General features: G+C 72.5%; 42 protein-coding genes and 4 pseudogenes. 18 read left to right on the plus strand and 28 right to left on the minus strand.

Going from position 1 to position 51,084, the window contains the following annotated elements; translation table 11 throughout:
• Positions 1–169 precede the first annotated feature (169 nt).
• The 10 genes and pseudogenes from ACWIF2_RS21755 to ACWIF2_RS21800 all read right to left on the minus strand — a co-directional run.
• Positions 170–460 (minus strand): annotated as a pseudogene (locus tag ACWIF2_RS21755) (ester cyclase); the annotation flags it as partial.
• A 27-nt stretch (positions 461–487) separates the two neighbouring features.
• Entirely contained in the window at positions 488–2,653 is a 2,166-nt protein-coding gene (locus ACWIF2_RS21760; RefSeq protein WP_454362282.1) for a KR domain-containing protein, read from the minus strand.
• A 560-nt stretch (positions 2,654–3,213) separates the two neighbouring features.
• On the minus strand, positions 3,214–9,099 hold the full coding sequence (locus ACWIF2_RS21765) for an SDR family oxidoreductase (protein ID WP_454362283.1): 5,886 nt from the start codon (positions 9,097–9,099) through the stop codon (positions 3,214–3,216).
• 61 nt (positions 9,100–9,160) lie between these two features.
• On the minus strand, positions 9,161–10,672 hold the full coding sequence (locus ACWIF2_RS21770; RefSeq protein WP_454362284.1) for an acyltransferase domain-containing protein: 1,512 nt from the start codon (positions 10,670–10,672) through the stop codon (positions 9,161–9,163).
• A gap of 63 nt (positions 10,673–10,735) precedes the next feature.
• Positions 10,736–12,130 carry an NAD(P)/FAD-dependent oxidoreductase gene (locus ACWIF2_RS21775; protein ID WP_454362285.1) on the minus strand — a complete coding sequence of 465 codons (1,395 nt, stop codon included), beginning with the start codon at positions 12,128–12,130 and terminating at the stop codon, positions 10,736–10,738.
• 60 nt (positions 12,131–12,190) lie between these two features.
• Positions 12,191–13,663: an MFS transporter gene (locus ACWIF2_RS21780; RefSeq protein ID WP_454362320.1), complete on the minus strand. Its 1,473-nt coding sequence runs from the start codon at positions 13,661–13,663 to the stop codon at positions 12,191–12,193.
• 123 nt (positions 13,664–13,786) lie between these two features.
• On the minus strand, positions 13,787–15,070 hold the full coding sequence (locus ACWIF2_RS21785) for a wax ester/triacylglycerol synthase domain-containing protein (RefSeq protein WP_454362286.1): 1,284 nt from the start codon (positions 15,068–15,070) through the stop codon (positions 13,787–13,789).
• 50 nt (positions 15,071–15,120) lie between these two features.
• A complete protein-coding gene (locus ACWIF2_RS21790) occupies positions 15,121–16,758 on the minus strand; it encodes an acyl-CoA carboxylase subunit beta (protein ID WP_454362287.1) in 1,638 nt (545 codons plus the stop codon).
• Positions 16,759–17,109: 351 nt separating this feature from the next.
• Positions 17,110–17,937 carry an IclR family transcriptional regulator gene (locus ACWIF2_RS21795; RefSeq protein ID WP_454362288.1) on the minus strand — a complete coding sequence of 276 codons (828 nt, stop codon included), beginning with the start codon at positions 17,935–17,937 and terminating at the stop codon, positions 17,110–17,112.
• 288 nt (positions 17,938–18,225) lie between these two features.
• The gene (locus ACWIF2_RS21800; protein ID WP_454362289.1) at positions 18,226–20,283 is read right to left on the minus strand and encodes a glycoside hydrolase; all 2,058 of its coding nucleotides are present in this window, start codon (positions 20,281–20,283) and stop codon (positions 18,226–18,228) included.
• Between the two features lie 290 nt (positions 20,284–20,573).
• Here ACWIF2_RS21800 and ACWIF2_RS21805 point away from each other — a divergent pair, with 290 nt between their 5' ends.
• Positions 20,574–21,560, plus strand: coding sequence for a LacI family DNA-binding transcriptional regulator (locus ACWIF2_RS21805; RefSeq protein WP_454362321.1), 987 nt, complete (start codon positions 20,574–20,576; stop codon positions 21,558–21,560).
• 130 nt (positions 21,561–21,690) lie between these two features.
• Here ACWIF2_RS21805 and ACWIF2_RS21810 read toward each other — a convergent pair whose 3' ends face one another.
• Positions 21,691–22,056 (minus strand): YybH family protein, encoded by a 366-nt coding sequence (locus ACWIF2_RS21810; protein WP_454362290.1) that lies wholly within the window; start codon positions 22,054–22,056, stop codon positions 21,691–21,693.
• A 105-nt stretch (positions 22,057–22,161) separates the two neighbouring features.
• Between ACWIF2_RS21810 and ACWIF2_RS21815 the strand changes: the two genes are divergently transcribed.
• The gene (locus ACWIF2_RS21815; RefSeq protein WP_454362291.1) at positions 22,162–23,070 is read left to right on the plus strand and encodes a LysR family transcriptional regulator; all 909 of its coding nucleotides are present in this window, start codon (positions 22,162–22,164) and stop codon (positions 23,068–23,070) included.
• A gap of 85 nt (positions 23,071–23,155) precedes the next feature.
• Here ACWIF2_RS21815 and ACWIF2_RS21820 read toward each other — a convergent pair.
• Both ACWIF2_RS21820 and ACWIF2_RS21825 read right to left on the minus strand, forming a co-directional pair.
• A pseudogene (locus ACWIF2_RS21820) lies at positions 23,156–23,749 on the minus strand (sugar nucleotide-binding protein); the annotation flags it as partial.
• Positions 23,727–24,092 (minus strand): annotated as a pseudogene (locus ACWIF2_RS21825) (DUF6879 family protein); the annotation flags it as partial. The pseudogenes ACWIF2_RS21820 and ACWIF2_RS21825, both read right to left, overlap by 23 nt.
• An 86-nt stretch (positions 24,093–24,178) precedes the next feature.
• On the opposite strand from ACWIF2_RS21825, the gene ACWIF2_RS21830 reads away from it, so the two are divergent.
• A complete protein-coding gene (locus ACWIF2_RS21830; protein WP_454362292.1) occupies positions 24,179–24,307 on the plus strand; it encodes a hypothetical protein in 129 nt (42 codons plus the stop codon).
• An 18-nt stretch (positions 24,308–24,325) separates the two neighbouring features.
• Here the strand turns inward: ACWIF2_RS21830 and ACWIF2_RS21835 are convergent, their stop codons facing one another.
• The gene (locus ACWIF2_RS21835; RefSeq protein ID WP_454362293.1) at positions 24,326–24,814 is read right to left on the minus strand and encodes a MarR family winged helix-turn-helix transcriptional regulator; all 489 of its coding nucleotides are present in this window, start codon (positions 24,812–24,814) and stop codon (positions 24,326–24,328) included.
• Between the two features lie 75 nt (positions 24,815–24,889).
• Here ACWIF2_RS21835 and pip point away from each other — a divergent pair, with 75 nt between their 5' ends.
• Complete coding sequence (pip, locus tag ACWIF2_RS21840; protein ID WP_454362294.1) at positions 24,890–25,876, plus strand: prolyl aminopeptidase; 987 nt, start codon at positions 24,890–24,892, stop codon at positions 25,874–25,876.
• A gap of 12 nt (positions 25,877–25,888) precedes the next feature.
• Here pip and ACWIF2_RS21845 read toward each other — a convergent pair whose 3' ends face one another.
• Both ACWIF2_RS21845 and ACWIF2_RS21850 read right to left on the minus strand, forming a co-directional pair.
• Positions 25,889–27,232 (minus strand): BTAD domain-containing putative transcriptional regulator, encoded by a 1,344-nt coding sequence (locus ACWIF2_RS21845; protein ID WP_454362295.1) that lies wholly within the window; start codon positions 27,230–27,232, stop codon positions 25,889–25,891.
• A gap of 2 nt (positions 27,233–27,234) precedes the next feature.
• The gene (locus ACWIF2_RS21850; protein WP_454362296.1) at positions 27,235–27,795 is read right to left on the minus strand and encodes a CGNR zinc finger domain-containing protein; all 561 of its coding nucleotides are present in this window, start codon (positions 27,793–27,795) and stop codon (positions 27,235–27,237) included.
• Between the two features lie 82 nt (positions 27,796–27,877).
• Between ACWIF2_RS21850 and ACWIF2_RS21855 the strand changes: the two genes are divergently transcribed.
• The gene (locus ACWIF2_RS21855; RefSeq protein WP_454362297.1) at positions 27,878–29,050 is read left to right on the plus strand and encodes an epoxide hydrolase; all 1,173 of its coding nucleotides are present in this window, start codon (positions 27,878–27,880) and stop codon (positions 29,048–29,050) included.
• Here the strand turns inward: ACWIF2_RS21855 and ACWIF2_RS21860 are convergent.
• A complete protein-coding gene (locus ACWIF2_RS21860) occupies positions 29,040–29,747 on the minus strand; it encodes an AAA family ATPase (protein ID WP_454362298.1) in 708 nt (235 codons plus the stop codon). The two genes, ACWIF2_RS21855 and ACWIF2_RS21860, sit on opposite strands and share 11 nt — an antisense overlap.
• A 139-nt stretch (positions 29,748–29,886) precedes the next feature.
• Between ACWIF2_RS21860 and ACWIF2_RS21865 the strand changes: the two genes are divergently transcribed.
• Positions 29,887–30,396 (plus strand): hypothetical protein, encoded by a 510-nt coding sequence (locus ACWIF2_RS21865; protein ID WP_454362299.1) that lies wholly within the window; start codon positions 29,887–29,889, stop codon positions 30,394–30,396.
• 103 nt (positions 30,397–30,499) lie between these two features.
• Here ACWIF2_RS21865 and ACWIF2_RS21870 read toward each other — a convergent pair whose 3' ends face one another.
• Positions 30,500–31,048, minus strand: coding sequence for a DUF1062 domain-containing protein (locus tag ACWIF2_RS21870; RefSeq protein ID WP_454362300.1), 549 nt, complete (start codon positions 31,046–31,048; stop codon positions 30,500–30,502).
• 224 nt (positions 31,049–31,272) lie between these two features.
• Between ACWIF2_RS21870 and ACWIF2_RS21875 the strand changes: the two genes are divergently transcribed.
• The 4 genes from ACWIF2_RS21875 to ACWIF2_RS21890 are packed head-to-tail and all read left to right on the plus strand — an operon-like array spanning position 31,273 to position 33,300.
• Positions 31,273–31,809 carry a VOC family protein gene (locus ACWIF2_RS21875; protein WP_454362301.1) on the plus strand — a complete coding sequence of 179 codons (537 nt, stop codon included), beginning with the start codon at positions 31,273–31,275 and terminating at the stop codon, positions 31,807–31,809.
• Positions 31,802–32,605: a MerR family transcriptional regulator gene (locus tag ACWIF2_RS21880; RefSeq protein ID WP_454362302.1), complete on the plus strand. Its 804-nt coding sequence runs from the start codon at positions 31,802–31,804 to the stop codon at positions 32,603–32,605. The genes ACWIF2_RS21875 and ACWIF2_RS21880 overlap by 8 nt, the downstream gene beginning before the upstream one ends.
• Positions 32,596–32,940: a type II toxin-antitoxin system RelE/ParE family toxin gene (locus ACWIF2_RS21885; protein WP_454362303.1), complete on the plus strand. Its 345-nt coding sequence runs from the start codon at positions 32,596–32,598 to the stop codon at positions 32,938–32,940. The genes ACWIF2_RS21880 and ACWIF2_RS21885 overlap by 10 nt, the downstream gene beginning before the upstream one ends.
• A gap of 9 nt (positions 32,941–32,949) precedes the next feature.
• On the plus strand, positions 32,950–33,300 hold the full coding sequence (locus ACWIF2_RS21890) for a helix-turn-helix domain-containing protein (RefSeq protein ID WP_454362304.1): 351 nt from the start codon (positions 32,950–32,952) through the stop codon (positions 33,298–33,300).
• A 48-nt stretch (positions 33,301–33,348) separates the two neighbouring features.
• Here ACWIF2_RS21890 and ACWIF2_RS21895 read toward each other — a convergent pair whose 3' ends face one another.
• Entirely contained in the window at positions 33,349–34,089 is a 741-nt protein-coding gene (locus tag ACWIF2_RS21895) for a class I SAM-dependent methyltransferase (protein ID WP_454362305.1), read from the minus strand.
• A gap of 162 nt (positions 34,090–34,251) precedes the next feature.
• On the opposite strand from ACWIF2_RS21895, the gene ACWIF2_RS21900 reads away from it, so the two are divergent.
• Together ACWIF2_RS21900 and ACWIF2_RS21905 are read left to right on the plus strand one after the other, a co-directional pair.
• Complete coding sequence (locus ACWIF2_RS21900; protein ID WP_454362306.1) at positions 34,252–35,157, plus strand: amidohydrolase family protein; 906 nt, start codon at positions 34,252–34,254, stop codon at positions 35,155–35,157.
• A gap of 419 nt (positions 35,158–35,576) precedes the next feature.
• Positions 35,577–37,112 carry an alpha/beta hydrolase gene (locus ACWIF2_RS21905; RefSeq protein ID WP_454362322.1) on the plus strand — a complete coding sequence of 512 codons (1,536 nt, stop codon included), beginning with the start codon at positions 35,577–35,579 and terminating at the stop codon, positions 37,110–37,112.
• 129 nt (positions 37,113–37,241) lie between these two features.
• On the opposite strand, the gene ACWIF2_RS21910 is transcribed toward ACWIF2_RS21905, so the two are convergent.
• The 4 genes from ACWIF2_RS21910 to ACWIF2_RS21925 form a co-directional block, all read right to left on the minus strand.
• Entirely contained in the window at positions 37,242–38,486 is a 1,245-nt protein-coding gene (locus ACWIF2_RS21910) for a vWA domain-containing protein (protein WP_454362307.1), read from the minus strand.
• Complete coding sequence (locus ACWIF2_RS21915) at positions 38,483–39,718, minus strand: AAA family ATPase (protein WP_454362308.1); 1,236 nt, start codon at positions 39,716–39,718, stop codon at positions 38,483–38,485. Before ACWIF2_RS21915 ends, ACWIF2_RS21910 begins: the two co-directional genes overlap by 4 nt.
• 56 nt (positions 39,719–39,774) lie before the next feature.
• Positions 39,775–41,121 carry a hypothetical protein gene (locus ACWIF2_RS21920; protein ID WP_454362309.1) on the minus strand — a complete coding sequence of 449 codons (1,347 nt, stop codon included), beginning with the start codon at positions 41,119–41,121 and terminating at the stop codon, positions 39,775–39,777.
• A gap of 108 nt (positions 41,122–41,229) precedes the next feature.
• A complete protein-coding gene (locus tag ACWIF2_RS21925) occupies positions 41,230–42,405 on the minus strand; it encodes an NAD(P)/FAD-dependent oxidoreductase (protein WP_454362310.1) in 1,176 nt (391 codons plus the stop codon).
• A gap of 208 nt (positions 42,406–42,613) precedes the next feature.
• Here ACWIF2_RS21925 and ACWIF2_RS21930 point away from each other — a divergent pair, with 208 nt between their 5' ends.
• From ACWIF2_RS21930 to ACWIF2_RS21945, 4 genes are read left to right on the plus strand one after another with little or no spacing between them, the layout of a single operon-like run.
• Positions 42,614–42,997, plus strand: coding sequence for a sortase-dependent protein (locus tag ACWIF2_RS21930; protein WP_454362311.1), 384 nt, complete (start codon positions 42,614–42,616; stop codon positions 42,995–42,997).
• Positions 42,994–43,623: a class F sortase gene (locus ACWIF2_RS21935; RefSeq protein WP_454362312.1), complete on the plus strand. Its 630-nt coding sequence runs from the start codon at positions 42,994–42,996 to the stop codon at positions 43,621–43,623. Before ACWIF2_RS21930 ends, ACWIF2_RS21935 begins: the two co-directional genes overlap by 4 nt.
• A complete protein-coding gene (locus ACWIF2_RS21940) occupies positions 43,620–44,111 on the plus strand; it encodes an RNA polymerase sigma factor (protein WP_031113208.1) in 492 nt (163 codons plus the stop codon). Before ACWIF2_RS21935 ends, ACWIF2_RS21940 begins: the two co-directional genes overlap by 4 nt.
• On the plus strand, positions 44,095–44,613 hold the full coding sequence (locus ACWIF2_RS21945) for a hypothetical protein (protein WP_454362313.1): 519 nt from the start codon (positions 44,095–44,097) through the stop codon (positions 44,611–44,613). The genes ACWIF2_RS21940 and ACWIF2_RS21945 overlap by 17 nt, the downstream gene beginning before the upstream one ends.
• A 43-nt stretch (positions 44,614–44,656) precedes the next feature.
• On the opposite strand, the gene ACWIF2_RS21950 is transcribed toward ACWIF2_RS21945, so the two are convergent.
• From ACWIF2_RS21950 to ACWIF2_RS21965, 4 genes and pseudogenes are all read right to left on the minus strand, one after another.
• Complete coding sequence (locus tag ACWIF2_RS21950; protein ID WP_454362314.1) at positions 44,657–45,352, minus strand: DUF4328 domain-containing protein; 696 nt, start codon at positions 45,350–45,352, stop codon at positions 44,657–44,659.
• A 50-nt stretch (positions 45,353–45,402) separates the two neighbouring features.
• A complete protein-coding gene (locus ACWIF2_RS21955; RefSeq protein ID WP_454362315.1) occupies positions 45,403–45,765 on the minus strand; it encodes a DUF952 domain-containing protein in 363 nt (120 codons plus the stop codon).
• Between the two features lie 7 nt (positions 45,766–45,772).
• Positions 45,773–46,764: pseudogene (gene bla / locus ACWIF2_RS21960) on the minus strand (class A beta-lactamase).
• A 35-nt stretch (positions 46,765–46,799) separates the two neighbouring features.
• Positions 46,800–48,437 carry a penicillin-binding transpeptidase domain-containing protein gene (locus ACWIF2_RS21965; protein ID WP_454362316.1) on the minus strand — a complete coding sequence of 546 codons (1,638 nt, stop codon included), beginning with the start codon at positions 48,435–48,437 and terminating at the stop codon, positions 46,800–46,802.
• 85 nt (positions 48,438–48,522) lie between these two features.
• On the opposite strand from ACWIF2_RS21965, the gene ACWIF2_RS21970 reads away from it, so the two are divergent.
• Entirely contained in the window at positions 48,523–49,551 is a 1,029-nt protein-coding gene (locus ACWIF2_RS21970; protein ID WP_454362317.1) for a LysR substrate-binding domain-containing protein, read from the plus strand.
• Positions 49,548–50,423: a serine hydrolase gene (locus ACWIF2_RS21975; RefSeq protein ID WP_454362318.1), complete on the plus strand. Its 876-nt coding sequence runs from the start codon at positions 49,548–49,550 to the stop codon at positions 50,421–50,423. Before ACWIF2_RS21970 ends, ACWIF2_RS21975 begins: the two co-directional genes overlap by 4 nt.
• Before the next feature lie 25 nt (positions 50,424–50,448).
• On the opposite strand, the gene ACWIF2_RS21980 is transcribed toward ACWIF2_RS21975, so the two are convergent.
• Positions 50,449–50,985: a tellurite resistance TerB family protein gene (locus tag ACWIF2_RS21980; protein ID WP_454362319.1), complete on the minus strand. Its 537-nt coding sequence runs from the start codon at positions 50,983–50,985 to the stop codon at positions 50,449–50,451.
• Between the last annotated feature and the right edge of the window lie 99 nt (positions 50,986–51,084).

Raw genomic sequence — 51,084 nt, forward strand, 5'->3', positions numbered from 1 at the left:
GTCGTAGAAGAGGCGGTGCACGGAGTCGCCGTCGTTGCGGTAGTTCTTGGCCGCGTTGATGCCGCCCTGGGCGGCGACCGAGTGGGCCCGGCGGGGCGAGTCCTGGAAGCCCGTCCCGGAACGCGTCGATGACGATTCCCGGAACGGCGAATTCACGCCCCTGTGCCGGAATCCCCTCGTACGGCTCCCCGGTATGGGTTCCCCGCGCGGTGAACCGGCTGACGACCTTGTCGCCCTCCAGGATCCAGTCGTCCACCGTGACATGCAGATCGGGGAAGGAAGCGCGCTGGATCCGCACCCATTCCTTCAGGTGCTCCACGCCCTCCTCGCTGTTCGGGGCGGTGCCGTGACTGATGTGGTCGGGGGCCGCGCCCTCGTAGATGACGTCGAGGTTCCCCTTGTTGAGGCACTCCTCGTAGTAGCGCTCCAGAACGGCCTTGTTCTTCAGGGTGTCGGACATTTTCTCGCGCTCCTTTTCTGCGGGAATTCAGCCGGCCGGGACCGGGCCCTCGAATCCGGTCAGCGTCATGACACGGGCGCCGGTCGAGGCGTTCTTCACTTTCCAGGTGCCGAGGACGGGGTCCCCCTCGATGAGGGAGTCGCCGTCCTCGGGGTCGTGCGGGGTGACGCGGCCGACGGTCAGCGGGTCCACCGCGACCGAGAGCCCCGGCCCCTGCCGCGCGCACAGCCGCACCACGTTCTCCAGCGCGGACACCGCGAGGGCGGTGCGCGGGGCGGCGGGTGTCGCCCACAGGTCGCCGGGCGCGCAGGGGCGTACCCGGCCCTCCCAGCGGCCACGCTCGCCCCTGGTCCAGCGCGCGCGGGGCACCACCGAGGACCGCCAGCGCAACCGCGCGGGCCCCGAACGCCAGGTCGTCATCGGGGTGATGCCGCTGCGCGGCGGGGCGGGCGAGCGGGTCTCCCCGGGCCCGGGCGCGTAACGGAGGCGGACCCTCGCCTCGGCGTCCGGGGCTTTGGGTTCGCCCGGCCGCCGGAAGCGGACCTCCACGGTCCAGGAACGCCCTTCGTAGCCGCCCCGGACCTCACGCTCCAGGACCGTCGCCGGGCCGTGGAGCTTCAGCAGGTCGAGGGGGACGACGATGTCCTCCAGACACTCGGCCTCCAGCTCCGGGAAGTCCGGGGGCACGATCCACTCCGCGCCCCGCAGCGCGTTCTCCAGGAGCAGGCTCACCGGGACCGCCTCCGCGCCGTCCACCAGGAAGTCCGTCAGGACCGGTGTGGTGTCCCGGTCGAACCGGACCCGCGACACCAGGCGGGTGTGCGGCTCGTAGGAGGTCACCTCCCCGAGGTGGTGGATCTTCGGATACACCTCGGCGTGTCCCGGCAGGTCGGGCACGACCGGGTAGCCGGTGGCCTGCCCGGGGTCGATCGCGTCTCCGAGCGGCCCGACGAAGGTGATCTCACCGGTGGAGCCGGCCAGCAGTTCGTCCTGCCACTTGGCGAGTCCGTCGGCCACGCCGAGCGGGGCCATGTAGCGGCGGGTCGCCTCGAAGTTGGCGATGAGGCCGATGCGGTCCCAGGTCGGCCAGGCGAGCGTCATCACCGGGAAGTCGGCGCGGCGCTCCGCCCACCGGCCGAGCCGGGCCAGGCCCTCGTTCGCCGCGGCGTACTCCAGCTGGCCGACCATGCCGCCCAGGCGCCCGGTGAGCGAGCCCACGTTGCAGAAGAACTTGAGCCTGCTGCCCTCGAGTTCGCCGAAGAGGTGGAGGAAACTGCCGATCTTCGTCCCCACCGTCCGCAGGATGTCGTCGTCGGACTTCTTGGGCAGCCGGGCCGCGTGGTCCACGCCCGCGTTGTGCACGACGCCGGTGAGGGCGTCGCCCTCCCGCCGCACCAGGTCCCGAACCTGCTCCGGGTCGGTGAAGTCGCAGCGCACGTACTCGATGCGCAGTCCGCGCTTCTGTGCGGCGGTGACGTTGCGGGCGAGTTCCCACAGGCGGCGGGTGCGGGCGATGTCGCGGCGGATCTCGGGCAGCGGGCGGCCCCGGCCGCTGCCCGACCACAGCTGCTTCTCGTACTCCTTCAGCTCCGCCTCGTCCACGCCGAACCAGGGTTCGCCCTCGGAGGGGAACGGCTCCCGGCCGGTCACCAGGACCCGCGTGCCGTGCCGTTCGGCGAGCGTACGGGCCAGTTCCCAGCCGATGCCCCGGCCGCCGCCCGAGATCAGGACGCAGTCGCCCTCGCCCAGGTCCAGCACGGACGGGCCGACGGGCCGGGCGGCGGGCGACAGGGTCAGCCGCCGGCCCTCGCGGTGGCCGACCTCGATCTCCCCCGGCCGTCCCAGCTCGCTCGCGACGATGCCGGGCAGATCGTCGACGGAGGACGGCCCGACGTCGACGACCCGGGCATTGCAGTTGGGGAACTCCCGGTGCAGCGTCTTGGCCAGGCCCGCCCAGATGCCGCCCAGCGGCTGCGCCAGGTCGTCGTCGGGGTGGTGGCCCATACCGCCCCCGAGACAGGTGACGGCCAGATAGAACAGCCGCCGGGCCGAGGTCTCGCCCGACCAGTCGTCGTACTGCCCCCGCAACGCGCCGACGGTCCGCAACAAGGGCTCGCGCCAGGCCTCGGCGAGATCGGCCGCACTGTGCCCATGCGACACGCCGGTCACCGTGAGATCGACGATCGCGTCCACGGGCCCGTCACCGCCGGGGGCCTGTGCGGATGCGCCGGAGGCCGGTTCTGGCACGCCCGGGGCCGGTTCTGGCGCACCGGGACCCTGTGCGCCCGGGACCGGCGCCGACGGGCCGAGGCCCGGATCCGGTGCGCCGGGGGCCGGCGCGGGCCGGCCGAGGCCGGGACCGGGCGCGCCGGAGGCCTGCGCGGATGCGCCGGCGGCCTGCGCGGATGCACCGGGGGCCGGTCCCGGCGCGCCGGAAGCCCGTGCGGGCGCGCGGGGGCCCGGATCGGGCCCGCCGGGAGGCTGTACGGGTGCGCCCGGGGCCGGTACGGGCGGGCCGGTGGTGGGGGTGTGGCGGTGTACGTGGGCGCCGTGTGACGTCAGTTCGTGGGCGACTCGGTCGGCGGTCGGGTCGTCGCAGGCGAGGAGGAGGACCCGCATGCCTGACAGGCCGGGTGCGACTCCGGTGAGGGGTGGCAGGGTGGCCGGGCGCCACACCATCCGGGTTGTCGGCTGGGGCTCCGCCCCGGGCGGGGACGTCTGCATGGGTGGGTGTTCCTTCCTGGTCGGGCCGGTCATGCCGGGTCGGCGTCGACGTGGCCGATCAGGGCCGCGCGCAGGTCTTTCATCTGCAGGACCATCCGGCCGTCCGGCCGGGCCGCGACGAACCGGTTCTCGACCCGCTCGGCGGCCAGGCCGAACCCGGGAGGTGTGGCATACAGGCCGATGGGGTCGGGGCCAGTGGACAGGGTGTGGTCGTTCGCCTCCTCGTAGAGGTCGATACGGCGGATCGACAGGGGCGCGGCGACCGGCATCCGGCGGTCGTCCGGCAGGTCCAGCACCCCGACCCGGGCCAGTCCGTCCAGCAGGACGCACGGCACGGAGAACCCCTGCCAGTGCGGTTCGTCCGAGGGGAGGGAGAGGTCGTAGCGGGCCCTCTTGCCCAGGGGGTGGACGGCGGTGCCGCTCGTCGAGACGAACGGTCCGCTCAGCCGGACCGGGGAGCCGGGCTGGTGGTACGGGTCGGGGACGGGAGTGTCGTCCGCGTGGTCCCAGGCGTCCCAGCGCGGGGCGTGCGGATACGCGTCCGCCAGGAGCACGCGGGCCGTGAAGTGCGGCCTGTCCTTGACGAGTACGACGCCACTGGGCGCCACCACGTCCTCCAGGACCCGGACCTGGACGACCGTGGTCTCGCCCCCCTCGTCCCCCTCGTCCTCGACGACCTCGGCCGTGATGCGCTTCGGTGCCGTGGGGACGTCGCGGTACACCCGCAGGAAGTGCTCGAACGTCACGTCCTCGAAGCCCACCACCCGCCGGCCCGGCACGAGGCGACGGGCCGCCTCGGCCGCCAGCTCGGTCACGAACGTGCCGGGCAGCGTGGGTTCGCCGCGCACGGTGTGGTGTTCCAGATAGCCGTCCGTGCGCAGGTCGAAGGGGCACTCGAACTCCGCCGACCGGCCGTCCGAGGACACCTCGCGCCGCAGGAAGAACCCCCCGGGCTCCCCGGGCCGCTCCCCCGGACCCTGCGCGAGATAGCCGGGGTAGAACTTCTCCACCGTGGCCTTCTCCGCTTCGCCGAGGTGCACGACCGAGGGGCGCCGGACGGGCGCGTGCAGCTCCTGCACGAAGTGGTGGACGCCCTCGGGCACCGGCATGCTGCTGTAGGAGCCGGCCCGTTCGTAGTACGCCTTCGTCAGCTCCCCGGCACCCATGCCGACACCCGCCCACAGCGTCCAGCCGATGGTGACCTCCGGGTGGTCCGAGGTGGCTGTCGCATGGCCGGCCGCCGTGCCCAGGAAGTCGTTGGCGGAGGCGTAGTCCGCCTCACCGAGCTGCCCGAACCAGCCCAGCAGCGAACCGAAGTTGCACCACAGCCGCGGCGGGGCGTCGCGCAGCGCGTACTTCAGGTTGCGGTACGACGCCACCTTCAGATCCCGGATGGCGGTGAACTCCGCGAAGTCCTTGTCCTTGATGAGCGCCGAACGCTGGAGCCCGGCCGCGTTGACGAGCAGGTCGACCCGTCCCTCCGTCCGGAGGATCTCTCCGAGGGCCTTCTCGACCTCGGCTCCGTCGCGCATGTCGCAGGCGCGGTAGGTGACGCGCTCGGTGCCGCTGTGCTCCGCCATCTCGCGCAGATTCGCGCGGGACTCGCGGGCGTTGAGCATCCGGTCGAAGTCCTTGGTGATGCTCGCGACGCTACGGCCGCCGCCCTTGCCGAGCTCGGCGGAGATGTACTTCGCCCGGCCGGCGGCGAACTCCTCGTCGGTGCCCTCGAAGACGGACGCCGGGTAGGCGTCGAGGTCGTTGCTGCCGAGGACGTGGATGCGCGGGCCGAACTCCCTGGCGAGGGACTTGGCCACCTCCGCGGTGATGCCCCGGGTCCCCCCGGCCACCACGATCACGGAGTCCCGGTCCAGCGCGGCCGGCGTCGCCTCCTCCAGCTCGACCGGTTCCTCGCGCAGCCGAGGGACAAGGCGTGCTCCGCCGCTCTGAACGACCACGGGGAAGTCCCGCTCGGCCCGGCTCTCCTCCTCGACGCCGTGGACCGCCGCCGTCACGTCCGTCCCGGAGGTGAGGAACGCGAGGCTGCCGCCCTCGGCCAGCTCCAGGCCCGCGCTCTTCAGCAGGCCGGTGAACAGGCCCGAGCAGGGGTGCGGGGTGCCGTCCCGTACGGCGCCGAGCAGCAGCATCGTCAGATCGGCACCGGGCCGGGCCAGATCGTCGTAGGTCTGCTGGACGGCCAGGTACACGGCGTCGTGCAGGGCCGTCAGGGGCAGTGCGGTGTCCGAGGCGAGGGCGGCGTCGGCGTACGGCGGTACGGCGCGGGCGAGGTCGCTCAGCACCCGCAGGTGCGTGACCGGCCCGGCCGCGCTTGTCGAGAGTGCCTCGCGGACCGTTTCCGGAGTGACCCGGGGCAGGTGGTGCCAGCCGGGGCGGCCCCGGTCGTCGAGCGGCGTGGTGGACAGCACCGTGAGCCGGGCCTTGGGACCGGCGGCCCGGGCCACCAGATCGGGGGCGTCGGTGACGACCACGGCCCCGTCCGGCAGGAACGGCACCTTCTCACGCACGGGCTTCGCGGGCGTCTCCTCCAGCACCGGCACGAAGCGGCGCACGCACAGCGGGTCGCCGGCCTCGGTGTGGGTGGTGGAGCGGAAGGGCGCGCGCAGGAGGGCGGACGGGGTGCCGGGGGTGACGTCCGTCGGGCCCGGGATCGTCAGATGGACGCTCGCTCCCGGCCTGCCGGCGTCGCCGCCGCCGGACACGGTCGCCCGGCCCGCCGGTCCGTGCAGGGCACGCAGGACGGCCAGGCCGCCGGACGCGCCCAGGTAGCGGGCGTTCTCCGGCGCGTCGGGGCCGCACAGGACGGGTTCACGCGCGGGCGTCTCCTCCACGGTCTCGTCGACCGTCTCGTCGACGTAGGCGAGCACGGTCAAGCCCGCGCTCCGGGCCCGCTCCTCGGTCGTCAGGGCGAACAGGAAGGCACCCTCGGCGAGCTCCGCCCGGTCGTCCGGGAGCAGGTCGCCGATGAGGGAGCGGTACTCGGGGAGGCTGTTGCCGTTGATACCTCCGGCCAGGGCGAAGTCCAGTTCCCCGGTGCGCAGATAGCGGCTCGCCAGGGTGAGGGACGACAGGGCGGAGGCGAAGCCCGAGTCCACGGTCATGTTGGCGCCGTTGAGGTCGAAGTAGTTCGCGACCCGGGCGGAGATGATGTTGGGCATCTGGCCGGGGAAGGAGTCCTCGTTGGACTCCGGGATCATCGACCGCACCTGTTCGCGCAGCCGGTCCAGCACGCGCGGAACCTCGGCGGACCCGGCCGGGGGCGAGGCGGCGAGGGCCTCCCCGACATCGTCCAGGTAGCAGCGGTTGGCGTAGTGCATCGCCGCCCTCGTCGGCCCCATGTGCCCGACGAACACCCCGGTCTTCGCGGCCTGTCCGCTCCAGAAGTCCGGCATCCGGTCGCGCAGTTCGTGCGCGCACTCCAGGATCATCAGCTGGCACCGGTCCAGCGCGCGGATCGTCTTCGGGGGGAGCCGGACCCGGTTGAACGGCGGTACCGGATAGTCCGCCCCGAAGCTGTCGAGCGGCCCGTCGCCGCCCTCCAGCCAGCGCGTCACGTCCTCCCGTCCCTCCAGTCCGGGCAGATGCGCCGACCAGCCCACGAGGGCCACCCGGCTGTCGGCCGCCGGTGCCTTGGTCGTGGGGGGCCGCACCTGTTCGGGTTCGGCGGCGCGGTCCTCGGAGACGATGAGATGGGCGTTCGTACCGCCGAAGCCGAACCCGGACACCGCCGCCAGCCGGGGCCGCTCCCCGTCGGCCGGCCAGGGCCTCGGCCGCGAGGTGACCTCCAGGCCGGTGTCGTCCAGCCGGAAGTCGGCCCGGGGCGTGTCGAGGCGGTACTGCCCCGGAATGGTGTCGTGCTCCAGGCCCTTCAGGTTCTCGATGAGCGAGACGACGCCCGCGGCCCAGCCGGTGTGGCCGAGCAGCGACTTGTTGGAGGTGACGGCCGTCGGCGTGGAGGTGCCGAAGTGCTCCCGCAGCGTGGTGAACTCCTCCAGGTCACCGGCGGGCGTACCGGTCGCGTGCGCGTTGATCCACCGCACGTCGGCGCTGTCGACCTCGCCGCCCTCCAGGGCCCGCTGCACGGCGAGGCCCTGCCCGGCGGCGTTCGGGGCGTAGATCGCCTTGCCCTTGCCGTCGGAGGAGGAGCCGAAGGCCCGCAGCACCCCGAGCACCCGGTCGCCGTCCCGGCGGGCCCTGCTCAGCCGCTTGAGGACGACCAGGGCCGCACCGTCCGCGAAGATCACGCCGTCGGCGCTCTCGTCGAGGGCGTGCACGGTGCCCCGCTTCGACAGGCCCTGGAGCTTGGAGAACAGCACCGTGCCGCGCGGCGCCAGCGCGAACGCCCCGCCGCACACGGCGATGTCCTGCTTGCCCATGAGCAGGCCCTTGGCCGCGATGTCGACGGCGTACAGGGACGAGGAGCACGCGGTGTCGACCATGTGGAGCTCGGTGGACTCCGGCAGGACACCGTCCATGGCCACCTCGCCGACCCGGTGGGGCAGGAAGCGGGACGGGGAGCCGGCGCCGCGCCGGTATCGCTCGGCGAGGGTGCGGTCGATGCCGTCGCGCAGCTTGTCCCGCTCCTCGTCGGGCAGGCCGAGGCCGTCGACGATGCCGTGCGTCAGGCGGGTCGCGCTCTGCAGGACGCCGGCCTCTTCCAGGTGCTGGCTGCCGTCCGGGGTGTAGCCGATCACGAAGGAGCACCGGTCGTCGTCCCGGCGGCCGACGCCGTCGAGCGCCTGCACGAGGCTGTGGCGCAGCCACTGGGTGGTCAGTTCCTGCTCATCCGGGCCGCCGGGCATGCCCGCGAGGGCGCCGTCGGCGGCCTCGAAGTCCGTGATGAACACGCACTGTTCGGCGTACGCCTTGTCCTCGGCGGACAGGTCCGCCGAGTGGAAGCTGTCGTGCCGCCAGCGGTCCCGGGGGACCTTGACGAACAGCTCGTCCCCGGTCGTGCGCAGCTTCCAGAAATCGTCGGGGCTATTGGCACCGGCGACGGCCATGCCCATGCCGACGACGGCGATGGCGTCGTCCCCGGACTCGGCGGATTCCCCGAACTCGGCGGATTCCCCGGACTCAGTGGATTCCCCGGACTCCGCCACCGGCTGCTTCTCGGGTTGCCGCGGCGGCGAGAGCAGCGCCGCGCCCAGTGTGAGGCCGCCGTCCGCCAGCACGACCTGCCCCGTGATCCAGCGGGCGTCGTCGGAGGCCAGGAAGGAGACGAGCGCGGCGAACTCCTCGGGGCTGCCCAGCCGCCCCCAGGGCGTGGCCCGTTCGATGACCTCCCGCATCGGTCCGGCGTCCGGGAACTTGTCCGCCACCTCGCTGCTCAGCATGGCGGCGGAGGCGATGTTGACGCGGATGCCCGACGGCGCCAGCTCCACGGCGAGATACCGGGAGGCGGCCTCCGCGGCGGCCTTCGCCGGGGCGCACGCCGAGTAGTTGGCCATCACCATCTGGGAGCCGCCGAGCGCGGAGACGGTGACGATGGAGCCGCCGCCGCCACGCGCCATGAGCGGCGCGGCGGCCCGGGCACAGCGCAGCCCGCCCTTGTAGTTGGTCTCGATCGCCTTGTCCAGGTGCGTCTCGGTGACCTCGTCCGGCGGCAGCAGGGCGCCGTTCGCCGCGTTGTTGACGAGGATGTCGAGCCGTCCGTGCAGCTCGTCGATCTCCTTGAACATCCGGTCGACCTGTTCCTGCCGGGCCACCGAGGCCCGTACGAGGTCGACCCGGGCGCCTTCGGCGACGAGCTCGTCGCGGGTCTGCTTGGCCTGGTCGTGCGAGTGGAAGTAGTTGAGGACGATGTCGGCGCCGCGCGCGGCGAGATCCCGCGCGATGGCCTTGCCTATCCCCCTCGACCCGCCGGTTACCAGCGCTACCTTGCCGGTGAGGTCGCTCATGAAATCCGTGTCCTTCTTCCAGAGATGCGTCAGGCGTGACCGGGACCGTCGCCGGTCCGGTTCAGCCGACCGGCTGGGGCTCGGCGAGCCGGTCCAGCTCCGCGATCACGAAGTCGGCGATGGTGTCGAGCGTGTTGTAGGGGTCCAGACGGAAGTCGGCCTCGCGCGGCGGCAGCCCGTAGCGCTGCGACACCCGCGACAGCAGCTCCACCTGCTTGACGGAGTCGACACCGAGTTCCGCCTCCAGCTGCACCCCGGCCTCGAAGACCTCCTCCGGGTACTCCAGCGCCTGCGCGTACAGGGTCCGCAGCTCGGCGAACACCTCGTCCCGGTCGAGAGCGGCGTTCGCGGGCGCGGAGGCCGCCGCGGCCGGGGCCCGCTCGGGCTCGGGCTCGGGCTTGTCGGCCTGCTCCGGCTCCCGCTGCGGCTCCGGCTTCTCCTGCCTGTCCCCGAAGGCCCGCAGATCCGTCCGGATCCGCTCCCTGACCTCGTGCCCGTGCGCCTTCCAGTACGCGTCGAAGAGGTCGGACGGCACGGACGGGGCGAGCAGTTCGGCGAGGCCCGAGCCCTCCGGGCCGGGGTCGGCCAGGCCCGCCGCGCGCAGGTCGCGGAGCGTGGTGTCCAGGGCGAGCCGATCGCCGTCATCGAGGGCGAGGGTCGCCAGGGAGCGGACGTCCGAGCCGCGCGTCAGCCGGGTCACCAGCTTGGACAGCGCGGGGCGTCCGCCCGCCTCGACGAACGTGGTGACACCGTCGCCGTGCAGCCGGCGCACCGCCGCCGCGAACCGCACCGGCTGCACGAAGTGATCCGCGAGCCGGCCCGCGAGCGGTTCGCCGGGCTCGTAGAAACGCTGGAGGATCGGCGAGTACACGCGCCCGCGCAGCGGGTGCTGCTCCAGCGTGCGGACGTACGCCTCGAACTCGGGCGCTGCGGGGGCGAGGGCCGGGGTGTGGAAGGGGAAGGGCGCGTCGATCTCGATCGCGCCGATGCCGAGCTGCGCCGCGACGGCCGTCACCTGGTCCAGGACGGCGTCGGGTCCGCTGACCACGGTCTGCTCGTCGTGGTTCTCGGTGGCGACCGCCAGCAGCGGCTCGTCCAGCAGTCCCAGCAGCATCCGCACCCGGTCCGCCCCGGCGGACAGGGCCACCATGCGGCCGTCGATCCCGTCGTGGCGTTCGATGACCGCGACGCGCTGCGCGACGATCCGCACCCCGTCCTCCACCGAGAAGGCACCCGCCGCGACGAGGGCGGTGATCTCGCCGAGGCTGTGTCCGGCGAGGACGTCCGGGCGGACGCCATGGTCGGTGAGGATCTCGTGGGCGGCGAGGCCGGCGCCGTAGATGGCGACCTGGGACATCCAGGAGTCGCGGGCGAGCAGGTCGCGCAGACCGGCCTCGCCCGGGGCGAGGACGAGGTCGCTGATGCGGCGGGAGAACAGCTTCTCGGTCTCGGCGTCGAGGCGTTCGAAGACCCGCCGGACCTGGGGGTGGGTGGCGTCGGCCCGGCGCAGCGCGGCGCCGTCGAAGCCGCCCTGGCCGGGCAGGAGGAAGGCGGTGGAGGTGTTTTCGGGCATGGCGGAGCTTCCCTTTCTCGCGAATGTGTCGAAAGTCGTGGCCGGTCGGCCGCTACGGGCCCGCTATACGGGCGCGGGCTCGGCCGGCCGCTGCCGGGTGCTGTCCAGGAGGTACTGGCCCATGGAGCCCAGGTTCCCGGCGATCAGCCGGTCGCCGGCCCGGCGGGCCGGGGGGATGTGCCGTGGTGCTCCGCGCACCAGCCAGCGCACCATGCGCACCTTCCAGCTGGTGTCCGGGCCGGGCGCCACGTGGTCCAGCAGGGCGTGCATGTTGGCCGCGGAGTAGAACCGCGCGGGGTCCACGATGGTGGCGAAGACACCGACCATGTCGCGGCCGTGTGTGGCGCTGCGGCTCATCGCCTCGATGAACTCGACCTCCTCGGGGCTGTGATCGGCGATGGCCGCGTGGTCGCAGGTGTATTGGTAGTGACCCCTGACCAGGTCGTCCCGCCGCCTGCCGTAGCGGGCGAGCGCCTCGGGCAGTCCGGCGCCGCCCTGCCGCGACCACGCGGTGTCGACGGCGTCCGCCAGGAGTTCGGCGCTGCGCAGGCTGTCGCTGATGCCGGCGGCGGTGATGGGGTCGCGGGTGTAGCCGGCGTCGCCGACCAGGGCCCAGCCGGGGCCGTGGGAGCGGCGCAGGAAGTTGGGCACGGATCCGGTCATCCAGCGGCCGGTGCGGCGGGTGTCGCGCAGGGCGGCGGCCCACTCGGGGTCGACGGCCTCGAAGGCGTCGATGACCGTCCGGTCGCGTTCCTCCTGGGCACCGGCCTTGAAGTCCCCGGTGGGCTGGGCGACTCCGACGATCGTCAGGCCGTCGTGGGTGGGCCAGGTGAAGGTGTGCTTGCGGGCGTGCCGGTGGGTGCGGACCCGGCCGTCGTGCGGCAGGCCCTCCCAGTACGCCCAGTGGCTCTTGTTGAGGACGGGCCGGGCGCCGTACTTCTCGGCGCCGGTCAGGCGGGCGACGGTGGAGTTGGAGCCGTCGCCGCCCACCACGAGCCGGGCGTGCTCGGTCACCGCGGTGCCGTCCTCGGTCTGTCCCCGGACGCCGGTGACGGTGCCGGCCTCGTCGGTGCACAGGTCCCGCACGGAGAAGCCCTCGCGGAACTCCGCGCCGGACGCGATCGCGGCGTCCAGCAGGATCCGGTCCAGGGCGGCCCGGTCCGGGGAGTACGCCTCGTCGACCTCGTCGGCCGCGGGCAGCGGGGCCATCAGCCGGGCCCGGCCGCTCTGCAGGCCGTACTCGCGGATCGGCGGGCAGCCCGTGGCCTTCAGCTGGTCCAGGAGCCCCCAGCGCTTGAGCCGGAGGATGCCGGGCGGGTGCACCAGGTTGGTCGCGGCGGCCTTCCCGCCGGGGAAGACGGCGCGGTCGAGGAGGAGGACCTTGTGTCCGGCCCTCGACAGGAGCATGGCCGTGGCGGCACCGCTGATGCGTGCCCCGACCACGATGACGTCGTACATCTCAGGTCCCCCAGTCGCCGTGTCGTCCGAATCGCCCGGATCGGCCGATTCGCTCGTACGTCATCGCCGCCGCGCGGCGCTGCCGGCCCCGCTCTTCTCCCGCTCGGCCGATCCGCCGGCCTCGGGTGACGCGCCGGCGTCGGAGGGCGCGCCGGTCTCGGAGGACGCGCTCGCGTCGGTTTCGCGGCGGGAGGAGCCCCGGGCCGCCTCGACGGTCCGGTTCTGCTTGGAGCGGCGCGGCGCGGTGAGCATCGCCAGCACGCCGAGCGCGGCGAATCCGGCCCCGGCCCAGGTGGCGGGCACCAGCCCGTCGACGAACTGCTGCGGGGTGCCGTAGCCGCCGTAGGAGGTGAAGATCGAGGTGAGGACCGCGACGCCGAGGACACCGCCGAGTTCGCGGAAGGTGTTGTTGGCGCCGGAGGCGATGCCCTGCTCGCGCGGCTTGACGACGTTCATCGCCATCTCGGCGGTCGGAGCGAAGAACAGTCCGAGCCCGATGCCGCCCAGCACCAGGCCGGGCACCTGGTCGGTGTACTCGGTGTGCACCTCGGTCACCGAGGCGAGCCAGCCGAGCGCGACGGCCTCGGCCAGCAGCCCCAGCGCCACTACGAGCCGGTTGCCGATCCAGGCGGTCAGGAAGGACGCGAGCGGGGCGATCACCACGGGCATCGCCGTCCACGCGAGCATCCGCACACCCGCCTCCAGCGGCGAGAAGCCCTGGATGTTCTGCATGAACTGGGTGAGCAGGAAGACCAGTCCGAACATGGCCGCGAACATCAGCATGCTGGTGACGTTGACGGCGCTGAAGGCCCGGTTGGCGAACAGCCGCATCGGCAGCATCGGCGTCCGGGCGCGCAGTTCCCACAGCACGAACGCCACGAGCAGCACGAGCCCGGCGATCAGGGAGCCGAGCACCTTGCCGCTGGTCCAGCCGTCGTTGGTGGTGCTCACCAGCGCGAAGACCACACCGAGCATGCCGAGGCTGACCAGGACGGTGCCGACGATGTCGAGCCGGGCTCCGGCCTGCTTGCTCTCGGCCAGCTGCCACACGCCGAGCAGCAGCACGGCGGCGCCGATCGGCACATTGACCCAGAAGATCCACTCCCAGGAGATCTTCTCCACGACGGCCCCGCCGATCAGCGGGCCGAGCGCCACGGCCAGTCCGCTGAGCGCGCCCCACACTCCGAGGGCGATGCCGCGCCGCCGCTCGGAGACCGCCTCGGTCAGCAGCGTCAGGGTCAGCGGCATGACGATGGCCGCGCCGAAGCCCTGCACGGCCCGGGCGGCGATCAGTTCCCCGGGCGAGCCGGCCAGCGCACAGCCCGCCGACGCGGCCGTGAACACCGTGAGGCCGATCAGGAACATCCGCCGGCGTCCGAAGCGGTCGCCCGCGGCGGAGCCGCCCATCAGGAAGACGGCGAAGGACAGGGTGTAGGCGTTCACCGTCCATTCCAGTTCCTGGAGATCGGTTCCCAGGGACTTCTGGATGGCGGGCAGCGCGGTGATCACCACGAGGTTGTCCAACGCGGCCATGAACACCGCGAGGGCGCTCACGATCAGCGTCGACACTGCGTTTCCACGGGAAGGGGGCCAACCGAGCACAGGAGATCCTTCGTCGGAGGTACGGGAGTGAATTTCGGGGGATGGGGGGCCGGGTCAGGCGGAGACGGACAGGGTGTCCAGCGCCTCGCGCCACAGGCCGGCCAGCCGCCGCGCGTCGGGCAGGGCGCGGTCGTACAGGAAGCCGACCCGGACCCGCTGCCCGTAGGAGAGCAGCGTCACGGACAGGGCGTTGCCCGGCAGCAGGACGCCGATCGGGGTCGCGTCGACGGCGGGGGCGCCGCCGAAAGACAGCGCCGTGGGCAGGCTGAAGTTGGAGGCGTACAGCGGTGAGGCGTGCGGGCTGAGCAGCCGCCGTACCGTCCACCGGGTCACCGGCGCGGGCAGGATCCCGACCAGCACTCTGCTGGCCGGCCGCAGGCCGTGGGCGCGCATCCGCCGGGTCCGCTCGGCGAGTTGCCCGAAGGCGACGTCGAACGGCGTGCCCCTCTCGGGCAGGTTGACGACCGCGGTGGTGAGGTGGTTGCCGACGAGGGCGTCCTCGCCGGGTAACCGGGTGCTGAGCGGCATCCGGACCGGAACCGGTGCCGTGCGAAAGCGCGCCCGGATCTCCTCGTCGCCGTCGGCCGCCCAGTCGTCGACGGCCTTCCACAGGGTCATCAGGAACGCGTCGTTGAGGGTGGCGCCGAACCGGTGGCTCAGCTCTCGCAGTTCGTTCCAGGTCGCACCGGCCGCGGCCACGCCGAGGCGTTCGGCGCGGGGCCTTGGCACCCTCGGCCAGGGCTGGGCGGGCAGCAGGGCGCGGGCGAGTCCGGTGCCCACGCTCACCGTGCCCCGGGCCAGTTCGCCGGCGGAACCGCTGACGAGCGGCCGCACACCCGACGAACGCCGTTTGCCGTCCTCCAGGCCGGGGTCGCCGAACAGCGAGGAGACGATATGGGAGGCGCCCATGCCGTCCTCGGCGCCGTGGTGGACCCGGAAGCAGACCGCGAACTCGTCGTCGGCCCAGCCGTGCACGAGGTGCATCGACCACAGCGGGGCGCCGTCCGGCAGCGGCTCACGGGCCAGGGCGGTCAGGACGGTGTCGAGGGGCGTCCCCGGCGGGAACTCCTCCTCGCGCAGATGCGCCGCCGGATCGAAGCCCGGGTCCGGCTCGCGCCGGGGGCGTCCGGGGCCCGTTGTCACGCGGTGGGTCAGTCCCGGGAGCGCGGGCAACCGCTGCTTCAGGAGGTCGTACAGGTCGCTCAGGGGCGGCGGGCTCCCCCGGAACCGGAGGAACTGCCCGTGGGTCAGGCCGGCTTCCCGCGCCACGGAGCCTCGGGATCCCCTGGATCCCATGGCGAGGAAGACCTCGTCGATCGGGTTGAGTAGGTGATTCATGCGCTCGGCTCCCCTGCCGGTCGCGGCGTACATCGTCCCCGGGCGGCTGGTCAGGTGGGTGGGTTGCCGTGCTTGCGGGACGGCAGGTCGGCGTGTTTGGCCCGCAGCGCGCGCAGCGTCTCGATCAGCGTGGCGCGGGTCTCCGCCGGGTCGATGACATCGTCGACGAGGCCCCGCTCGGCGGCGTGGTAGGGATGCATCAGCTCGGCCTTGTACTCCTTGACGAGCCGCTCGCGGGTCGCCTCAGGATCGTCGGACGCGGCGATCTCCCGCCGGAAGACGACGCCCGCGGCGCCCTCCGCGCCCATCACCGCGATCTCGTTGGTGGGCCAGGCGTAGGCGGCGTCGGCGCCGATGGACCGGGAGTCCATGACGATGTACGCGCCCCCGTACGCCTTGCGCAGCACCACCGAGACCCTCGGCACGGTGGCGTTGCAGTACGCGTACAGCAGCTTGGCGCCGTGCCGGATGATGCCGCCGTGCTCCTGGTCGACCCCCGGCAGGAATCCCGGCACGTCGACCAGGGTGACCAGGGGGATGCTGAAGGCGTCGCAGACGGAGATGAAGCGGGCGGCCTTCTCGGAGGCGTGGATGTCCAGCACGCCCGCGAGGCTGGTCGGCTGGCTGGCGACGACGCCGACGGTCTGCCCGTCCAGCCGGGCCAGTCCGCACAGCACGCTGGTCGCCCAGCCCGCGTGCGTCTCCAGCCAGTCGCCCTCGTCGACCACCTCCTCGATCACCGCGCGCATGTCGTAGGGGCGGTTGCCGTCGGCCGGCACCAGGTCGGCGAGCGCCTCGCCGGCGCGTCCGGCGGGGTCGGCGCAGTCGTAGGACGGCGGCGTCTCGCGGTTGTTGGACGGCAGCAGGGAGAGCAGGTGGCGGACCTCCTCCAGACACTCGGTCTCGTCGTCGTGGACGAAGCCGGCGACGCCGGACACCGCGCCGTGGACATCGGCGCCGCCCAGTCCCTCGTGGGAGATCTCCTCGCCCGTCACCGACTGCACCACATCGGGACCGGTGATGAACATCTGGGAGGTGCCGCGCACCATGAAGACGAAGTCGTTGAGAGCCGGAGAATAGGCGGCCCCGCCCGCGCACGGGCCGAGCATCACTGCGATCTGCGGTATCACCCCGGACGCTTTGGTATTGCGCTGGAATATGCCCCCGTATCCGGCGAGCGCGGATACTCCCTCCTGGATACGGGCGCCCGCGCCGTCGTTGAGGGAGACCAGGGGTGCTCCCGCCGAAAGGGCCATGTCCATGATTTTGTGGATCTTGGCGGCGTGCGCCTCGCCCAGGGACCCGCCGAAGATGCGGAAGTCATGGGCGTAGGCGAAGACGGTGCGGCCGTGCACGGTGCCCCAGCCGGTGACGACGCCGTCGGTGTGGGGCCTGCGGTGCTCCAGTCCGAAGCCGGTGGCCCGGTGCCGCCGCAGCCGCTCCACCTCGTGGAAGGAGCCGTCGTCGAAGAGCAGGTCAAGCCGTTCCCGCGCGGTCAGTTTGCCGCGGGCGTGCTGTTGTTCGGTGGCGCGCTCGCTCGGCCCTTGCTCCGCTTCGCGCCGGGTGGCGTGCAGGAGGGCGACGCTGTCGCGCGGGGCGGAGGGGTTGTCGGTGGGGGTGTCGGCGTGGCTTGCTAAGCCTGATGCCGGGGCGGGGCTCTCGACCGGAGCCGCGGATCGGACCGTCATCCTCGGGTCTCTCTCCGTCTGTGGGAGGCGGGCTCCTCTCCTTTGAGGCTCCCCCTTTCCCTTCGATTATTCGAGGGCCGCCGTACCGCATGTCAAGCGAAATCGGGACTCTCCCGCAGGGCGGGATATCCAGGATTCCAGGAATCCCGTCTCGCGAGAAGCGGGAGATCCGGTGAATGCGACTGCTCCGCGCGGGCACTTTCAATTAACCGCGAACTCATCGCGAACTCGACGGTAACTCGCTGGTAACCGGCCGGACCCGGAATTGCCGTAGAGGGCGGCGGCCGGCGCGTGCGCGCCGAAGCCCCCCGGCCGTTCCCGGCGGGGGGCTTCGGCATCCTTCGGCAGCGCTCAGTACGACCCCGGGGCCTCCTCGGACCACGGGCCGTGATCATCGTCGCCGGGGGTGAAGCAGGACGCGGCCCGCCGTACCGCCCGCACCGTGGACACCGAGCAGGCCGATATGTCGTGACCGGGCTTCAGCACCGCCACGGACCCCATGATCAGCCCGTCCCAGCGCACGGGCGCCGCGCAGCCGACCCAGCCCTCCGCCCACTCCTCGACGTCGAGCGCGAGCCCTTCCTTGCGGACGGATTCCAGGGAGGCGAGCAGCCGTGCGTCGTCGCGGAACGCCCCCGGCCCGGCGCCGTCGGGCACGGGCTCGGCCAGCACACCGTCCTGGATCACCTTCGGCAGGAACGCGAGGATGGCCCGCCCCGCCGCCCCCGTCCGCAGCGACCGGCACAGCTCCACCAGCGCCCGGGGGGAGACGCCGAGCTCGGACAGGTCCGACGCGCCGACAGCCATGTCCAGGCACTGTTTCCCGGCACCCCCGAAGGGCGCCAGGGCGAAGAGGAACGCCAGTCCGCCGTCGGTCGCCGTGTGCAGATCCTCCAAAACGGCGTGCGCGACACGGGCGTTGGGCGCGTGGGCGAGGGATTTCAGCCCCAGCCGCGCGGCCCCCGCCCCCAGGCGGTACAGACCATGCCCCTCCCGGGCGAAAATTCCGTCGTACACACCGGACTGGAGGATCCGGTGCACGGTCGAGTCGTCCAGCCCTGTTGCCTCGGCCAACTCACCGGGCCCGTGCATCTGGCCTTCCACCTCGGTGAAGGCCCGCTGGACCCGGAAGACCCGGTCGGCGTGCGCACTGCCGCCGAGAGTGCTGCGCTTGCTCATTGCCTGCTCCCCGTTGCTCCCCGTTCAGGTGGCGTCGCCGCACCCATGGCGTGACGGCCTGTCCCTTGCCCACCACGGTAGTTCCCCCGGCCGCCGACCACAGGAGGGCGCCTGATCCGGCCTCAAGCCCAACTCGGACCGGTGACCCTCGCCTTAGAGAGGAGAAGGCGACAACCGGACCAACCGCGGGGCTTCGAGGCCGGCGGTCGCACAGCACGACGCCCCCGACCCGGCCACCAGGGCGGTGGCGGCGAGCGGGGGCGTCGGGGGCGGATGTGCGAGGCGGGGCTAGTCGGTCGTCACATCCGTCAGCTTCCAGCGCTGGTTGGACCCGGAGTTCGGCTGCCACACACCGACGGACGCGCCGTCGTTGGTGGACTGGCCGGAGACGTCCGGGAGTTGACCCGTGGCGGCGTTGACGAGGGTCCACGTGCCGTCGCCGGTGGTGGACATGATCCACTCGGTGGCCTCGTCACGGCGGCCCTCGTCCGGCTCGGCCACCAGGGCGCCGTCGCGGACGGCCAGGCGCTTGTCCTCGCTCGTCTCGGTGAGGACGTACCGCTTGCGGTTGTCGCTCCCGCGGATCTGCTCCACCTTCCACTGCTGACCGCTCGGGTCGGAGGCGTTCGCGCTCCGGATGACCAGGCCCGTGCCGTTGTCGGCGATGGTGAGGTCCTTGCCGCTCTGGGCGCCGGTCAGGCGGTAGGTGTGGCCCTTGCGGAGCTCCGCCGCGTCCTCGGCCGTGCCGGAGACGCCCTTGACGAGGAAGGACGTCACGGACTGGGCGGGCACGGTGAGCGTGGCCTGCTTGCCGGAGACGCGGACGGCCTGCTGCTTGTCGAGCTTGCCGTCGGCGCTGGTCACCACGGGCGTGACGGTGGCGCGGGAGGAGACCCGGCCGAACTTGGACAGGTCGAGGGTGACCTCACGGGCCTCGGCCGTGCTGTTGACGTGGACGACCGTCGCCGCGTCGCCCTTGCGGGAGACCGCCGCCGTGCTGGACGTGTCGTTCGTCTTGATCAGCCGGTCGCCGGGCTTGATGTAGTGCGTGAAGTTGCGGGCCGTGTCGAACTTGGTGTTCGTGTAGACCGGGCAGGACTCCAGCGTGTCCTTCGAGGTGCAGCTGAACGGGAGCTGGATCTCGCCCCAGTTGCCGCCCTTCGCGGACTCGCCGCCCGGCTTCATGTTGTCGTAGTCCTCGACGGGCTGCCAGAACACCCAGGCCTTGGGCTCCAGTTCGCGCAGGTCGTCGACGATGCGCTGGGCGAGACCCAGCCCGGGCCGCATGTCCGTGAAGCTCTGGCCGTCGCCCCAGTCGCCCTCGACCTCGCTCATCCACAGCGGCTTGTCGGCGGCCTTGGCCAGGTCGCGGACGGTCGTACGCTGCCCGGTGCCGTAGGTGTGCACGTTCATCTGGTCGACGAGGTCGCGCACCTCCTGGGGGTAGGAGTTCCAGTTGGTGGCGAAGGTGCCCGGGTTGGTCTCGTCCATCGCGGAGATCTTCGCGTCCGACTTGGACTTCTTCAGCACCGGACCCAGCGCCCGCAGCACCTTCTGCTGCATCTCGGGGCCTATGTGGGCGCCCTCCTGGCGTCCGCCGGTCGGCTCGCCGTCCGGGCCGAGCTTGGTGCCCCAGTAGTCGGTGTTCGGCTCGTTGAACGCGTCGAGCGTGTCGACCTTGATGCCGTGCGCCTTCTCCAGCCGCTCGGTCGCGCCCACCAGGTACTTGGCGAAGTCCTCCACGGACTCCTGCTTGAGCTGGTCCTTGCCCGCGTCGAAGTTGCCGGAGACGTAGCCGCTCTCGGTCATGAACCAGGGCGGGGAATTGCTGAAGGTCTCCCAGTGGGTGATGTCCTTCTTGATGCGGTCGACCCACCAGCGCTGCGTCTTGTCGGCGTTCCTGTTCCAGTCGCCGGAGTCCTCGGCGTCCCACCAGTCGACGTCCTCGCGGGTCGTGCCCGCCGGCGCCTTCCACCAGCCCTCGACGGCCCCGCCGGCCCGCAGGTAGTCCTTGACGTCCGGGGCGTTGCCGCCGCCGATGTTGTAGCGGGCGATGTTCAGCGCGAGGCCCTCGTCGCCGAAGAGGAGCTTGTAGAGCTTCTCGCGTATCGCGGGCGGGTAGTCGCCGGTGGCGTTGGCGAACCAGACCAGGCTGGTGCCCCAGCCCTCGAACTTCTCCCCCGAGTAGGAGGGGTCGGGCCGGACGGTGACCCCGGCCGCGGCGGTCTGAGACGCCGTCTCGGCGTGCGCGGCGGGCAGGGTGGTCGTGGCCAGGACGGTTCCGGTCGCCAGGGCGGTGACGCCGATGGCGCCGAGGAGCCTTCTCTTACGGGTGCGGTGTGCCATCTCGAGTACTCCAGGGCTCTGGTGCGGGGTGGCGCCTTCTCGTACGGCTTCGGCTGTTTTCTACTGATTTCCGCTGGGCAATGTTTACGTAAACATCCACTGGCGGGATGTCTACACTGTCCGAATCTCAGGGGTCAAGGAGTCGTTCCGGACCTAAATTTTCGCGCCGGTCGCGCCGGTCGCGCGGCGAGGAGAGCGAGGGGCAGGTGGGCACAGTGGACGGCGAGAGCGAACCGAGGGGCACGAGCCGTACGAGAAGGCGCGCGGCCCGCCCCCGCCAGGGCGCGTCCATGGCCGACGTCGCCCAGCTCGCCGGCGTCTCCTCCCAGACCGTCTCCCGTGTCTCCAACGGCTTCCCGGGCGTCACCGAGGACACCCGCCGCCAGGTCCTGGCCGCCATGCGGGAGCTGGGCTACCGCCCCAACAGCGCGGCCCGGGCGCTGCGCCGGGGCGAGTTCCGCACCCTCGGCGTGATCACCTTCTCCCTCTCCACCATGGGCAACATCCGCACCCTGGAGGCCATCGCCACCTCCGCGGCCCAGCACGGCTACGCCGTCACGCTGCTGCCCGTCGCCGTCCCCACCCAGGACGAGGTGAACGGCGCCTTCTCCCGCCTGGGCGAACTCGCCGTGGACGCGGTCATCGTCATCATGGAGATCCACCTGCTGGACGCGGCGACGGTCTCGCTCCCGCCCGGTGTGCAGGTCGTGGTGGCCGACTCGGACGCCGGCGACCGCTACACCGTCGTCGACACCGACCAGGCGGGCGGCGCGCGTGACGCCGTACGGCATCTCCTGGACCTCGGCCACGACACGGTGTGGCACCTGGCAGGACCGGAGGGCTCCTTCGCCGCCCAGCGCCGCGCCAACGCCTGGCGCGACACGCTGAAGTCCGCGGGCCGGGTGACGCCACCCCTGGTCCGCGGCGACTGGTCGGCCGAGTCCGGCTACCGGGCCGGTCTGCGACTGGCCGACGAGCCGGACTGCACGGCGGTGTTCGCGGCCAACGACCAGATGGCCCTGGGCCTGCTGCGCGCCCTGCACGAACGCGGCCGCCGGGTCCCCGACGACATCAGCGTCATCGGCTTCGACGACATCCCCGAGTCGGCGTCCTTCCTCCCGCCCCTCACCACCATCCACCAGGACTTCGCGGAGGTGGGGCGGCTGTGTGTGGAGGGGGTCCTGGACAAGATGCGGCAGGACGGGGAGGAGCACGGGACGACGCTGGTGCCCACGCGGTTGGTGCGGCGGGAGAGTACGGGGGTTCGGCGGCGGTAGGGCCGTGAGGTCGACTCGGGCGGGCCGGGGGCGCGTTCAGCGGGTCAGCGGGTCAGCGGGGTGAACTCGGGCCGCGCGCAGGCGTGTTCAGCCGGTCCGCGGGACGAACTCGGGCAACCCCGGGGCGCGTTCAGCCGGTCGGTGGGACGAACTCGGGCTGGTCGAGGACGCGCAGCCAGCTGCCGTCGGGCTGGCGCCGGACCACCTGCGCGCGGGCACCCGCCCCGTCCCTCGGCGGGGTCGACGTCAGGGCGATGTCGCCGCTGACCAGCGTCGGCAGGGGCGCTTCCGGCTCGAAGCGGGGACGGTCGGCCAGCACCTTCTCCCACAGCGCGCGGATCGCGTCCCGCCCCACCGTCCGCTCACCGGGCGGATAGGCCAGCACGGCGTCCTCTTCGTAGAGCGCGGCGACCCCGGCCGCGTCACCGGCGTTGGACCGCTCGACGAACAAGCGGGTGAGGTCCTCGGGCCGCAGGGCCTTCTCGTACTCCGGCATGGCGGGTCTCCTGCATGTCGTAGAGGTCGATACCTGCTTCCAGGCTGCTCGCCCCGCGATCAGAAGTCCAACAGATGGATCTACTGGAAACTAGAATCACCACTCATGGAACTGAGGCAGCTCGAGTACTTCGTCGCGGTCGCCGAGGAACAGAACTTCACGCGGGCCGCCGAGCGGGTGCACATCAGCCAGTCGGGCGTCAGCGCGCAGATCCGCCAGTTGGAGCGGGAACTGGGTGCCGAGCTGTTCGACCGCTCGGGGCGCACCGCCACCCTCACCGCGGCGGGCCGGGCGGCGCTCGACCACGCCCGCGCGACACTCGCGGCGGCCGGGGCGGTGGGCCAGGCGGTCGACGAGGTAACCGACCTGATTCGCGGTCAGCTCGTGGTCGGGATGGTCATCGGCTGCACCCTCACACCGCTGTTCGACGCGCTCTCCGCGTTCCACCGCGCACATCCGGGAGTCGAGATCTCCCTGCTGGAGGACAACTCCGACCGCCTCGTCGAGGCGGTGCGCGCCGGCACCGTCGACCTGGCACTCGCCGGAACCGCGACGGCCGCTCCCGAAGGGCTGGAGGCGCTGACGCTCATCAGCGAGCGGCTGGTCGTAGCGGTGCCGGCCGGGCATCCTCTGGCGCGGCAGCGCCGGGTCGTGCTGGCAGACCTGGTCACCCACCCGATCATCTGCATGCCCCCGGGCACCGGCCTGCGCACGCTCTTCGACCGCGCGTGCACCGCCCAGGGCCTCCACCCCACGATCGCCCTTCAGGCCAGCGCCGCCGACGCCATCGCGGACCTCGCGACCCGCGGCCTGGGCGTCGCGGTCCTCAGCGAGTCGATGGCATCGAGCTATGGCGACCGGGTCGTCGCCCGCCCCGTCGAGGACGTGACGGCACCGGCTCTGCTGGCCCTGATCTGGAAGCGGACGCATGGACCTGCGGTGCGGGAGCTCGTGGGGCATTGCAGGCGGGCGTTCACCGGGCCAGCCGATGACCGGGCGGGGCAGGGTGGGTGAGCCAAGGGGGCGTCTGCACGACCATGGCGACGAACCTTCGCCGGTGTGCGGTCTGGTGCTCCTGCGCGGCCCGGTCCACAGCCGCTCAATGTCCCATCGCGAGGAACTGGCGGGCACCGCGCAACGTGGTGTCCAGCTTGCGTTGTGTGGCGCGGCTGTCGAGGCGGACATCGAGGGCCCCGGGAAGCGCGCTGGTCGCCCGCAGGCCCGTAGGCAGTCGGGAGAGGGCGAGCCCGTCACGCCTGGCGATCAGGGTCCCGAGTTCATGACGGCTCACGGCGTCGGCTCCCGCCAGATGGTGCACGCCGTTCGAGTCACAGGCTGAGAGCTCCAGCAGGGCGGCGGCCAAGTCGGCGACATGGACGGGGCAGCGGATGTCGTCCGTGAACAGGACACCGTTCCGGGTACCGGCTGCGAGGTCGTGCACAAGGCGTACGTGCACTGACTGCCAGTCGCCGATGATCAGAGAGGTTCGGGCGATGACGGCTTCTGGGTGCACGAAACGGATCCCTGTCTCCGCCGCTGCCTTGGCCGCACCGTAAGGGGTGACAGGGTCGGGGAGGCAGCTTTCGTCGTAGTGGACGCGGGTGCCGGAGAACACCGCGTCGCTGGATACATGGACCAGACGACACCCGTACTTCGAAGCGGCCATCGCCAGCCGTACAGGCCTCGGCGCAGAGCTTCACCGCCGCAGGGTCTCCGGAGACCTCACCACCGGCGGATACACCGTCGCCGGTGAAGTGGTTCCAGTAGACCGTGTCATCGTCGAACAGCCAGAAGTCGTTGCCGGGCAGCGCGAGATCGGAGGCTCGGCGCCGAGACAGCCAGCGCACCAGCTCCCCGGCGGCGGCGTTGGTGAACGTGAAGCTGTGCAGAAGCCGGGTGTACTCGCTGACCGGTTCCGACACGATCCGGGCGCGGCGGATCACGACGCCACGCGCGACCGTCTCCTCGACCAGGCTCAGCCAGGGCCGCCACCAGGAAGCCCGGTCGGCGGGATCGTGCCGGTGTCCGTGGCGCCATAACCTGCTTCGAAAGGCTCGCGGGACGCCAGTACACGCTCGGCCTGGACGAGCAGCAGCGTGCGTTCCTGAGTCTGGTCCTGTCGATGGTGGGCATCGGGCTCACCACCGTCGCGGCCGTCCAGGACCTCGACGAGCGTCGTCTGCCGATCGTACTGCGTGCGATCCTGCGGCTCGCGGGCAATGACACCATCGCCGTCGGCACCCGCGTATAGCCCCCTTCGCAGCCTCCTTCAAGAAGGGTCCTCGCTCCCCGGCCCCCGATACACCGCCCCCACCCGCTCCCGGAACGGCCGCCGCCCCGCCGCCTCCACCACCTCGCTCAGCAACACCGCAAGCGGCATCGACAGCTCGGCATCCAGCTCCGCCATCGCCGTCGCCGTGGCCTCCCACTCCGCCTCGATCCGCGGGAGCAGGGCGTGGGTCTTCGGGGTCAGGTCGATCAGGCGGCGGCGGGCGTCCAGGGGGTCGGGGGTGTGGGTGACCAGGTCGGCGCGGGCCATCTGGGCCGCGGTCTGGCTCGCGGCCGAGTGTGTGACGCCGATCGCCGTCGCCAAGTCGCGTACGGACAGCGGTCCTTCGGCCAGCAAGGCCCGTACGACCGGGGAGAAGCGGGGCCGGTACTCGGGGAGGCCCTGTTCCTCGTAGATCTTGGCCACGTCACCGTCGAGCAGTTCCAGGACGTGGCGGAGCAGTGTTCCTACGGCGGCCGGATCCGGCATGTCTCTCACCTTGCTAATCTAACAGCGCTGTTAGATATCGCCCGAGTTGAGCGGAGTCCAGGAGGGCACCTCCCCATGACCGGTCTCCATCCCCCCATCGAGCCGTACGACCACGGCATGCTCGACGTCGGCGACGGCAACCGCGTCTACTGGGAGACCTGCGGGAATCCCGCGGGCAAGCCCGCCCTCGTGCTGCACGGCGGGCCGGGCTCCGGGGCGGGGCCGTTCTGGCGCCGGCTGTTCGACCCGGCGGCGTACCGCATCGTGCTCCTCGACCAGCGCGGGTGCGGGCGGAGCACGCCCGACGCCGCCGATCCGCGGACCTCGCTCGTCGCCAACACCACCCGCCATCTGATGGCCGACGTGGAGGAGTTGCGGCGGTACCTCGGGATCGAGAAGTGGCTGGTCCTCGGCGGCTCCTGGGGTGTGACCCTCGCGCTGGCCTACGCCGAGCAGCACCCGGGGCACGTGTCCGAGCTGGTTCTTTTCAGCGTCACCAGCACCACCCGCCGCGAGGTGGAGTGGGTCACCCGGGACATGGGGCGGATCTTCCCCGAGGAGTGGGCCCGGTTCCGGGACACCGTCCCCGAACGGGAGCGCGACGGCAGCCTGGTGGAGGCGTACGCCCGGATGCTCGCCGCCCCCGATCCGGCCGTACGGGATCGGGCCGCGCGGGAGTGGTGCCGATGGGAGGACGTGCATGTGTCCACCCACCCCGGGCACAGACCCGATCCCCGCTACGAGGACCCGCGCTTCAGGATGCGCTTCGCCCGCCTCGTCACGCACTACTGGCGCCACGCGGGCTTCCTGGACGACGGGGCCCTGCTGCGCGACGCCGGGAAGCTGGCCGGTATCCCGGGGGTGATGGTCCACGGGCGGATGGACATCAGCGGGCCTCCGGACATCGCGTGGCGACTGGCCCGGGTGTGGCCGGACGCGGAGCTGGTGCTGATCGGCGGGGAGGGGCACGGGCTGTCCGGGGACGCCACGACGGATGCCGTGGTGGCGGCTACGGACCGGTTCCGGCCCCTCGGGAACACAGGGAGCACACACCGCGTCTGATGCGGGCCGTTGTCACCTGGCTCCCGAGACCCGCCGGGCCCCGCACGTCGCCAGACTGCACCACCTGCGCCGCCCGCTCTCGTCGAGGAACAGCCAGCCGCAGTCCGGGCTCGGGCAGGTGCGGACGGTGAAGCGGCGGGCGTCGGCGAGCAGTTCGGCCGCGCTGCGCGCCACCCCGAGGAGGGGCAGGCGCAGACCGGCGGAGGGGGACGGCCGCCAGCGTCCCAGGCCGTCCTCGCCCCGGGTGAAGACCGAGAGCCGCGCGGCGTCCTCCACCACCCCGGCCACCGCCTTGAAGGCCCGGCCGTCCTGCGGATCGGTCAGGCAGGCGTACAGGTCCGTACGGAACCGCCGGGCCTCGTCGAGCGCGGCGGCCGCCTCGGCGGGCTCGCGTACGGCCTGTTCCCGCAGCCGGGCGACCGTCCGCTCCTCGATCAGGTCCAGATGCCCGGCCCATACGGCGAGCGCGGCATGGCCCCGCAGCCAGTCCGACCCGGGCAGCGGGTCCCCGCCCCACCCGGCGTAGGTGTTGCAGAACTCCAGCGCGGGGTGTCCGCTCGTACTCCACGGCAGCCACTGGTCGTCGACCCGTACCGCGTAGACGGGGCCGGGGGGCCGGTCCAGCCGGGGGTCGCCGCGCAGCATGCGTTCGTGCAGGGTGCGCAGTTCACGGTTCGGTTCGATGCCGAGGTCGGACGCCAGCAGGGTGCGCGTGCCGTCGTACAGCAGGAGCGCTTCGGCCTGGCGGCCGGCCCGGTACAGGGCGGTCATCCGGGCGGCGACCAGCCGTTCACGCGTCGGGTGCTCGTCGAGCAGCGGTGTCAGGTCCGCCGCGACCCGGTCGTGCAGCCCCATGGCGAGCTGGGCCTCGGCCCGCTGTTCCACGGCGGACAGCCGCAGTTCGGCGAGCCTGCCGCCCAGCCGCGTCCGCAGCCGCTCGCCGGCCACGTCCGCGAGCGGCTCGCCCCGCCACAGCCCGAGGGCATCGTCGTAGAGGCGGATCCGCTCGGCCGGGTCGCCGGTGGCGGCGGCCTGCCCGACGAGGGCCGTGAACTCCTGTGCGTCGACGCGGTGTTGGCCCTGCTCCACGGCGTAACCGTCGTGGCGGGTCTCGACGGGCACCCCGTACGGTCTCAGCGCGGCCCGCAGCCGGCCGACGTAGGTGTGGACGGTGGCGCGCGCGGAGGCGGGCGGGTCGCCGTCCCACAGCAGGTCGATGAGGCGTTCGGTCGAGACGACACTGCCCGCGTGCAACAGCAGCACCGCCAGCAGGCACCGCTCCTGGCGGCGGCCGCCCACCGGCACCGGCCGTCCCTCGTGACGGACGGCGAACGGACCGAGCAGCTGGAAATCCATGGCTACAGGGCGCGCTGCTTGGCATGGAAGCGCGCCTTCTTCTGGCGATTCCCGCACGTATTCATGTCACACCATTTGCGGGTGCGGCTCTGGCTGGTGTCGAAGAAGGCGGCTTGGCAGGTCGGTGACGCGCACAAGGCCAGTTTTCCGTCCCGTTCGCCCGCGATGATGCTGATCGCGTCGGCGGCGATCACGCCGAGGGCATCCTCCACGCGGGAAGGCGAGCTGAGCCGCCATCGCCGCTCGCCCTCGGGCGTCAGGACCGCCGCGGCCCGGCCCTGAGCGCTGCGGTCGTTGATGACCTGGACAGCGGACGCGGGGAGATCCTCCTGGAGCGCGGCCGCTGTCGCGGCGGCGTGGATCGACTCCCTCAGTTCCCGGGCGAGGTCGAGCTGGGCAGGGGTGCAGGAGTCCACGGCGAGGCCGTACACCGCCAGCCAGTCGACGAGTCGCTGCGGCACGGGAATGCGCTCCACGGCGTCGCCATGACGCTCCGAGAGAGTTCCCGTGAAGCTGGTCGCCAGCACGCTGCCGAGGCGGAAGTCAGGGAATCCAGCAGACATGGAACCACCTTAGCCGGTTGCGGCCCGGCGCGAGGGCCTGCTAGAACCGTCTTAGCCGGTTCAGCGATGGCTAGGAGGTCTCATGCCCCGCCCGACGAGCGATGTGCACGCATTCGAAGCCCACGCGACTGACGCCGACCTCGACGATCTGCGCGCCCGACTGGCCGCGGCGCGACTACCGGAGGCCGAGACGGTCCATCGCGCCGCGCCCGGCCCTCGCCGATGGGAACAGGGCGTTCCGCTCGCCGACCTCGTCGATGTCGTGAACTACTGGCGCACCGGGTACGACTGGCGGCCGTTCGAGGAGCGCCTCAACCGGATCGGCCAGTTCCGCACGACCGTCGACGGTCTGGGAATCCACTTCCTGCACCGCCGGTCCACGCGCGCGGACGCCACTCCGCTGATCCTGACGCACGGCTGGCCGGACAGCATCGCCCGGTTCATCGACGCGGTGGACGAGCTGGCAGATCCGGAAGACGCGGACGCGCCGGCGTTCCACGTCGTGGTCCCGTCCCTGCCGGGCTTCGGCTACAGCGACAAGCCGGCCACCACCGGGTGGGGGACAGAGAAGATCGCTTCCGCATGGGTGGAGCTGATGGGAAGGCTCGGCTACAGCGAGTTCGTAGCCCACGGCGGCGACTGGGGTGGCAATATCACCACGGTTCTCGGCGGCAGGTTCCCGGCGCACGTTCTCGGCATCCACACCACGTTCGCGGAGGGACCGCCCGGGTTGTCGACGGACGGGCTGACGGCGGTCGAGCGCCAGTGGGCCGAGGAGACCCGCGATTTCTGGCGCCACCGCGCGGCGTACGCGAAGCAGCAGGCGACCCGGCCGCAGACCATCGGCTACTCGCTCGTCGACTCGCCGGTCGGGCTTCTCGCCTGGATCCTCGACAAGTTCGCCGAGTGGTCGGACACCGAGGACAGCCCGTTCGAGACGATTTCCATGGACCGCGTGCTCGACGACGTCACCCTGTACTGGCTGACGCGGACCGGGGCGTCAGCGGCCCGCATCTACTACGAAAGCCACAACTCGCTGGACCCCGGACTCCGGGTCGACGTCCCGTCGGCGATCACCATGTATCCGCGCGACGTCGAGAAGTGCCCGCGCCCCTGGGCGCAGGAGCGGTACCGGCACATCGTCCGATGGAGGACGCCCGAAAGCGGGGGGCATTTCCCGTCGCTGGAGGTTCCCGGGTATTTCGTCGAGGATCTGCGCGAGGGCCTGGCGGCGGTGCTGGCCGCTAATCGGTGATGTGCCGCAGATAGGCGTGCGGATCGGCGAGATAGCGGCGCCAGTGATCCACAAGGCCGAGCTCCCGCCAGGCGACCCTTCGCAGGCCGTGCTCGCCGACCTCGACGATGTCCGCGCCGGGCAGGGCGGTCAGGATCGGGGAGTGCGTGGCGCAGATGACCTGGCCGCCCTCCTTGGCCAACCGGTCGATGTGCCCGATCAGTTCGAGGCAGGAGGAGAAGGACAGCGCCGCCTCCGGCTCGTCGAGGACGTAGAGCCCGGCGTGCAGGAACTTGCCGCGGAACGCCGCGAGGAAGCCCTCGCCATGGCTGACCGAGTCCGGCGCGAAGCCCTCCCTGTCCAGCGCGTCCAGCGCGGTCTCGGCCCGAAGGAAGAAGCCCTTGCGGGCCGACCAGCTGGTGACCATGCGGCGCCCGCGCGAGGCCGCGTCGAATTTGATCCGCTCGCCGAGCGCCGACTTGCCGCGCGGGGAGGCGTAGCGCCAGTCGTGGGAGCCGCCGTAGGAGTCCAGGCCGAATCCCTCCGCCAGCGCCTCGACCAGCGTCGACTTCCCCGAGCCGTTCTCACCGACCAGAAAGGTCACCGGTGCGGTGAAGCGCAGCCCCTCGTCGAGCAGCTGCCGGACGCAGGGCACCGACCAGGGCCAGGTGTCCGCGTCGTACGAGGAGAGATAGGCGTACGCGCGTTCGACAATCACCCGACCAGTGTCGCCCAGGACCCGGAGGGCGCCGCCGTGTCCACGCCGAGGATGGTGAGGCTTTGGTCAGAGGCCGGGGCCAGACTGGCGCACGCCCTTGCGGCGAGCCCTCCTGCCACCCCTCCGACCAGGGAGAACCATGCGCCGAACCGCCCTCGCGATGCTCACACTTGCCGCCGCGCTCCTGGGGACGCAGCCCGCGACGGCCGCGACAGAGGCAGGGGGCTGGGAACCGGCGCCCTCCACACCGTGGGACGTCGCCGCCGGCGTGCGCTGCGACTTCCCCGTGCACGGCGAGCCCGTCGTCGACGAGGTGGTGCGGCGCGTTCTGAGCACCCACCCCGACGGTTCCGCGCACCGGGTCGCCTACAAGGGCGACCTGGTCATCCGCGTCACCAACACCGAGACCGGCGCCTCGTACGACGCCGACGCGAGCGGCTCGGCCGTCGTCGAGTACCGGCCCGACGGCTCACAGCTCTGGGCCGTGCACGGGCCGGTGTTCGTCGGCATCGGGGAGGGCCGGGGCACCCTGCCGCGCGGTCTGTACATCGTCGACGGCGTCTACACGATGGACATCAGCGCGACCGGGTACAAGGCCGTCCATCTCGTCCGGGGGACTACGGACGACCTGTGCGCCCGTATCGACTGACACGGGGGACCACGGGGCGGGGGCCTGTGACCACAGGGCGGGGGCCTGTCCGGCGGATCGTGCTGGATCTTGTCGGACAGGCCCCGGGGCCCCGGGGAGGGGCTCAGCGCTTGAGCGTGAAGGTGAAGTCGCCGGAGAGCTTGCCGCTCAGCCGGACTGCCGAGACGACCTTCCCCTCCGCGATCAGCCTCTCGACCTCGGCCCGGGAAAGACCGCAGCCTTCAGCGATCAGCCGCACCGGCCGGACCGGGATCCGCGCCGCGAAGCGGACCGATACGTCGATCACCTCACGGTCCAGGTGATCCGAGCCCCCGGTGTCGAGGCGCCAGGCGGCGTTCCAGTCGAGGGCGATGCGATTGCGGCGCCGCACGACCGGATCCTGGAGCAACTCGGCTGCCAGGCCGGGATCGTTGTCGTGCAGCCGGTCCAGCAGCTCGGGTCGTACGGAGCGCACATTCACCCGCTCCAGGACCGTGAGCTTCGCCGTCTCCCCGCAAGCGGTGCAGAGCACGAGGAGCCAGGCGTCGATGAGTTTGTGGTTGGCGTTGACGCGGAACTTGCCGTCCGCCCGGAAGCGTTCGGACGCGCACGTGTGGCAACGGCGGAGGACGAGCGGCAGACAGGTGGGCATGACCACCCAGTTTTCGAGCACAGAAGTACACCGGTTCCAGTGAGAAGTCCGCAGCAAAAAGCAGCGCGGCGCAGATGCGCGACGCGCGACAGATCAGCTCTCGGGAGGTCTCACACGGTGTACAACGGCACGTCCTGGCTCAGACGACTCGGGTCGGCAGCACGGTAATGGCGCACAGCGGCGCCGCTCCACCGGATTTCGTCCGGCTTGACCCTCACGTCGCGTGAGGCCGGAGGGTGGTGCGCATGAGCGACTACTACGACGCGTTCGAGATGAGCCCCGTGCCCGCCCCCGGCCCGGACGCGGTTCCGCCGGAGCCCTTCCGTGGCATCTACGGGATGCCCGCCTTCGTCACGATCCCCACGACCGACTTGGCGGCGTCGGTGGACTTCTGGACTCGCGGGCTCGGGTTCATCGAGCTGTTCGCCGTCCCCGGCAGGGTGGTGCATCTGCGCAGGTGGGCGTTCCAGGACGTACTCCTCGTCCCGGCGGAGAGCGTTCCGGAGCAGGCACCGGCGATGAGCTTCAGCTTCGCGTGCGTGCTCGGCCAGGTCGATGCCCTGGTCGAGGACTGCCGTGCGCTGCGTCCGGACTCGGTCGACGGTCCACGGGACACTCCCTGGAGCACCCGCGATGTCACGGTGATCACCCCCGAGAACGCACGGATCGTCTTCACCGCGGCGAAGCCCTTCGACCCGGACAGCCAGGAGGCACGGGACCTCGCAGCCGTAGGGATCACCCCGCCCGGCGTCGGTCGTGACGACAATGGGCGGCATGCCTGATACCGCTGATGCCGATGGCCTGACCGTCGGTCAGGTCGCGGCGCGTCTGGGCGTGACGGTCCGCGCGCTGCACCACTGGGACGAGATCGGTCTGGCGCGGCCGTCGCTGCGCACGGCGGCCGGATACCGGCTCTACACCGCTGGCGATCTGGAACGCCTGCACCGCATCGTCGTCTACCGCGAGCTCGGCCTCGGCCTGGACCGGATCGGGGCCGTCCTGGACGACACGACCACGGACGTGCCCGGCGCGCTGCGCGCGCAGCGCACTCAGGTCGCGGAACGCATCGACCGCCTCCAGCGGCTCGGTGCCGGACTGGACCGCATGATCGAGGCCCACGAGCGCGGCCTGCTGCTGACCGTCGAGCAGCAGACCGCGCTCTTCGGCCCTCGATGGGACCCGGACGGGCCCGCCCAGGCCCGGAAGCGCTACGGAGACACGACGCAGTGGCGGCAGTACGCCGAACGCTCGGCCGCTCGCGGTCCGGAGGAATGGCAGGACGTCGCCGACGCCGTAGCCGGCTTCGAACGCGCCCTCGGGGATGCGCTGGACGCCGGCGTCGCCCCTGGCAGCGCGGAAGCGAATCGACTCGTCGAGCGGCACCGCGAAGTCTTCGCCTCGTACTTCCCCCTCAGCAGGCAGATGCAGGTCTGTCTCGGCCGCAGGTATGAGGCCGAACCGGGATTCGCCGCCCACTACGACGGCATCCGCCCCGGCCTCGCCACGTGGTTCCGCCGCATCGTCGACGCGAGCGCTCGCGCCCATGGCATCGATCCCGACACAGCGGTTTGGCAGTAGAGCGCGGGCCCTGGGCTAAGCCGGATCCGACTCACGCGAACGCCCGTCCAGACGGTGGTGACGGGAACATCCGGGCGTTCGGGGAAGCCGGCCCCACTCTGGGACGCCCCCTCGTGGATCGGCTGAAAGGGTCGGACCTTCATCACCTCAAGGAGCTGAGGCCGGGTTCGGGGGGTCGGTCCGAGATCCGTATCGTCTTCGCCTTTGATCCGACTCGTTCGGCCCTGCTACTCCTCGGCGGCGACAAGGCGGGAAACTGGGACCGTTGGTACCGCCACAACGTCCCCTTAGCCGAACAGCTCTATCGCGACTACACCGGCGACACGGAGGACTGAGGAGTAGGCATGCCCAAGAAGACCCCGCAGGACTGGGAGAGCCTGGAGCAGGAGCTCTACTCGGCGGGTGTGGATCCCGGCGAAGTGAAAGCTGGTTCGCGCCGCCTGCTGGCAGAAGCCCGGGGGCACCAACTCGCCGAGGCGCGTAAGCAGTACGGGTTGGCACAGAGGGACGTGGCTGCCCGCATGGGCGTGAGCGTCGCTCGCGTGTCCCAGATCGAGCACGGAGAGGGCGCCACTCTTGATGTCATCGCGCGATATGTGGAGGCGCTGGGCGGCAGGCTGGACCTGGTTGCCGACTTCGGTGACCACACGCTGCGGATGCCGGCGAGTGACGATCGGGGCAGTACGGCAGCCTAGGTGTGCTGTTCGGCGAGGGGATGCCTTCACGTCTCGGCGCGGCGGAACTCACGGTTTGTGGGTCACCCAGAGCAGTTCCGCCGGCCAGCGGTGGGCCCAGTCGGGCGGGTCGGTTTCGTTGTAGCCGTTGGGTGTTCCGAGTTCGGGCCGCGGCTCGATGAGGTCGTCGATGACGAGGCCCGCGCCGCGCAGGACCCTGACCCAGTCGCCGTAGGTGAGCTGGTAGCTGGTCGCGCCCTGGCCTTCGGCGATGGTGTCCAGCCCGAAGTAGTCCTGCTGCAGCGTCGTGGTCACACGGCTGGCGGCTTCGTCGTAGCAAGCCTCGAACCATGGGCTGGCAACGTTGAACACCAGGCGCCCACCGCGGCGCAGGACGCGTGCGACCTGCGGGACGGCCAGATGCGGGGGCGCCCAGCTGAGCCCGCCGTGATCACAGAACACCAGGTCGAAGCTGTCGGCGGCGAACGGGAGGTGTTCGGCGGCGCCTTGCACCAGCGGGTAGCGGGCCGCTCCCATCGCGCCGGCTGCCGCGGCGAGCTGGGCTTCGGACAGGTCGAGCCCGACCACGTTGGCGCCCTCGGCGGCGAGCGCCCTGGACCACTGGCCGGCACCGCAGCCGAGTTCGAGGACGCGCTTGCCGGTGACGTCGCCCAGGGCGTTCAGGTGCGCGTCGGGGATGGAGTACATGCCCCACAGCCGGGGTGTGGCGCCGATCTGCGGGTCGTGCTCGTGCTGGTAGGCGCTGCTGATCCGGTTCCAGAACCGCCGGTTGGCGGGGATGCTGTCCACGTGCCGACTCCAGCACTGCCTGCCGGAGGCGGTCAACACGATTAGGGCGCTGGTCGGCACCACCGGGCAGGAGCCGAAACGAGCCCCGGGTGACGGATCCCTCACGGACCCTTCGCGCAAGGCACTGGCCCCGTCACCCCACCCGCCCCGATCGTGGGCAGCATGAACGATCACGGTGACGAGCCCCACGAGCCCCTCGAGCGCGACGAGATCCGCCGTTTCTGGGGCCGGCTCGGGCTGCCCGGCCTCGTCGATGTGCATACGCACTTCATGCCCGAGCGGGTCCTGCACAAGGTCTGGGAGTACTTCGACGGGCTCGGTCCGCTCACCGGTGGGCTGGAGTGGCCGATCACCTATCGGGAGGAGGAGGCCGAACGTGCGCGGATACTGCGGGAGTTCGGCGTGCGGGCCTTCACCTCGATGCTCTATCCGCACAAGCCCGGCATGGCCCCCTGGCTGAACGGCTGGGCGCTGGACTTCGCGCGTCGTACGCCCGACTGCCTGCACACCGCGACCCTCTTCCCCGAGCCGGGGGTCGAGGCGTATGTCCGGGAGGCCGTGGAGGCGGGTGCCCGGGTGTTCAAGGCGCATGTGCAGGTGGGGGCGTACGACCCGGCCGACGAACTGCTGCGACCGGCGTGGGGAGTGCTCGCCGAGGCCGGGATCCCCGTGGTGATCCACTGCGGCTCCGGGCCCGCGCCCGGCAAGCACACCGGGCCCGAGCCGATCGCCCGGGTGCTGGCAAACCACCCCCGGCTGCGGCTCATCGTCGCGCACATGGGGATGCCCGAGTACGAGGAGTTCCTCGACCTCGCCGAGCGGTACGGGGAGGTGCGGCTGGACACGACGATGGCGTTCACCGACTTCAGCGAGCGGCTCGCGCCGTTCCCCGGCCGGGCCCTGCCCCGGCTGGCCGGGCTCGGCGACCGGATTCTGCTCGGCTCCGACTTTCCCAACATCCCCTATCCGTACGTGCACCAGCTCCAGGCTCTGGAGCGGCTGGGCCTCGGGGAGGACTGGCTGCGGGCCGTGTGTCACGACAACGGGGCGAAGCTCTTCGGCCTGTGAGGCCCCCCGGTCCCCAGATCCCGGCCCCGGCCCCGGCCCCGGCCCCGGCCCCGGCCCCGGCCCCGGCCCCGGGTGAACAACGCCGCAACTACCGCCGGGTATTGGAGAGATCGCGTAAGAAGATACCCACAACGGGGTCCGCGAGGTCGCTCCCGCCCCCTTTCCCCTCCCCAGTGAGCTAGAAACTTCAACGAACCGGGCCGCACCACACCACGTGGTGCGCCACGGCACTCGCGCCCCTGGGGGAACACACAGTGACCACACCAGCTCCCGGATCCGGCCGGTCCGGCACCGGCACCGGCACCGGCTCCGGCTCCGGCTCCGGCTCCGGCACCCACGCGCGCAGACGCCTCCAGCGTCTGAAGATCGCCATCGCCGCCGCCGTCTCCTTCGCCGTCGCCGGGACCGCCGCCCAGGTGATGGCGGCGCAGCCGGACGAGACCGGCAAGCAGCCGGCCGTGCCGGTCCTCGCCTGGTCCGACTGCCAGGACGGCTTCGAGTGTGCGAACGCCGACGTGCCGCTGGACTACCGCGATCCGCAGGGCAAGACCATCACCCTGGCGGTCATCCGCAAGAAGGCCCCGGACCAGGCCAGGAAGAAGGGCACCCTCTTCCTCCAGCCCGGCGGGCCCGGCAACTCCGGCGTGGACTTCGTGCGCGGGAACTACGCCGAGCTGCCGGCCTCCCTGCGCGACTCCTTCGACGTCTTCGGGTACGACGTACGCGGAGTCGGGCGCAGTTCACAGGTCCAGTGCTGGGACGACCCGACGTACACCCGGGCCATCACCGCGGCCAAGGGCGCCCCCGGCCCGGACGCCTACGAGCCCGCCGTGCGCCAGGCCGCCGAGTTCGGCCAGGCCTGCCAGGACAACGCCGGCGACCTGCTGCCGTACGTCGGCACCGAGTACGTCGCCCGGGACATCGACCTGCTGCGCCAGGCCCTCGGCGAGAACCGACTGACCTACTACGGGCGGTCGTTCGGCTCCTACATCGGCACCGTCTACGCCGCCATGTTCCCCGACCGGGTGCGCGCCCTCGCGCTCGACGGCGCCTACGACCCCGAGCACTACGCGAACCGGCCGTACGCCTACGACCGGCCCCAGTACCTGGCCCTGGACGGCGCGATGGGCCGCTTCCTCGACTGGTGCGAGGCCGACCAGGCCACCTGCGGGTTCGGCGACGGCGACCCCCGGGCCGCGTTCGAGAAGCTCAAGGCCGACCTCGACGCCAACCCCGTACCGACCGCGGGCGGCGGGCAGGCGAACGGCTACACCCTCGTCTACCGCATCCTGTTCAACATCAACGAGGGCAAGGTCATCTGGCCCTCGATCGGCGAGGCCCTGCACAAGGCCCAGGAGCGCGACAACACCTCGTTCCTGCTCCGGCCGCCGTCCGCGGCCAGCTACGACTTCCTCAACCCGAACGTCGTCGTCGAGTGCACCGACAGGGCCTACCCGCGTGACCCGGCCCTGCTGAAGCGCAAGGTGACCTCCTTCGCCAAGGCCGCGCCGCTGCTCGGCCCGGCCCTCGCCTACGGCCCGCCGCTCTACGACCACCAGCACGCCACCGCCTGCGTCCAGTGGAAGGGCGAGCAGGTCAGCCGCTACGACGGTTCCTTCCGCGCGAAGGGCTCCGCACCGATCCTGGTCGTCGGCAACACCGGCGACCCGGACACCCCGTACCAGGACGCGGTGGCCCTGTCCCAGGAGCTGGAGAACGGCCGGCTGCTCACGTTCGAGGCCGAGGGGCACACCGCGTTCGGGCGCAGCGCCTGCGCGACGGACGCCGTCACGAGCTACCTGGTGGACCTGAAGGTCCCGGCGCGCGGCACGACCTGCGCGGACGAGACCCAGCCGCCGTCCTCCACACCGAAGGTGGCCCCGCCCGGCACGACCCTCGGCGAACTCCGCAACGGCGTCAACGACCGGCTCGACCGCCTCGGCGTCCTGCGCTGACCGACCGCTCCACGGAAGGGAGGGGGGATTGTGCGCGTGGCGCGCTGGAGCGCGCGGCACCCCTGGCGGACGATCGTCGGCCGGCCGGCGGGCCGAGGCCCTCGCCGCCGAGGCCCGGCTGGAGCGCAGTCACGACCCGATGTCCACGACCCGGGCCCACTCCGGTGGTGAGTCCGGGACGTACTCGGGGTTGGACTCGTCGTAGGCGTGGTCCTCGTGGCGGCGTGGGAAGAGGCCCACGACCGTGCGGCACGGGGGCCGCGTGGCCGGCCAGGGCGTCTGGCCGTCGGTGAGGGCCACGATGACGTCCGGGGCCGGGCGGGAGCGCAGGGCGCGGGTGAAGCCGGCGCGCAGGTCCGTGCCGCCGCCGCCCGTCAGGGGGATGCCCTCGGCACGGCAGAGGCGGCGGGCGATCCCGGCCGAGGCGTCGCAGGACACCACGCTGACGAGGTCGCGGCGTCCGCCCACGGCCCGGGCGATCGCGGCGACTTCCAGCAGCGCGCTGCCGAGTTCGGCGTCGCTGACCGAGCCGGAGGTGTCGATGATGACCGATACCCGGGGCGGGCGGCGTCTCAGGCTCGGGAGCACGACGCCGGGCAGACAGACCGAGCGCCGGGCCGGGCGGCCGTACGTGTAGTCCTCGCCGGCGCCGGGGCCGGACGCGGCCGAGCGGACCGCCGCGCCCAGCAACTCCCGCCAGGGCTGGGGCGGATGGAAGGCCTCTTCGGCCCAGCGCCGCCAGCCCTGCGGGGCGCTGCCGGGGCGGCCGGTGATGCCCTGCGCCACGCGGAAGCGGACGGCGTCCCGTTCCTGTTCGCTCAGGCCGTGCGCACCGTCCGGGCCGAGTTCCCACTCCCGGCCCAGCCCGTCGGCGCCGCTGCCGCAGTCCAGCCAGGCCAGGTCCTGCATGCGCGGGCCGAGGCTGAACTGCCGGAGGTACTCCTCCATCAACTCGCCCTCCACCAGCCCCAGATCACCCGGCTCGACGACTCCCTCGGGGCGTGCCAAGCCGTCGCCGTAGACGTCGTCGTTGATCTCGAAGTCCGCGGCGATGTTCATCCGCAGCCGCTCCCCCGGTCCGCTCAGGCCCCGTTCCCGGGCGACCCGGTCGCTGCGGCCGTGGTGGTCGCGCAGCAGGTGCGACACCTCGTGCACCCACACACCGGCCAGTTCCTCGACGGGCGTACGGTCCACGAACACCGGCGAGACGTAGCACCGCCAGTGCCGGTCGACGCCCATCGTCGGCACCCGGCGCGACTCCACGACATGCAGGGCGAACAGGGCCGTCGCGAGGTAGGGCCGGACGCGGGCGGCGTGCAGACGGGCGGCGAAGAGCTTGCCCTGGTCGAGGGCGCCCGTCTCCGTGGTCGTCATCGGCCCGCCTTCGCCGTCGTCCGGGCCGCCGCTCGGTCCGCCCGGCCGGACAGCGAGACGACCCCGGCGAGGCGCTCGATCGCCGCCGGTACGTCCCAGTCCTCCCGGCGCAGTGCGGCGAGCGTGGTCGCGGGGACGACCACGACGTCCGGGGGCCCGCTCTCCACCGCCTTGACCAGCAGCGCCCACGCCGCGTCCCAGCGGGGCCGCTCCGGACGGCCGCGGACCGCCGCGACGACGGCGTCCAGCGCGGCCTGGCGCAGATCGCCCCGCTCGGGCAGGACCGCCCCGGCCGGGTCGGCCAGCAGGGTCTCGGGGTCCGGGAGGTCCATCCGGTCCAGGCTCGCCAGCAGTTCGAGTCCCGGGCCGTCCCCGACGGTGCCCCGCACCAGCAGGGAGAGCACATCGCGGGAGGAACCGGCCGCGGTGGCGAAGGCGATCAGGTGCAGCGTCATCTCCCAGCTGCGGGGCGACGGCCAGGCCCCGCCCCTGCGGGTCTCTCCGCTGGGCAGCCGGTGCACGAGCCCGGGGCGTGCGGCGAGCAGCTCGCACACGGCACGGCGGGCGAAGGCCACGGCCTCCGGCAGCTTCCCCGGGTCGAGCCGGGGCAGGGTCGCCCGGGGCCAGGTCCCGCCGAGACCGCGCACGACGACCTCGGTGTCGTGCGTCCACTGGAGGTGAACGAAGCGGTTGGCGAGCGGCGGGCTCAGTTCCCAGCCGTCGGCGGCCGAGGAGCGCGGGTTGGCGGCGGCCACGATCCGCACGCCGGGCGGCAGCCGCAGCGCCCCGATCCGCCGCTCCAGCACGAGCCGGAGCAGGGCGGCCTGGACCGCGGGCGGTGCGGTGGAGAGTTCGTCGAGGAAGAGCAGTCCCCGGCCGGCCCGCACCAGGCGCACCGCCCAGTCCGGCGGGGCCATCGGCACACCCTGTTCGGCGGGGTCGTCGCCGACGATCGGCAGCCCCGAGAAGTCGGACGGCTCGTGCACGCTCGCGATCACCGTGGTCAGCGGCAGGTCCAGGGCGGCGGCTAGCTGGTTCAGGGCGGCCGTCTTGCCGATGCCCGGCTCTCCCCACAGCAGTACGGGCAGGTCAGCGGCCACGGCCAGGGTGAGGGCCTCCAGTTGGGTGTCGGGGCGGGGTTCGGTGGTGGTGTCGCGCAGGAGGGTCAGCAGGTCGGCGGCGACGTCGAGCCGGGCGGTGGTGTCGGGCAGGGGCGTGATGCGTGTGGGCATGTGTGATCACCTGTGGGTGTAGTGGGCTGAAAGGTCCGGGGCAGAAGGGCCCTTGGTCACATGTGGCGGGGGTGCGGGCCGTGGCCGCGGGAGCGGCGGCGGTCCCAGGGGCGCAGGCTGCCGGGCGAGGGCCCGTCCAGGCCCGCCCGGAAGAGCCCGTAGGCGATCCGCCGCCGCGCGGCCGTCTCCAGCGCGTCCCGCAACGGGCCGTCGCGCAGCACCGCTTCGGGACCCAGCAGGCTCTCCACGGCGGCCAGCGCCCCGGTGACGTCGCCGTGCCGGAGGCGTTCACTCACGCCGACAAGGCAGTCGGGGCGGCGGTGTGCCCGGTCGATGGCCTGGAGGCAGGGCAGGGGTGGTCCGCCCAGGGCGGCCAGCAGTTCCTCGCGCCGGATCTCGTCCGGGTCGTGGTCCAGCGCGGCCAGGGCGCCGCCGACCAGGCCGATGGTGTGCCGGGCTCCCCGGCACTCCACCTGCCGTGGATCACCCGCCTCGTCCCGCGCCCCGGAGGTGCCGGTGCGTTCCACTCCCAGCGCGGAGGCGACCAGCGGATGCAGCCGCCCGGGATCGATCGCCCCGGCCCGGAGCAGCTCCAGGTCGGGCAGCACCCAGGTCGCCGCGTCGGGCAGGACGGGCAGTGCGGGGTCGGGGGCGTGCGACGTCACCACGGCGGTGCCGTCGGACACGTCCAGCACCAGCCGGTCGCGCGCCCCGAGGCGGACACCGACCCGGCCGGCCGGCCGCCCCTCGGCGCGCAGCAGGATCTCCGCCTCGGCCGCCCACCGGTCGACTGCGCAGTGATGACCCTGCGGCAGCGGCCCGGGCGCCGAACGGCCGTCCGTGTCGGGAAGATCCGCCCCCGCCCGTACCCGCAGCTCCCCCGCCCGGCGCGCATCCCACAGATGCCGGTGCAGGTCGAGACGGAACCGTCTGCTGGGGCGGGGATGCGGATGACGCCGGTCGGTGGTGTCCGAGGCGTCCCACAGGGCGAGGCCGATCCGCTGACCGGCGTCGGCCCAGGCCGGTGGTGTCCGCACCACGAGGTGCAGCGGTGTCGTGCCCGTGGTGTCGTACCGGGCCAGGCCGATCGTCAGCCCCGGCCGCAGCAGCCCGTCGGGGGCGATCCTCGGCAGGTGCCAGCGCAGCAGGTCGGGAGCCAGGTGACGGAGGTCGGCCCGGAGCCGGGCGGCGAGTTCCCGGCCGTGGGCCCGGGCCACGGCACGCGGCTGGAGGTCGACGTCGACACCGGCGGCTGCGCACGCACCCGCCCAGTCACCGGCATGCCGCCGGGCCGTCGCGGTCTCGATCATGGAGGGCGGCACGGCGAACTCGCGCACGCGCGGCCAGAAGGAAGTCGGCCTTGAGGAAGGCGGGGTGTTCCCGTTCGCGGTGGGGGTGAGCATCAGCACTCACCTGGCGCGGACGGGACCCCCAATCTGTCAACGGAGGAGGTCGTCATCGCGGCGATGCTAGCGGCCCCCGCACCCTCGCGCAGCCGAATATCCGGAGCCTCAGACGACATGCGACTCGGGCCGGATCGCCGCCCCCGCCCGGAAGCGGTCGGCGCTGAGCGGGCCGACGTCGACGCAGGGCGTCCGGTCCAGGTACAGGTCGCGGACGATCTCCCCGACCGCCGGGGCCTGGAGGAAGCCGTGTCCGGAGAACCCGGTGGCGTAGAGGAAGTTGACGACTTCGCCGGAGCGACCGATGAGCGCGTTGTGGTCGGGGGTGACCTCGTAGAGCCCGGCCCAGCCGCCCGCCGTCTCCATGCCGGCGAGGTCGGGGGCGCGGTGGCGTACGACGTCGCGGAAGAGGTCCAGCCAGCCGGGGGTCCAGGTGGTGTCGAAGCCGTCGGGCTCGGCGGGGTCGGCCAGGCCGAAGAGGAGGCCGTCGTCGCTGTTGTGGAAGTACGCCGAGGACGTGAAGTCGATGGTGAAGGGAATGCGCGGGGCGGGGGGTGTGAGCGGGGCGGTGAAGGCCAGTTGGCGGCGGACCGGCCGGACCGGGAGGGGGACGCCGGCCAGATCGCCGATCCGTGCCGACCAGGCTCCGGCGGCGCAGACGACCGTGGCGCAGTCGATCCGCCCGCGGTCGGTGTGGACGGCCGTGACACGGTCGCCGGTGGTGTCGAGGCCGGTGACGGTGGTGTGGGTCGCGAGGACGACTCCAGCACGGGCGGCCGCACGCGCGTAGCCCTGGACGACCAGGGCGGGCCGGGCGTGGCCGTCGGCGGGCGAGTGGGCGGCGGCCACCAGTCCGTCGGTGCTGACGTAGGGGCACAGGCGGCGGGCCTCTTCGGGGCCGGTCATACGGCTGGGGACGCCGAGGGAGTTCTGCAGCCGGACGGCGGCCTCGAAGTCGGCGGCCTGCCGCTCGGTGGTGAGCAGGAAGAGGTAGCCGACGGTGTCGAGGCGGATGTCGGCGCCGGGGCGGGCCGGGAAGTCCCGGAAGGCGCGCAGACTCCGGTCGCCCAGTTCGATGTTGAGCGGGTCGGAGAAGTGCGCCCGTACACCGCCGATCGGCTTGCCCGAGCTGCCGCGGCCCAGTTCGCCGCGCTCCACGACGACGATGTCCCGCACCCCGGCCTCGGCCAGGTGGAAGGCGATGCTCGTGCCCATCACACCACCGCCGATGATCACGACGTCGGCGGTGCGGGGGGCTGTGGGGTGGACGGGTGAAGTGGTCAACGGGCCATCCCTTCACGGTGGCTGCGACCGATCACGATCGGCGTCATTGAACCGGGCGGTGGGGGCGTTGCCAAGAGGACCCGGCCGCCCACCCTCACCGGACTTTGCCATCTCTTTACAACCCGCCCCGTGGCCGCCTCGTCTCTCCGCACGACCCGTCACCCACCCCGCCGAGCATCGGGCGGGACCGACGAAGGAGAGCGATTCCATGCGCCGAACCGTCCTGAGCGCCCTGGCCCTCGCGGGCACCGCCGTACTGCTGGGCACCGGGCCCGCGTTCGCCGACGGCGGCAAGACCCCGAGCCCGGTCCCCTCGGCCACCCCGCCCACCGCTACCCAGCCGGAGGCCAGTGCCGAACCGACCCGCGCGCCGGACGCCACCCCTCCGGCCCCGAAGCCCGAACCGACCCGGGCACCGGCCGAGGACCAGGTCTCCGTCCGGCCGGGCGGCGCGCCCGACACCGGTGTGACGCCGGCGTCCTCGTCGTCCGGGAGCGACGGCACGGCGATCGGCGCGGGCGCCGCAGCGGCGTTCGCCCTGGGCGGCGGAGCGGTCCTCGTCGTACGCCGCCGTCGGGCGACCGGGGCATGACCGCGTTCTCCAGGCGCGCGTTCACGACCGCGGCGCTGGCGTCCCTGCTGACGGCGTGCGGGAGCCAGGGAACCACCACCGAACGGCAGCCGAAGCCCCGGGCGGTTCCGGCCGATGGGGCGGTTCCGGCCAAGCGGGCGCGGCCCCTGGCCCGTTCCGCTCCGGTCCGGCTGCTCGTCCCGGCCATCGGCGTCGACACGCCGGTCATCCGGCTGGGCCTGGCACCGGACGGCACGGTCGAGGTGCCGCCCCTCACGGCGGACGACCGGGCCGGCTGGTACCGGCACTCGCCGACCCCGGGGCAGACCGGCCCGTCGGTGATCCTCGGTCATGTCACGGTCGGGAAGTACGGCGACGGCGTCTTCCGCCGTCTCGGCCGGCTGCGGCGGGGCGACCGGATCGTGGCGCGCCTGGAGAACGGCACGGCGGCGGAGTTCGCCGTCACGGACGTACGGACCACCCCGAAAACCGACTTCCCGGCGGACGACGTCTACGGGAACGTGGACCGCCCGGAGCTGCGGCTGATCACGTGCGGCGGAGCGCGCACCGGCGACGGTTACGCGGACAACGTGATCGTCTTCGCGGCGCTGAGCGGCACCGAGTCCCCGACCTCTGGAGAGCGTTGAAACGGTCCCGCGAGAAGGCCGCGTCCGAACTGTTCGCCGCCCTCTACCCGCGCCTCGCCGGCTGGTGCCGCCGGCTCGTCGACGACGACGGGACGGCCCACGAGATCGCCTCGGAGGCGTTCACCCGGCTCTGGGCCCGCTGGACGTCCGTGGAGGAGCCCCGAGGCTTCCTCTACGTCACCGCGGCCAACCTCGTCCGGGACCACTGGCGCAAACTGGAGCGCGAGCGCCGGGCCATGCACCGTGTCACCTCGGAGGCCGCCGTACGGCCCCACCCCGAGCAGGCCGACCCCTCGGTGCGGCTGCTCGTCCAGTCGCTCCCGGAACGACTCCGCGTGCCGATCCTCCTCCACTACTACGCTGACATGCCGATCCGGGAGGTGTCCGCACTGACCGGGCGCAAGGAAGGAACCGTCAAGGCCGATCTGCACGCGGCCCGCGAACTGCTCCGCGTCCATCTGAGGAGAAGCCTTGACCACACGCCTTGACGACGTCCCGGGCGACCCGGAGTACGGCCCCGACGACCCCCTCGCCGTGATCCTGCGTCCGTCCTCCCCCGACTACCTAGGCGCACCGCCCGGCCAGTACGAGGCGATCCGGCGAAGTGCCAAGCGCCGCCGCCTCGTCCGTACGGCGGCCGGGGCCGGCGTGTGCTGTGCCGTAGCCGCCCTCATCGCACTCCCCGTGCGCTTCGCGGCCCCGGACCGCCCCGCCTCCCCGACGGTCCCGATGGCCCCGCCGCCCGCGACGACGCCCCTGCCCACCCCGCCGTCGTCCCCCTCCCCTTCCCCCTCCGCGCCGGACTCGACGCCGGACTCGACGCCGGACTCGACGCCGTCCTCCGTATCCGAAGCCCCGGCCCCCGGCACGGACGCCCCGCGCACGGACAACCCCCGCGACACCCCGCGCCCCACGGCCGTGGACCGCTCCCCGTCGGCCGTACCGACCCCGGCGCGGGACGTCCCGTCGACCCGGCCGGCAACTCACTAGGTCTAAAACTGACGGACGTTATTGACAGGTGGGTCTCCCGTCCCTAGGAGCCGGTCCGCGCGACCTCGTCCATGCGTCCCTGCTGCGCCGCGGTGAGGGTACGGATCATCAGGGCGGCGGTCCCGGCCGCGGCCACGATCACCAGGTCGGCGGCGAGCAGGGGCCAGACCTCGTTGTAGGCGCGGGCGATGACCTCGTCGGCGGAGTCCGCGTAGATCAGGCCGACTCCGCCGGCCAGACCGGCCAGCCACAGGCCCCACCACCAGTTCACGAGGGCGGGCAGCCGCCGTTCGGGGAAGACCGACGCGTGCACGTCCGCGACCATGCCCCGGGGTATCCACAGGTTCGCGATGGGCACGATCCAGCCCAGGAAGAGCCAGAGGTAGTGGTACTTCGGTTCCTTGCCCGAGAGGGTCCTCGCGTTGTCCCGTGCGCGGTCCAGCCAGAGCAGGAACACGACCGCGCAGACCGCCGTGACTGCGCCGCCCGCGGAGCTGACCGAGTGGTAGGAGTTCTCCAGGGCGTTGAGGGGACGGTGGACGCCGTCGCCCTGGTCGGGCGGGCCGGACGCGGGCACGCCCGCCATGGCGAGCCGGATGTGCCAGACCGCCCGGACCGCCCAGGCCAGTCCGGCGAGGGCGAGAGCGACGACGGCGAGGTTGGCCGCGCTCCGGATCGGGCGCAGGGCGGCGGCCGGGGCGGGGGCCTGGGTGGTGGCAGGAGAGTCCTTGTCGTTCACCCGGTCATCTTGTCGTACTCGATCACCAGGGCCCCGGGCTCCCGTCCCGCTCAGTCCCGCCGGCTCAGTCCCGCCGCCCGGCCCTCCTCGTCCCACCGCACCTCGAGGACGTGGTCGACGGCGTCCCGGTCGAGGGGGCCGAACACGTGCGGGAACAGGACGTCCCCGGCGACCCCGGGCGGCGGGGCGGAGGCCGCCGCCTCGAACTCCACCTGCGCGGTGAGGCGCGCCTCGTCGAGGGCGAGCACCAGCAGCGGCCTGGGCGCGTCCCGGTAGAAGGCGTTGACCACGGCCAGCGTGGCCGGCTCGTCCGGGGAGCAGTGCACGAAGCCCTCCTCGGCGAGGGAGTCGGGCGCGTACGTCCGGCCGGGGGCGGTGTTCCAGACGGTGAGCGGTACGACGTGATAGATCATGGCCCCGTTATAGACCGTCAGGTCGCAGGGCGGCGATGGTGCGCCGGGTCGCCTCGGCGATCAGGGCGTCCGAGGGCTCGGCCGCGTGGCCGGGCCGGTCGGTCATGACGGCCAGGACGAGCGGCTCCGTGCGGGGCGGGCGGACGATCGCGATGTCGTTGGCCCGGCCGTAGTTGCCCGTACCGGTCTTGTCGGCCACCTCCCAGCCCTTGGGGAGCCCGGCCCGGATGCGCCGGGCACCCACTTCGGTGGCGTTGCGCGAGAGCAGGTCCGTGAGCAGGGCGCGTTCGCCGCGGGCAGGGCGGTGCCCAGGAGCAGTGCGCGGAAGTCGGTGGCGATCGCCCGGGGGGTGGTGGTGTCGCTGGGGTCGTCGGGCCGTACGTCGTGCAGTTCTGGCTCGTAGTGGTCCATGCGGCTGACCTTGTCGCCGAGTCCGCGCAGATAGGCGGTGAGTTTCGCCGGGCCGCCGAGGTCGCGCAGCAGCAGATTCCCGGCCGTGCCGTCGCTGTACCGGACGGCGGCGTCGCAGAGTTGGCGCAGGGTCATGCCGGTCGCGATGTGCTTCCCGGTGATCGGGGCGGTGGACTTGAGGTCGGCGCGCGTGTACATGACGCGCCGGTCCAGGCCCTTCAGGGAGCGGTGGTGCAGGACCGCCGCCGCGGCCAGTGCCTTGAAGGTCGAGCAGAAGGCGAAGCGCTCGTCGGCGCGGTGGGTCACGGTGACGCCGGTGCCGGTGGCGAGGGCGTAGACGCCGACGCGGGCGCCGTACTCGCCCTCCAGATCCGCCAGGCGCGCGCGACGGACGGTGGGCGCGGGGGCGGGCGGAGTGGTCGTGGACGTTCCGCCTGCCCGGCCGCCCGCCCGGCCGGTGTCCCGGTCGCCGTCCGTGCCGCAGCCGGCGAGAGGGAGGAGGACCGCGGCGGCCAGGAAGGAGCGGCGGGACGACGGAGAGGGCCCGTCGGCGGACCTGCGGGGTGCGACCGTGACTCGGGCTTTCACTCGGGCTTTCACTCGGGCTTTCACTCGGGGTTCCTTCACTCGGGGTCGTCGGAAGCGGCGGCCAGCAGGCTGTGGACGATCGGTCCGGCGGAGCCGCCGCCGGTGACGCCCTCCTCGACGACACAGGCCACGGCGACGTTGCCGCGGTGGGCGACCAGCCAGCCGTTGTTGTCCTGCGCGTCGGAGACCTCGGCGGTACCGGTCTTGGCGCCGATCTCGCCGGGCAGATCGGAGAGGACCTCCGCGGTGCCGTCGGTGACGGTGGCCCGCAGCATCGCGCGCAGTTCGGTGACGACGCCCCGTGGGAGCGGGGTCGTGGTGGTCTTGTCCTCGTTGCCGTCGGTGAGCGAGGGCTGGTGGAAGGTGCCGGACACGGCCGTCGCGGTCACGGACGCCATGAGCAGCGGGTTGGCCTGCACCCGGCCCTGCCCGATCATCGAGGCGGCCTTCTCCGTCTCGTCCTTCGGCGCCGGCACCGATCCGTCGTACGTGGGTGCCCCGACGTGCCATTCCTGGCCCACGCCGAAGTACTTACGGGCCACATCGCCGAGTTCCCCGTCGTAGAGCCGGTCGCGCAGGCTGATGAAGGCGGTGTTGCACGACTCGGTGAAGTCCTTGCGGAAGGTGGCGCCCGGGTGCTGGGAGAGCTCCACGTTCTGGAACCGCTTCCCCACCGTGAGGTACCGGGGGCAGTCGACCACGTCGTCCGGCTTGACGGCGTCCTTGAGCAGCAGGGCGCTGGTGGTGACGATCTTCCAGGTGGAGCCGGGCGCGTAGGTGCCGGAGAGGGCGCGGTTGAAGCCGGAGGACGGGGAGTTCGCCACGGCCAGGATCTCGCCGTCGTCGATGCGCAGGGCGACGAGCGCGGCGTTCTTGCCCTCGGCGTGGGTGGCGAGGGCCTGCTCGGCGGCGGACTGCCAGCCGGCGTGCAGGGTCGTGCGGACGGGGCCCTTGTCCCGGACCGTGCGCGCGCCGAAGGTGGCCTCCGTGCGCTCGACGTCCCCGGTGGCCCGGTCGACCAGGTGGATCGCCCCGCGTGCGCCGGTGTCCGTGCCGTTTCCGCCGAGCCGGGTCATGAGGGGCGCGAGGGAGGGGAGTTCGTCGCCGGACAGGGCCGTGCCCTGCCGGTCGATGACCTCGGGGGGTTTCGTCTCCTCCCGTTCGAGGCGGAACTTCTCGGTGCCGCTCAGGCGCGGGTGGACGACGGACAGCGTCCAGTCCACCTTCCAGGTGCCGTCGCCCCGCTGACGCAGCGGCAGCTTCGACTCGTAGGTCCAGGTGCCCAGGCCGGTGACGGGCATCCGGGCGGTGAACGGGACGGTGACCGTGCCGTCCTCCGCCTCGGTCGCGGCCTTGGCCTTGAACGCGGGGTCGGTGATCTCCAGTCCGGCGGTGAAGCTGTCCAGCACGCGCTGTGCCGTACCGGGGCTGGTCGTGCGGGCGGCCGCGCTCGGCAGCCGGCCGGCGGCCCAGTCGGCGAGGAAGGCGCGGGCCTGTTTCGCGGCGGCGGGGTCGGGGCCGGTGTCCCGTGCGAAGGGACCGAGACCGGCCGCGTACGAACCGCCCGCGGCGACGGCCAGCACCACCGCTCCCGCGGTGACGGCCCGTACGGCGTTGCGGCGCCGTCTGCGGTCCCGGTTGGAGCGGCTCGTGTATTCGGCGAGGGAGTCCATGCGCCGAGGACAGCAGCGCCGTGGGCAACCTGTCCAAGACCTTTATCGATCTCGCATCGATCAATACCGGATATGGTTACTGTTCGTGGACCTGGTGCGGCACCTGGAGTGCTTCGTGGCTGTTGCCGAAGAGTCACACTTCGGCCGTGCCGCGGCTCGCCTGGGCATGGCGCAGCCGCCGCTCTCGCAGCGCGTCCAGCGGCTGGAGAGACATCTGGGCGTCCGGCTCTTCGAGCGCACGAGCCGGCAGGTGACCATCACCGAGGCCGGGGCGCTGCTGCTGCCCGAGGCACGGGAGGTGCTCGCCCGCTCCGAGGCGCTCATGGCCACCGCACGCCGTATCCGCGACGGCGAGACCGGCCTGCTGCGGGCCGCGCTGCCACCCGACATATCCGGCGACACGGTCGCCGCGCTGCTCGCGGGCTTCGCCGACGCCGACAGCGCCGGCGTGGAACTTGAGCTGCACGAGCTGCCCACCGCCCAGCAACTGGAGCGGTTCGCCGCGCACGAGCTGGACGTCGGGCTCATCCACCACCCCTGTGACGTCTCCGGCCTGGAGCTGGGCCCGGTGCTCCGCCGCGAACTGGGCGTACTGCTGCCCCGCGACGCGGCGGCGGCCGGGCTCGCCGAGGTCCCCCTCGCCTCCCTCACCGGCTACGACCTGATCCTCTTCCCCCGCACGGGCGCCCCCGCGGTCTACGACGACCTGCTGACCACCTGCGCCCGCAACGGCTACACCCCGCCCGCCGTACGGCACGCCCAGGGCGCCAGCTTCGTCCGCGGACTGGTCCTGTCGGCGGAGGCGGTGTCCTTCAGCCCCCGGGACGCGCACGAGCCTGTGGAGGGCAACGGGGAGGGCTCGCGCCGAGAACCGGCCGCGAATGTCGCACCCGCCACGGGTGTCGCACCTGCCGCGGGTGTCGTCTGGCGTCCGCTCACCGGTGCTCCCCTAGCCCTGCGGCACTCCGTGGCCTGGCCCGGCGGACGCGGTGACGCCGCCGTGGCCGCCTTCGCCGAGGCCGCCACGCACGCGCTGCGCACCACCGCCGGCGCGGCCCCCGACCTGCCCACCCGCCCGCTCCATCTGCGCCCGGCCTCGGAGTACTGGCTGTGAACGACCCTCTCGCCCGTATCCACGCGGCCTTCGCCGACGCCGGGGTCACCGGTCGGCTGCACGCCGTCGACATCGACTCCGGTGCCCAGCTCGACGCGGGTGCGGACCAGCCGGTCTGCACCGCCAGCGTCCACAAGCTGTGTGTGCTCGTCACGCTCCACGAGCAGGCCGCGGCGGGGATCCTGGACCTCACCGAGCAGGTCGAGTGCCCGCCGGAGGGCCGCACCACCGGGCCGACGGGTCTCGCCGCGATGCTCGACGGCGCCCGGCTGTCCCTGCGGGACCTCGCCTATCTGATGATGTCCGTGAGCGACAACGCCGCCGCCGATCTGCTGCTGGGGCGCGTCGGCCTCGACGCCGTCAACCGCACCACGGCCCGTCTGGGCCTCACCCGCACCCACGCCGTGCACTCCTTCGGCGAGCTCCTCGCCACCATCAAGGAGGACGCCGGCCCCGGTGGCGCGCGGGCGCTCACCGACCCGCTCGTCGTCACCCGGCTGCGGGCGCTGGACCCGGCCCGCACCAACCGCAGCACCCCGCGCGACATGACGCGGCTGCTCGGCGCCGTGTGGCGCGACGAGGCATGCACGCCCGAGCACGGCGCGGCCGTCCGCCGGGTCCTCGGGCTTCAGGTGTGGCCGCACCGGATGGCCTCCGGCTTCCCCTTCGACGATGTCCATGTGGCGGGCAAGACGGGGAGCCTGCCGACCGTGCGCAACGAGGTGGGCGTCGTCGAATACCCCGACGGGGGGCGGTACGCCGTCGCCGTCTTCACCCGCACGGCCCGCACCTCCGCGCTGCTGCCCGCGGCCGACGCCGTCATCGGCACGGCGGCCCGCCTGGCCGTGGACGCGCTGCGCGCGGCCCGGTAGGCCGGCGGGGCCGCCGCGCCGGCGGTCAGAGCTGGAACTCGGCGGGAGACACCCCCAGTGCCGCGCAGGCCTCGCGCAGGACCGTCGCCTCGGCCTGGGAGAAGTGGCCGTCGGCCCCGGCGATGACCATGCCGGTCTGGACCACGGCCCGAGCCTCGGTGGGCTTCTTGGCGGCCTTGGCGATCTCCTGCATCGCCTCGGTCTTGCCGTGCTGGAAGTTCGCCGTCAGCTGGTCCACATGCTTGTTGAAGCGCTGGCGCAGCTGCTCCGGCGGGAAGTTCTGCAGCACGTCGTTGCTGAGGATCATCGACTCGACCTGCTGCCGCTCGGAGGCGTCCACCTGTCCGTCGGCCGCGGCGACCAGGGCGCACATCGCCATGCTCGCATCCCGGTACGCACCGCTCTTCAGCTCGTTCTTCAGCGACCCGAGCTGCGTCTTGAACAGCCCGACCAGCTGGGCCTTGCTGCCACCGCCCGACCGCGAACCCGAGCCGTGCCCGCCGGTCGCGCCGTGGCCGCCGGACGTGCCGTGCCCGCTCTGGTTCTGCCAGGTCGTCTCCATGGCCTCCATCGCCCTCGCCCCGCCGAAGGTGAGCCTGGTCAAGCCCCGCCGCCGCCTGCGACAGGGTGGTCACTCCGTACCGCGCCCGCCGGGCCATCT

The organism is Streptomyces sp. NPDC055506, assembly GCF_053643595.1.

Bases quoted from the DNA above. Each gene is read 5' to 3' on its own strand.
- ACWIF2_RS21765 (WP_454362283.1), bottom strand. From the start codon at position 9,099: ATGAGCGACCTCACCGGCAAGGTAGCGCTGGTAACCGGCGGGTCGAGG.
- ACWIF2_RS21770 (WP_454362284.1), bottom strand. From the start codon at position 10,672: ATGCCCGAAAACACCTCCACCGCCTTCCTCCTGCCCGGCCAGGGCGGC.
- ACWIF2_RS21775 (WP_454362285.1), bottom strand. From the start codon at position 12,130: ATGTACGACGTCATCGTGGTCGGGGCACGCATCAGCGGTGCCGCCACG.
- ACWIF2_RS21780 (WP_454362320.1), bottom strand. From the start codon at position 13,663: ATGGCCGCGTTGGACAACCTCGTGGTGATCACCGCGCTGCCCGCCATC.
- ACWIF2_RS21785 (WP_454362286.1), bottom strand. From the start codon at position 15,070: ATGAATCACCTACTCAACCCGATCGACGAGGTCTTCCTCGCCATGGGA.
- ACWIF2_RS21790 (WP_454362287.1), bottom strand. From the start codon at position 16,758: ATGACGGTCCGATCCGCGGCTCCGGTCGAGAGCCCCGCCCCGGCATCA.
- ACWIF2_RS21795 (WP_454362288.1), bottom strand. From the start codon at position 17,937: ATGAGCAAGCGCAGCACTCTCGGCGGCAGTGCGCACGCCGACCGGGTC.
- ACWIF2_RS21800 (WP_454362289.1), bottom strand. From the start codon at position 20,283: ATGGCACACCGCACCCGTAAGAGAAGGCTCCTCGGCGCCATCGGCGTC.
- ACWIF2_RS21805 (WP_454362321.1), top strand. From the start codon at position 20,574: ATGGCCGACGTCGCCCAGCTCGCCGGCGTCTCCTCCCAGACCGTCTCC.
- ACWIF2_RS21810 (WP_454362290.1), bottom strand. From the start codon at position 22,056: ATGCCGGAGTACGAGAAGGCCCTGCGGCCCGAGGACCTCACCCGCTTG.
- ACWIF2_RS21815 (WP_454362291.1), top strand. From the start codon at position 22,162: ATGGAACTGAGGCAGCTCGAGTACTTCGTCGCGGTCGCCGAGGAACAG.
- ACWIF2_RS21830 (WP_454362292.1), top strand. From the start codon at position 24,179: ATGGTGGGCATCGGGCTCACCACCGTCGCGGCCGTCCAGGACCTCGAC.
- ACWIF2_RS21835 (WP_454362293.1), bottom strand. From the start codon at position 24,814: ATGCCGGATCCGGCCGCCGTAGGAACACTGCTCCGCCACGTCCTGGAA.
- pip (WP_454362294.1), top strand. From the start codon at position 24,890: ATGACCGGTCTCCATCCCCCCATCGAGCCGTACGACCACGGCATGCTC.
- ACWIF2_RS21845 (WP_454362295.1), bottom strand. From the start codon at position 27,232: ATGGATTTCCAGCTGCTCGGTCCGTTCGCCGTCCGTCACGAGGGACGG.
- ACWIF2_RS21850 (WP_454362296.1), bottom strand. From the start codon at position 27,795: ATGTCTGCTGGATTCCCTGACTTCCGCCTCGGCAGCGTGCTGGCGACC.
- ACWIF2_RS21855 (WP_454362297.1), top strand. From the start codon at position 27,878: ATGCCCCGCCCGACGAGCGATGTGCACGCATTCGAAGCCCACGCGACT.
- ACWIF2_RS21865 (WP_454362299.1), top strand. From the start codon at position 29,887: ATGCGCCGAACCGCCCTCGCGATGCTCACACTTGCCGCCGCGCTCCTG.
- ACWIF2_RS21875 (WP_454362301.1), top strand. From the start codon at position 31,273: ATGAGCGACTACTACGACGCGTTCGAGATGAGCCCCGTGCCCGCCCCC.
- ACWIF2_RS21880 (WP_454362302.1), top strand. From the start codon at position 31,802: ATGCCTGATACCGCTGATGCCGATGGCCTGACCGTCGGTCAGGTCGCG.
- ACWIF2_RS21890 (WP_454362304.1), top strand. From the start codon at position 32,950: ATGCCCAAGAAGACCCCGCAGGACTGGGAGAGCCTGGAGCAGGAGCTC.
- ACWIF2_RS21900 (WP_454362306.1), top strand. From the start codon at position 34,252: ATGAACGATCACGGTGACGAGCCCCACGAGCCCCTCGAGCGCGACGAG.
- ACWIF2_RS21905 (WP_454362322.1), top strand. From the start codon at position 35,577: ATGGCGGCGCAGCCGGACGAGACCGGCAAGCAGCCGGCCGTGCCGGTC.
- ACWIF2_RS21910 (WP_454362307.1), bottom strand. From the start codon at position 38,486: ATGACGACCACGGAGACGGGCGCCCTCGACCAGGGCAAGCTCTTCGCC.
- ACWIF2_RS21915 (WP_454362308.1), bottom strand. From the start codon at position 39,718: ATGCCCACACGCATCACGCCCCTGCCCGACACCACCGCCCGGCTCGAC.
- ACWIF2_RS21920 (WP_454362309.1), bottom strand. From the start codon at position 41,121: ATGCTCACCCCCACCGCGAACGGGAACACCCCGCCTTCCTCAAGGCCG.
- ACWIF2_RS21930 (WP_454362311.1), top strand. From the start codon at position 42,614: ATGCGCCGAACCGTCCTGAGCGCCCTGGCCCTCGCGGGCACCGCCGTA.
- ACWIF2_RS21935 (WP_454362312.1), top strand. From the start codon at position 42,994: ATGACCGCGTTCTCCAGGCGCGCGTTCACGACCGCGGCGCTGGCGTCC.
- ACWIF2_RS21955 (WP_454362315.1), bottom strand. From the start codon at position 45,765: ATGATCTATCACGTCGTACCGCTCACCGTCTGGAACACCGCCCCCGGC.
- ACWIF2_RS21965 (WP_454362316.1), bottom strand. From the start codon at position 48,437: ATGGACTCCCTCGCCGAATACACGAGCCGCTCCAACCGGGACCGCAGA.
- ACWIF2_RS21980 (WP_454362319.1), bottom strand. From the start codon at position 50,985: ATGGAGACGACCTGGCAGAACCAGAGCGGGCACGGCACGTCCGGCGGC.